The organism is bacterium, assembly GCA_016703265.1.
Classification (GTDB): Bacteria; Krumholzibacteriota; Krumholzibacteriia; order LZORAL124-64-63; family LZORAL124-64-63; genus CAINDZ01.
In genome coordinates, this window is sequence record JADJCK010000009.1 from 173015 (window position 1) to 230685 (window position 57671).

The 57671-nt window shown below is 67.7% G+C and carries 47 protein-coding genes and 1 pseudogene (2 of these 48 running past the window's edge); 18 read left to right on the top strand and 30 right to left on the bottom strand.

Annotation, left to right across the window (positions count from 1 at the left end):
• From IPG61_16585 to IPG61_16605, 5 genes are all read right to left on the bottom strand, one after another.
• On the bottom strand, positions 1-269 hold the beginning of the coding sequence (locus IPG61_16585; protein MBK6735657.1) for a deoxyribodipyrimidine photo-lyase. Its footprint begins 1156 nt before the window's first position; the window shows 269 of its 1425 coding nt (coding positions 1-269); it begins with the start codon at positions 267-269; its stop codon lies off the left edge, out of view.
• Between the two features lie 61 nt (positions 270-330).
• The gene (locus tag IPG61_16590; protein ID MBK6735658.1) at positions 331-2034 is read right to left on the bottom strand and encodes a tetratricopeptide repeat protein; all 1704 of its coding nucleotides are present in this window, start codon (positions 2032-2034) and stop codon (positions 331-333) included.
• 89 nt (positions 2035-2123) lie between these two features.
• A complete protein-coding gene (locus IPG61_16595; protein MBK6735659.1) occupies positions 2124-2549 on the bottom strand; it encodes a hypothetical protein in 426 nt (141 codons plus the stop codon).
• A 107-nt stretch (positions 2550-2656) separates the two neighbouring features.
• Entirely contained in the window at positions 2657-2905 is a 249-nt protein-coding gene (locus IPG61_16600; GenBank protein MBK6735660.1) for a helix-turn-helix transcriptional regulator, read from the bottom strand.
• 3 nt (positions 2906-2908) lie between these two features.
• A complete protein-coding gene (locus IPG61_16605; protein ID MBK6735661.1) occupies positions 2909-3310 on the bottom strand; it encodes a hypothetical protein in 402 nt (133 codons plus the stop codon).
• A 352-nt stretch (positions 3311-3662) separates the two neighbouring features.
• Here IPG61_16605 and IPG61_16610 point away from each other — a divergent pair, with 352 nt between their 5' ends.
• Positions 3663-5267, top strand: coding sequence for a peptide chain release factor 3 (locus IPG61_16610; protein MBK6735662.1), 1605 nt, complete (start codon positions 3663-3665; stop codon positions 5265-5267).
• Between the two features lie 23 nt (positions 5268-5290).
• On the opposite strand, the gene IPG61_16615 is transcribed toward IPG61_16610, so the two are convergent.
• Both IPG61_16615 and IPG61_16620 read right to left on the bottom strand, forming a co-directional pair.
• Complete coding sequence (locus tag IPG61_16615) at positions 5291-8002, bottom strand: serine/threonine-protein kinase (GenBank protein ID MBK6735663.1); 2712 nt, start codon at positions 8000-8002, stop codon at positions 5291-5293.
• Positions 8003-8154: 152 nt separating this feature from the next.
• On the bottom strand, positions 8155-9411 hold the full coding sequence (locus tag IPG61_16620; protein MBK6735664.1) for a hypothetical protein: 1257 nt from the start codon (positions 9409-9411) through the stop codon (positions 8155-8157).
• A 221-nt stretch (positions 9412-9632) separates the two neighbouring features.
• Here IPG61_16620 and IPG61_16625 point away from each other — a divergent pair, with 221 nt between their 5' ends.
• The 4 genes from IPG61_16625 (at position 9633) to IPG61_16640 (ending at position 11416) form a co-directional block, all read left to right on the top strand.
• On the top strand, positions 9633-10163 hold the full coding sequence (locus tag IPG61_16625; GenBank protein ID MBK6735665.1) for a hypothetical protein: 531 nt from the start codon (positions 9633-9635) through the stop codon (positions 10161-10163).
• 195 nt (positions 10164-10358) lie between these two features.
• Positions 10359-10688 carry a DUF883 domain-containing protein gene (locus IPG61_16630; protein ID MBK6735666.1) on the top strand — a complete coding sequence of 110 codons (330 nt, stop codon included), beginning with the start codon at positions 10359-10361 and terminating at the stop codon, positions 10686-10688.
• 3 nt (positions 10689-10691) lie between these two features.
• Positions 10692-11099, top strand: a complete 408-nt coding sequence (locus tag IPG61_16635; protein MBK6735667.1) for a phage holin family protein — start codon at positions 10692-10694, stop codon at positions 11097-11099.
• On the top strand, positions 11096-11416 hold the full coding sequence (locus tag IPG61_16640; protein ID MBK6735668.1) for a hypothetical protein: 321 nt from the start codon (positions 11096-11098) through the stop codon (positions 11414-11416). The genes IPG61_16635 and IPG61_16640 overlap by 4 nt, the downstream gene beginning before the upstream one ends.
• 18 nt (positions 11417-11434) lie before the next feature.
• On the opposite strand, the gene IPG61_16645 is transcribed toward IPG61_16640, so the two are convergent.
• Together IPG61_16645 and IPG61_16650 are read right to left on the bottom strand one after the other, a co-directional pair.
• On the bottom strand, positions 11435-11677 hold the full coding sequence (locus IPG61_16645; protein MBK6735669.1) for a hypothetical protein: 243 nt from the start codon (positions 11675-11677) through the stop codon (positions 11435-11437).
• A gap of 87 nt (positions 11678-11764) precedes the next feature.
• Positions 11765-13975: a T9SS type A sorting domain-containing protein gene (locus IPG61_16650; GenBank protein MBK6735670.1), complete on the bottom strand. Its 2211-nt coding sequence runs from the start codon at positions 13973-13975 to the stop codon at positions 11765-11767.
• A gap of 278 nt (positions 13976-14253) precedes the next feature.
• On the opposite strand from IPG61_16650, the gene IPG61_16655 reads away from it, so the two are divergent.
• Positions 14254-17868, top strand: coding sequence for a hypothetical protein (locus IPG61_16655; GenBank protein ID MBK6735671.1), 3615 nt, complete (start codon positions 14254-14256; stop codon positions 17866-17868).
• Positions 17869-17977: 109 nt separating this feature from the next.
• Positions 17978-18727 (top strand): SDR family oxidoreductase, encoded by a 750-nt coding sequence (locus tag IPG61_16660; protein ID MBK6735672.1) that lies wholly within the window; start codon positions 17978-17980, stop codon positions 18725-18727.
• 7 nt (positions 18728-18734) lie between these two features.
• Here IPG61_16660 and IPG61_16665 read toward each other — a convergent pair whose 3' ends face one another.
• Positions 18735-19703 carry a 6-bladed beta-propeller gene (locus IPG61_16665; protein ID MBK6735673.1) on the bottom strand — a complete coding sequence of 323 codons (969 nt, stop codon included), beginning with the start codon at positions 19701-19703 and terminating at the stop codon, positions 18735-18737.
• Between the two features lie 249 nt (positions 19704-19952).
• On the opposite strand from IPG61_16665, the gene IPG61_16670 reads away from it, so the two are divergent.
• Complete coding sequence (locus IPG61_16670; GenBank protein ID MBK6735674.1) at positions 19953-21017, top strand: hypothetical protein; 1065 nt, start codon at positions 19953-19955, stop codon at positions 21015-21017.
• Between the two features lies 1 nt (position 21018).
• Positions 21019-23659 (top strand): annotated as a pseudogene (locus IPG61_16675) (cytochrome C).
• A 50-nt stretch (positions 23660-23709) separates the two neighbouring features.
• On the opposite strand, the gene IPG61_16680 reads toward IPG61_16675, so the two are convergent.
• Both IPG61_16680 and IPG61_16685 read right to left on the bottom strand, forming a co-directional pair.
• Positions 23710-25212 carry a HAMP domain-containing protein gene (locus IPG61_16680; GenBank protein ID MBK6735675.1) on the bottom strand — a complete coding sequence of 501 codons (1503 nt, stop codon included), beginning with the start codon at positions 25210-25212 and terminating at the stop codon, positions 23710-23712.
• Between the two features lie 69 nt (positions 25213-25281).
• Positions 25282-25734 (bottom strand): cache domain-containing protein, encoded by a 453-nt coding sequence (locus IPG61_16685; protein MBK6735676.1) that lies wholly within the window; start codon positions 25732-25734, stop codon positions 25282-25284.
• Positions 25735-26152: 418 nt separating this feature from the next.
• Between IPG61_16685 and IPG61_16690 the strand changes: the two genes are divergently transcribed.
• The gene (locus IPG61_16690; GenBank protein MBK6735677.1) at positions 26153-27232 is read left to right on the top strand and encodes a T9SS type A sorting domain-containing protein; all 1080 of its coding nucleotides are present in this window, start codon (positions 26153-26155) and stop codon (positions 27230-27232) included.
• A gap of 152 nt (positions 27233-27384) precedes the next feature.
• A complete protein-coding gene (locus tag IPG61_16695; protein MBK6735678.1) occupies positions 27385-28488 on the top strand; it encodes a hypothetical protein in 1104 nt (367 codons plus the stop codon).
• A gap of 35 nt (positions 28489-28523) precedes the next feature.
• Here IPG61_16695 and IPG61_16700 read toward each other — a convergent pair whose 3' ends face one another.
• The 3 genes from IPG61_16700 to IPG61_16710 form a co-directional block, all read right to left on the bottom strand.
• A complete protein-coding gene (locus IPG61_16700) occupies positions 28524-29654 on the bottom strand; it encodes a hypothetical protein (GenBank protein MBK6735679.1) in 1131 nt (376 codons plus the stop codon).
• Between the two features lie 128 nt (positions 29655-29782).
• Positions 29783-30529: an HAD family hydrolase gene (locus tag IPG61_16705; protein MBK6735680.1), complete on the bottom strand. Its 747-nt coding sequence runs from the start codon at positions 30527-30529 to the stop codon at positions 29783-29785.
• A 70-nt stretch (positions 30530-30599) separates the two neighbouring features.
• Positions 30600-32387: an SLC13 family permease gene (locus tag IPG61_16710; GenBank protein ID MBK6735681.1), complete on the bottom strand. Its 1788-nt coding sequence runs from the start codon at positions 32385-32387 to the stop codon at positions 30600-30602.
• A 403-nt stretch (positions 32388-32790) separates the two neighbouring features.
• Here IPG61_16710 and IPG61_16715 point away from each other — a divergent pair, with 403 nt between their 5' ends.
• The 3 genes from IPG61_16715 (at position 32791) to IPG61_16725 (ending at position 37617) form a co-directional block, all read left to right on the top strand.
• Positions 32791-33747 carry an efflux RND transporter periplasmic adaptor subunit gene (locus IPG61_16715; GenBank protein MBK6735682.1) on the top strand — a complete coding sequence of 319 codons (957 nt, stop codon included), beginning with the start codon at positions 32791-32793 and terminating at the stop codon, positions 33745-33747.
• Positions 33747-36875, top strand: coding sequence for an efflux RND transporter permease subunit (locus IPG61_16720; protein MBK6735683.1), 3129 nt, complete (start codon positions 33747-33749; stop codon positions 36873-36875). The genes IPG61_16715 and IPG61_16720 overlap by 1 nt, the downstream gene beginning before the upstream one ends.
• 193 nt (positions 36876-37068) lie before the next feature.
• A complete protein-coding gene (locus tag IPG61_16725; protein ID MBK6735684.1) occupies positions 37069-37617 on the top strand; it encodes an MOSC domain-containing protein in 549 nt (182 codons plus the stop codon).
• A gap of 331 nt (positions 37618-37948) precedes the next feature.
• Here the strand turns inward: IPG61_16725 and IPG61_16730 are convergent, their stop codons facing one another.
• Together IPG61_16730 and IPG61_16735 are read right to left on the bottom strand one after the other, a co-directional pair.
• Positions 37949-38602, bottom strand: coding sequence for a sigma-70 family RNA polymerase sigma factor (locus tag IPG61_16730; GenBank protein MBK6735685.1), 654 nt, complete (start codon positions 38600-38602; stop codon positions 37949-37951).
• A complete protein-coding gene (locus IPG61_16735) occupies positions 38599-40932 on the bottom strand; it encodes a serine/threonine protein kinase (GenBank protein MBK6735686.1) in 2334 nt (777 codons plus the stop codon). The genes IPG61_16730 and IPG61_16735 overlap by 4 nt, the downstream gene beginning before the upstream one ends.
• Before the next feature lie 183 nt (positions 40933-41115).
• Here IPG61_16735 and IPG61_16740 point away from each other — a divergent pair, with 183 nt between their 5' ends.
• The 3 genes from IPG61_16740 (at position 41116) to IPG61_16750 (ending at position 44285) form a co-directional block, all read left to right on the top strand.
• Positions 41116-41730, top strand: a complete 615-nt coding sequence (locus IPG61_16740; GenBank protein ID MBK6735687.1) for an FG-GAP repeat protein — start codon at positions 41116-41118, stop codon at positions 41728-41730.
• Entirely contained in the window at positions 41727-42677 is a 951-nt protein-coding gene (locus IPG61_16745) for an FG-GAP repeat protein (GenBank protein MBK6735688.1), read from the top strand. The genes IPG61_16740 and IPG61_16745 overlap by 4 nt, the downstream gene beginning before the upstream one ends.
• Positions 42678-43001: 324 nt before the next feature.
• Positions 43002-44285, top strand: coding sequence for a hypothetical protein (locus tag IPG61_16750; protein MBK6735689.1), 1284 nt, complete (start codon positions 43002-43004; stop codon positions 44283-44285).
• Between the two features lie 9 nt (positions 44286-44294).
• Here IPG61_16750 and IPG61_16755 read toward each other — a convergent pair whose 3' ends face one another.
• Positions 44295-45047 (bottom strand): hypothetical protein, encoded by a 753-nt coding sequence (locus IPG61_16755; GenBank protein ID MBK6735690.1) that lies wholly within the window; start codon positions 45045-45047, stop codon positions 44295-44297.
• Between the two features lie 273 nt (positions 45048-45320).
• Here IPG61_16755 and IPG61_16760 point away from each other — a divergent pair, with 273 nt between their 5' ends.
• Positions 45321-45908, top strand: a complete 588-nt coding sequence (locus IPG61_16760; protein MBK6735691.1) for a DUF1579 domain-containing protein — start codon at positions 45321-45323, stop codon at positions 45906-45908.
• A gap of 140 nt (positions 45909-46048) precedes the next feature.
• Here the strand turns inward: IPG61_16760 and IPG61_16765 are convergent, their stop codons facing one another.
• The 12 genes from IPG61_16765 to IPG61_16820 form a co-directional block, all read right to left on the bottom strand.
• Positions 46049-46249 (bottom strand): PspC domain-containing protein, encoded by a 201-nt coding sequence (locus IPG61_16765; protein MBK6735692.1) that lies wholly within the window; start codon positions 46247-46249, stop codon positions 46049-46051.
• 152 nt (positions 46250-46401) lie between these two features.
• The gene (locus IPG61_16770; GenBank protein MBK6735693.1) at positions 46402-47208 is read right to left on the bottom strand and encodes a metallophosphoesterase; all 807 of its coding nucleotides are present in this window, start codon (positions 47206-47208) and stop codon (positions 46402-46404) included.
• An 8-nt stretch (positions 47209-47216) separates the two neighbouring features.
• On the bottom strand, positions 47217-48176 hold the full coding sequence (locus IPG61_16775; protein MBK6735694.1) for a polyphosphate kinase 2 family protein: 960 nt from the start codon (positions 48174-48176) through the stop codon (positions 47217-47219).
• A gap of 39 nt (positions 48177-48215) precedes the next feature.
• On the bottom strand, positions 48216-49562 hold the full coding sequence (locus IPG61_16780; GenBank protein MBK6735695.1) for a hypothetical protein: 1347 nt from the start codon (positions 49560-49562) through the stop codon (positions 48216-48218).
• A 14-nt stretch (positions 49563-49576) separates the two neighbouring features.
• On the bottom strand, positions 49577-50209 hold the full coding sequence (locus IPG61_16785; GenBank protein ID MBK6735696.1) for a hypothetical protein: 633 nt from the start codon (positions 50207-50209) through the stop codon (positions 49577-49579).
• Positions 50210-50338: 129 nt separating this feature from the next.
• The gene (locus IPG61_16790) at positions 50339-51724 is read right to left on the bottom strand and encodes a hypothetical protein (GenBank protein MBK6735697.1); all 1386 of its coding nucleotides are present in this window, start codon (positions 51722-51724) and stop codon (positions 50339-50341) included.
• A gap of 127 nt (positions 51725-51851) precedes the next feature.
• Entirely contained in the window at positions 51852-52598 is a 747-nt protein-coding gene (locus IPG61_16795) for a hypothetical protein (GenBank protein ID MBK6735698.1), read from the bottom strand.
• Between the two features lie 306 nt (positions 52599-52904).
• A complete protein-coding gene (locus tag IPG61_16800; GenBank protein MBK6735699.1) occupies positions 52905-53603 on the bottom strand; it encodes a hypothetical protein in 699 nt (232 codons plus the stop codon).
• A gap of 106 nt (positions 53604-53709) precedes the next feature.
• Positions 53710-54210, bottom strand: coding sequence for a GNAT family N-acetyltransferase (locus IPG61_16805; protein MBK6735700.1), 501 nt, complete (start codon positions 54208-54210; stop codon positions 53710-53712).
• A gap of 38 nt (positions 54211-54248) precedes the next feature.
• Positions 54249-55580 carry an alpha-amylase family protein gene (locus tag IPG61_16810; protein MBK6735701.1) on the bottom strand — a complete coding sequence of 444 codons (1332 nt, stop codon included), beginning with the start codon at positions 55578-55580 and terminating at the stop codon, positions 54249-54251.
• A 54-nt stretch (positions 55581-55634) separates the two neighbouring features.
• On the bottom strand, positions 55635-56900 hold the full coding sequence (locus tag IPG61_16815) for an ATP-binding protein (protein MBK6735702.1): 1266 nt from the start codon (positions 56898-56900) through the stop codon (positions 55635-55637).
• A 137-nt stretch (positions 56901-57037) separates the two neighbouring features.
• Positions 57038-57671: the 3' portion of an RluA family pseudouridine synthase gene (locus tag IPG61_16820; protein MBK6735703.1), read on the bottom strand. 74 nt of this gene lie beyond the right edge of the window; only the last 634 of its 708 coding nucleotides appear in the window; its start codon lies off the right edge, out of view; it ends in the stop codon at positions 57038-57040.

Below are 57671 nucleotides of genomic sequence, written 5' to 3' on the forward strand. Positions count from 1 at the left end.
GCGCCGACCTGCGCGGCGAGCGCGGGCACCAGGTCCAGCGCATCACCGCGCAGCAGCACAAGCCGGCCCTGCAGCGACCGGTCCAGCGCGGCCAGGCTGTGGTGCAGCCACCAGCGCGAGGCGGCGCCGCGGCGCAGGCTGCCGGCGTTTACGTCGTCGAGCACGAACACGGGCAGCACGCGACCGGCGGCCGCGGCGCGATGCAGCGCCGGGTTGTCGGCCAGGCGCAGGTCCTGGCGGAACCAGTGGATGATCAGCGGTTCGCTCATCGGGCGGCTTGGACCTTCCCTTCAAGTGTCAGCCCCCGCGCGGCACGGGGCCGCCGGCAGGTCAGCGAGATTCCCGGGCGAGCCTGGCCAGCAGCGCCGCCGCGCGCGCGTGCCCCGGTTCCAGTTCCAGTGCGCGGCGGAAGCACGCGGCGGCTGCGTCCGCGCGGCCCTGGCGCAGCCGCACGAGTCCGAGGTTGCAATGGGCGTCAGGGTAAGCCGGATCCTGCCGCACGGCGATCACGAACTGCTCCTCGGCGCCGGCCCAGTCGCCGACCGCCACCAGCGAGTTGCCGAGGTTGTTGCGCGCCGAGGGGAACTCCGGCTGCAGCCGCACGGCTTCGCGATAGGCGGCGACGGCCTGCTCGTGGCGCTCCAGCTTGCGCAGCACGTCGGCGAGATTGACCAGGTAGAGCGGCGCTGCGTGCAGGGTCGCGGCGCGTTGCAGGTGCGGCAGCGCCTCGGCCAGGCGACCCTCGGCCTCGAACGCCTTGCCCAGGTTCAGGTGCGAGAGGTAGTCGGCGTCGTTGACCGCCACGGCGTGCGAGAACAGCGTGCGGCTGTCGCGCCACACCTGCACCTGCCGATGGGCCGCCCATCCCAGCACCGCCACCGCCGCCACGGCCGCCGCCGCGATCGGCAACCGCAGGCGGGCCCGGCGCCCGGCTGCCTCCCCGGCGAGCCACGCCAGAGCCATGAAGAGACCGATCGAGGGCAGGTAGAAGTAGCGGTCCGACATCAACTGCATGCCGCCCTGCACCAGGTCGAGCACCGGCAGCAGCATGACGAGGAACCACAGCCAGCCGAGCCACACCAGGCGCCGCTGGTTGCGCCCGCGCCAGGCCAGCCACGAAACGGCGGCAAGCGCGCCGGCCGCCAGGGCGACCTGCGCCGGCGTGAACAGCAGGCCCTCCGGCGGATACGACACCGACAGTCCCGTCGGCCAGACGGCGCGCTCCAGGTACAGCGCGCAATAGCCGATCGCCTGCGCCAGGCGCACCGGAAGGGCGAGCGGCGCCGGCCCCCCGATGTCGCGCGTCTGCACCAGGTGCCACGTGAGCGCCGACGCCGCGGCCGCCAGCGCCAGGTAGGGGATCTTCTCCACGAGCTGGCGCCGCAGCGCGGGACGCTGTCCCGGCTGCCGGTAATCGAGCAGCAGCAGCACCACCGGCAGGGTAACGACCATCGGCTTGGACATCAGCGCCAGCGCGAAGCAGAGGAGCGAGAACAGGCGGGCGCGCGGCGACAGTGCCGCCACTTCCGGCTTCGCATGCGGCAGCAGCGCCAGCAGGAAGAAGAACCCGCTCAGCACGTCCTTGCGCTCGGCCACCCACGCCACCGACTCCACGTGCAACGGATGGATCGCGAACAGCGCGGCAACCAGCGCGGGCCGCCAGACCGCACCGGTCAGTCGGCGCAGGACGAAGTACAGCAGCAGCGTACCGGCAACATGCATCACGATGTTCGTGCGGTGAAAGGCACCGGGCGTCCCGGCCCCGAGTTGGTGGTCGGCCAGGTAGGTGAGCCAGGTGACCGGCATCCACAGGTCGCCGTGGCGCGTGGTGAAGGCCCAGCGCACGCCGTCAACGGACAGGCCCTTGGCCAGCGCCGGATTGTCGACCACGTAGACATTGTCATCGAGGTTCGTGAACTCGAACGAGGCGGCCGGCAGGAACACGGCCAGGCAGAGCAGCGCCAACAAGCCCGGGAGGACATATCGAGCGGCGACCCGGCTCGCGCCCGGGATGGCCTTCGGGACGGTCGACACGTGCAGTCTCCCCGGCAGCGAGAGGAACGCGGGTCCACTGGCAATGGCAGATTCTCGGCGAGAACACGGCGCGGGTCAATGGGACCGATTCAACGGAACCGCCGGTCCTCCAACGCCACCAGCCGGGCAGCCCATGGACAGTAGCGGCCCACCTGTTCGATCCACTCGTCCAGGTGGGCCTCGACATAGGAGGGCGTGCCGTCGCACAGCTCGATGGTCACTTCCGCCATCGCGAAGTCCTCGCCGTCCAGGTGCCAGGACCAGGGCGCGTTTTCGGGCGCCGCACCGCGCACGACCTTGCCCGAGGGGATCGTCGCGGTGCCGCCGCCCTGCCACAGGGCCAGCAGGTCGGCGATGGCCGGCTCGTGCGTCACGAGAACGCTGAACTGTTCGCCGGCGACGGCAAAAGTGGCCAGCACGCCGCCTGGCGGCGGCGTCGTCGCGGGGTCATTGTCGCCACACGCGGCCAGCAGCAGCAGGAGAGCCGGCACGCAGGTCATGAGGCGATGCGACATGGGGATTCCTCCTCGCAAGGCGGCAAAGGGGAATATACGCACAATCGGCTGTGGCCCCACGCTCCTCGCAGAGCGGACTCCCGGGTCGGATCCCTTGGCCGGGATGATCACTCCCGGCTGTCACCCTGCTTGGCCATCCGGTCGTCGTTCGCCCACGTGAAGACATCTTCGACCTGAACACCGAAGACGCGCGCGATCCGGAACGCCAGGGCGAGACTCGGGCTGTAGCGGTCGGCTTCGAGGAAGACGATCGTCTGCCGCGCGACCTCACAGCGAGTCGCCAGTTCCTGCTGCGTCATCTCACCGTGTTCGAAGCGCAGGCGGCGGATGCGATTGCCGATTCCGGTCCGGTTCATGGTTCAGTCGCCCGCAGCCAGGGGACTCCGCGACAGCACCAGCACCGCCAGTGAGCGGACGACCAGCATGGCCACCCACGCCCCCGTGATCAGGACGGGAAGAACGCTGACATCGACGACGGGCGGCTTCAGCCTGAAATGGGTCAGCCAGATCAGCATGCCGGTCACGACGAGGAACAGATAGGCCGCCGACCCGCCAAGCACCTCGGCGTGACGTGCGATCTGCCGCTCACGTTCGTCCGGGGTGACCGGAAAGGCCCGCGGCACGAAGACGGCCAGGGCCACGAGAGACATCGCCGCGGGCGCCACGCCCGGTCCTGCTGTCACCCAAAGCGCGCCATAGGCTATGATCGTGAGCAGGCCGATACCGAGCGAATACCACGCCGATTTCTGCTGGGCGGACATGGGGTTCCTCCTGTCTGGGGTCTCCCGGGCAGTGTGACCGCTCAAATTCGTGATGTCAACTATTTATTACTTTGTGTTGCAAATACACGACACCAAAAGGGCAGGTTCGGCGGAGACGGGGCCAAGTCCTTGTCCGCTGACGGTTTGCGGCCTAGATTGCCCCCATGAAACAGTCGCCGAATTTCTCGCCTCCCGCAGTGCACGCGCCTTGCCGCCTATCCATGCGGTGTCGCCCGACTCGGCTCTGACGGCTCCGACGTTCCGACCGGCGCGCGCATCCCGCTTCGACAAGATCTTTCGACCCATTGCCCGGTCCCCGGGTGGATCGCCATCGACTGCAGAAGGAACGGACATGATCCCAGCCCAGCCCCGCGGTTCAGCCACACTTCGCCGGGAGATCGCGCGGCGGCGGACGTTTGCGATCGTTTCGCACCCCGATGCCGGCAAGACGACGCTGACCGAGAAGTTCCTCCTCTACGGCGGCGCGGTGCAGCTGGCCGGGTCGGTGACGGCCCGCCGCGACCAGCGGTCCACCACGTCCGACTGGATGGAGCTGGAGAAGAAGCGGGGCATCTCGATCAGTTCGACCGTGCTGCAGTTCGACTACCGCGATTTCCGGATCAACCTGCTGGATACGCCGGGGCACAGCGACTTCTCGGAGGACACCTACCGGGTCCTGACCGCGGTCGATGCCGCCGTCATGGTCATCGACGCCGCCAAGGGCATCGAGAACCAGACGCGGAAGCTGTTCGAGGTCTGCCGGCAGCGCGGTGTGCCCATCTTCACGTTCATGAACAAGCTGGATCGCCCGTCGCGCGAGCCGCTGGCCCTGCTGGACCAGCTGGAAGACGTCCTGGGCATTGCCGCGTACCCGATGAACTGGCCGCTGGGCACGGGCCAGGACTTCAAGGGCGTCTGGGATCGGTGCGACAGGGTGGCCCACATCTACGAGGTGACGCCGAAGGGGAACTACCGGGCGCCGGTCACCAACGTCGAGCTGACCGATCCGGTCATCCGCGATCTCATGAGCGAGCAGTCGTACCGCGCCCTGCAGGACGAGATCGCGCTGCTGGACGGCGCGGGCACGGAATTGGACGCCGCCGCCATCGCCTCGGGCCGCATGACACCGGTGTACTTCGGCAGCGCGCTGAACAATTTCGGCGTGCAGCTGCTGCTGGACGGCTTCCTCGAGCACTCGCTGCCGCCGGGCTCGCGTCGCAGCGGGTCCCTCACCGTGCAGCCCGACCAGGAGGCCTTCACGGGCTTCGTGTTCAAGATCCAGGCGAACATGGACCCGCGCCATCGCGACCGCATCGCGTTCGTGCGGGTCGTCTCCGGCACGTTCAACCGCGACATGTCCGTGACCGTGGCCCGCACCGGGGCCAAGACGCGACTGTCGAATGCCGCCAAGGTCTTCGGTCGCGATCGCGAGACCGTTGACGAGGCCTACGCGGGCGATGTGGTGGGCATCGTCGGCAACTCGCGACTCATCATCGGGGACACCCTGACCGAGGACCCGGCGATCGCCTACGACGAGATCCCGCGCTTCCCGCCCGAGTGCTTCAGCTACCTGGAGAACACCGATACGGCGAAGTTCAAGCAGTTCCGCAACGGCGTGGACCAGCTCCTCGAGGAGGGCGTGGTGCAGCGCTTTGAGCAGCCCGATTCCAGCCGCCAGCGTCAGCTGATCGGGGCCGTGGGGCCGCTGCAGTTCGAGATCGTGCAGTACCGTCTCGAAAGCGAATACGGAGCGGCGGCCCGCATCGTGCCGGCGCCCTGGACCGTTGCCCGCTGGGTCGAGTCCGAGCTCGCGGACCGGGACCTGCCGCTGCCGGGAGACGCCTGCCTCGTTCGTGATGCGCTGGGACGGCGCATCGCGCTGTTCGTCAACGAATGGAGCCTGCGCTACTTCAGCGATCGCCATCCCGGCGTGAAGCTCCACGTCTCGCCACGGTAGCCTGCGGATCGATGGCCGCGCTCTCAGGGCGTGTTGCGGCCGCGCTCGTCGAGCTCGGTGAACCAGTGAAGGACTACCCGCAGCGTGGCCGGCATCGAGGCCGGCGGGACGCGCACGGCCAGCAGGCGCTGCCCGTCGGCCGTGAACGAATAGGCGGCGCCCGTCCAGTCTTCGTCGAAGGCGCGCGAGAAGATGCGGCGTGGGCGTCCCTTGACCAGATCGTCGGCCCGCGCGGCGCCCAGATCGACGGCTGTCGCATGGAAGGCACCGGCGCCGCGGAAGACGATCTCATCGCCGCGTGCAGACCACTGCGGTTCGTCGCCGCCGTCGATCGAGACCTGCACGCGCGTACCCCCTTCCGGGAATCGCATCGCGTAGACTTCCTCGCGCCCGCTCTCGTTCGACATGTAGGCGAGCCAGCGACCGTCGGGCGAGACCACGCCCTTGGCCTCTGCGAAGTCGCTCTTGATGAACGGGCGCGTCGGCCCCGAGCCGTCCAGGGGAAGCAGCCAGATGTCGCTGTCGGAGACCGGATCCGAGCGGGTGAAGACGAGCAGGCGCCCATCAGGCGAGGCGGAAGTCGGCAGCGTGTCGACCGGCTCCTTGAGCAGGAGCGTCGGTCCGGCCGAACCGTCCGCCGGACGGCTGTAGATCGTGTACTGCGGCTCCTCGCCGTTGTAGTAGACCTTACGCCCGTCGAGCGACCACACCGGGTTGAAGTCACTCGTCGGCGAGAATGTGAAGCGCGTCCGGGTACCCCGCTGCAGGTCGTGCAGCCAGATGTCGGTGTTGCCCTGCTCCTTGACGGCGACTGCCAGCGTGCGGCCGTCCGGGGACAGGCGTGGCGACGCGTAGCGGCCGACCGGCAGGCCGGTCGGGCTGACGTGACCCGCCCGGTCGGACCAGACGAGCTCGACCGGGTACTCCATGACCGACGAGGGTGCGTAGACCAGCGTTCCGTCGGAACCCACCGCGAGGTTCGAGTAGCCGTCGCTGGAGTTCAGGTAGATGTCCTCGAGCAGCGGTTCCGGCGTGCCGGTGATCTTGAGTTTGTCGAGGTCGAACGGCGCGGCCATGAGCTTGAGGTCGCGCACCCAGGTCAGGTGTCCGGTCGGCAGCCACAGGCCGTGAGAGCCGCCCTCGACCAGCAGGCGCCGTTCACCGCTGCGCAACGAGAAAGCCATGATGCGCGCCTTCTCGATCGGCGTGTTCCAGCTCGTGTAGACGATCCACTCGCCGCCCGGCAGCACCTGCGGCCACCAGTGGCCGAGCTCCCCGCTGGCGGGATCGGGCTCGGTGAGCGGCTTGACCGGGCCGCCGCCCGCATCGACGACGTCGAGCCCGCCCGCGTAGCTCCGCGTGAGCACGATGCGACCATCGGCAAGCCATGCCCCGCCGCCCCACTCACTGGCGCACAGGTCGATCGGCGAGCCGCCGTCGAGGGCGACCTTCTTCAGCCGGCCCGCCTGCGTGAAGGCGAGGCTGCGACCGTCGGGCGAGAAGAACGGCGTGGCGCCGCCATCGGTACCGGCAACGGGCCGCAGCACGGGGTCGGCCAGGTCCCGCACATAGAGGCGACGCCCGGTCGAGTCGTTCAGCGCCAGCGCGATGACGTCGCCTGCGGGCGCAATGGCAATGCTCTGGCGCTGGCTCGCGATCCACTTGCCGGCGGGCAACTGCAGATCGACGCGCACCGACCGCGGCAAAGGTGGCGTGTCGCGCATGGCCTGCCAGGCCAGAACCGCGACCGCCAGGGCGGCCGCGACCAGCCAGCCCGCACCGGCGACGAGGCGTGCGCGACGGCCGTGCATCGTGACTGCACCGCCGGTCAGTCCGCTGGCGAGGCCCACTCCCGAGGCGCCCATGTGCGCGGAAGTGCCGTCGCGCCGGATCTCCTCGAGCACGATGCGCGCATCGGCGATGTGGTGCAGCCGCTGCCGGCGGTCGCGCTGCAGGCAGCGCTTCACCAGGCCGACCAGGCTGGGCGGCAGGTCGGGCGGCAGCGCGTCCCACTCCGGGTCGGCGCGCAGGACCATCGCCAGCGTATCGCTGACGGTCTCACCCGCGAACAGCCGCCGACCGGCCAGCAGTTCCCAGAGGATGACGCCGAAAGCCCAGATGTCGGTGCGCGCGTCGACGGCGTGCCCGCGCGCCTGTTCGGGGCTCATGTACGCGGCCGTGCCGAGGATCACGCCGGCGCCGGTCATCGCCGCGGTCAGCGTTGGCGACATGTCGGGATCGCCGGCTGTGCCTTCCTCGCCCGCGAGCGCGCGCGCCAGGCCGAAGTCGAGGATCTTGACCTGTCCCTCCGGCCCGAGCTTCACGTTCGCCGGCTTGAGATCGCGGTGGACGACACCTTTCTGGTGCGCTTCCTCGAGGCCGGCGGCGACCTGCAGCGCCACATCGATCACGGCCTCAGCAGGCATCGCCCCCCGCGCAAGGCGCGCTTCGAGCGTCTCGCCCGGCGCCAGTTCCATCGCCAGCACCAGCCGCTCGCCGTCCTGCTCCAGGCCGTGGATGGCCGCGATGTTCGTGTGGTTCAGCGAGGCGAGGACCTTGGCCTCGCGCCGGAAACGCGCCAGGCGCTCGGGATCGTCCTGCAGGTCGGTCGGCAGCACCTTCAACGCGACCTCGCGCCCGAGGCGCGTGTCGCGCGCGCGGAAGACCTCGCCCATGCCGCCGCGTCCGATGGGGCCGATGATCTCGTAGTGCGCCACGTGCTCGCCGGGAATCATGGGGCTCCAATGGACTGGGTCGCAGACGAAGTCGCGGACGGGGTCGAAGTCGGCCCCGGGAGCGCGCCCCAGGGCCGTCTTCGGTTCATGATACCATCTAGAAGACCGAATATCTCCCGTTTTCGTGACCGGTTCAGATCCGCGAAGCCGTCCTACCTTCCTGCCGGCGTGACCACTACCCGCACCTGCACGGTCCTGACCTGCCCGAAATCGTCGATCGCGCGAATCGTCAGTATGTGCTCGCCGGAGGCGAAAGCAACCGGTTCAGCGGCCTGGTTCGCGGGAGCCAGGCCCGGTTCCACCGCCCAACCCGGATCGAGGGGGTCGTTGGGATCGAGCAGGTCCCAGCCGTGTCTGTAAGAGGCGACTATTCCATTGTAATAGCGCACTTCGGCCCACCAGCTGAACGCCAGGATCTGGCCAGGCGTGACGACGATGGGCATAGCGGAAGGCGCGTCGACTCCACCCAGCGTCTCTTCCCAGACATAGATTTCGGGGCGGTACGACGTGTTTGACGCCCGCATCCACATGACCTCGCGACCGCCGGGATTATAGTCGGTGATCGTGGAGACGCGCCCGGCGGCGTCCCGCACCTGGACCGCGAACAGGTAGTATTGACCGACGCTGAGCCCGGGATAGACACGAGACCTCTCTTCCTCGGTCGCTGCGTACGGCTGCCAGTCGGACCATGCGGGATTGGTCGGTGCGACCAAGTCGGCGACGTGCGCAATGTACGTAGGGTAGGTGCTCAGGTTCATCCCGTTCCAGACGGCGGGAATCATCAACGTCCGGAAGTCCTGAGGCAGGGCGGCATGATCGTCGCCGATCCAGCCCTCACATGAGACACGCAGGGTCAAGGGTACTGCCCAAGCCACGAATCCCCCCAGCCCCGGGAACACGACCCGTGCGTGCAACTCGCCGAGCAACACACCCTCGATGACGATCTCGCACGTACTGTCGGGACTGCCGAGGATCTTCACACCCAGGACGTTTCGCCCCTGGAGGACTACCGGAACTTCCAGTTCCACCGGCGCGCCCGCGAAGTCGTCGGGCCCGAGGATCTGCTGGCCGTTCAGCATCACGACGGCACTGGTCAAGGCGGTCTTGGGGCCGCGGCCCGCCTGCACGCGCAGGAAGAAGCCGGGTTCCCACATCGCCGGTTCGTCGAGCTCGAAGACGAACTCGTCGAAGCGCGGCCGCATCGTCCCGAACTGGCCGGGTGCGGAGCGCTCGAACGTGAAAGGCCCGGCCACGAGTGAGCGGTCAGTCAGCTGACGGACGGTGAGGCCGCCATCCTGGATCGTCCTGGCGGCTATCGGCGCCGTGGTCGACGGGTCCGATGCGTTGCAGGCCGCGATGGCGGCCAGCAGTGCCAACAGACACAGGGTCGAAATGTACTTCTTCGCCATGGGCATACTCCTTGTCGGGTGGGTACCCCAGCGAATCCCGTGATTTCCCGCAGACGATCGGAGTGCTGTGGTCACCGGACTGAAGGAAGGGATTCCAAGGGGCCCGGTCAATCGGCCCCGACCACCGCGGGGCCGGCCCGCACTTTTCGCTTCCCGCGGCCAAGAATGGAGTATAATAGTCCGGTTACCTTTGGCGCCCACCCCAACCCCTGGAGACCGCCATGCGCCCCTGGATCCTCGCCCTGCTGCTGCTGGTGCCGGCCTCGGCCCTGGCCCTGGACTGCACGCCCGACTTCAACTGGACCTGCACCACGAACGGCTTCTTCAATTACCTGAGCGGCCAGCCCGGCGAGGTCATCTGTGGCGTCGACCACACCGGTTGGACACTGAACGTGGTCTCGGTCACCCTCACCACGGGTGGCTGGGTCCACTTCGCCGCCGCGGCCGCGAGCGGCGGCCCGGGTACGGGCGTCGCCAACGCCATCTACCTGATGGATGACTGCGGGGCCGGCACCTGCACGGACAGCGCGCAGTCGTCGGGAGTCGCCGACCTGATCGTCTGCCTCGAACCCGGCACCCACACCTTCGTCGTCGCCACGGACACGACCGCGCCGGGCGCCGTCATCAACATGGGAATGCAATGCCTGACCTGCGAGCAGGCGGACACATACGGCCTGGGTGCCTGCGCCGCCTGCGGCGCCGTCTCCGTCGAGCGCGAGAGCTGGGGCTCCCTGAAGTCCCGCTTCCAGTAGTCCCGCTTCACGCATTCCTGACATTCCGGAGAGGTGCGCCGCACGATGTGCGCGCACCTCTTTCGGCAATGCGGAGCGCCGTGCGCCGGGCCGCACGCGCTCTTTCGCGTTGCCCGTTACCCCGCGCGTACCTAATGTGTGGTGTATGGAGTCCGGAAGTTGGCCGGGCGCCAACCATCACAAGGAGTTTGCGCCATGACCACTCCCAAGCCGAATGATACCGCCCGCCCCGTGACGCCAGAGGACATCCTCGAGGACCTGCGCGCCGTCGTGCGCGACGCCGAGGCGCTGCTGCGTGCCACAGAAGGCCAGGCCGGCGAGAAGATCAACGAGGTGCGCGACCGCGTGCGCAGCACGCTTGACGATGCCCGCGAGCGCATCAAGGTCGCGGGCGTCGATGCCGGCGAGCGCACACGTGCGGCCGCCCGCACGGCCGACAATTACGTGCACGAGAATCCCTGGCTGGTCATCGGCGTCGCCGCCGGGCTGGGCTACCTGATCGGTCGCGCCGGCCGGAGGGACTAGGCCGTGGACGACCGCCTGGACAGTGCCCCCGACGAGGAAGCCTCGCGGGGCCTCTTCGCTTCGCTGCGCTCACTGGTCGACCGCGTCCTGGCCGTGCTGCAGACGCGCGGCGAACTGCTGTCGACCGAGCTCGAAGAGGAAGTGACGCGACTGGTCGGCGTGCTGGTGTGGTCGTTCGCCGGCGTCTTCGCCGCGATCGTCGGCCTCTCGTTCGTGGGCGTGGCCATCCTGCTTGCGGCCCCGGCGAACTGGCGCGTGCCGGTGGCGATCATCATGGCCGTGGCGTTCCTCGGAGTCGCGGTGGCGGGTTGGTTCTCCATCCGCCGCATCGCGCGCGCCAAGCCACGCCCCTTCGACGCCAGCCTGGGCGAGATCGACAAGGACCTGCGGAAGCTGCGGAGCAAGCGATGAGCGGGCGCGCGCAGGAACTGGCGCTCCGGCGCCAGGCACTGGTCGCCCGCTCGGATGCCGAGCGCAATGCCGTGGGCGCCACGTTCAGCGACATCGAACGCCGGCTCGGCTTCGTGGAGGTCGGCCTGTCGCTGGCACGACGCGTCCACCGCCATCGCGCGCTGCTGGGCGCCTTCACGATCTGGTCGGTGGTGGCGCCCGCCGCCGCGAAACTGTGGGTGCGGCGGCTGGGCTGGTGGATTCCCCTCGGCATCGAGGGGTTCAAGCTGGCGAAGACGTTTGCGGGGGCGCGGCATGGATCACGGGTTGACGGCTGACGCCCGTCCACATGTTCATCATACGTCGTCCGCCGTACCCCCCGCCGGTCTCCACCAGAACAGCATATAAGCGACAATCCCGACGAGCATCCCCACGAGATAGGTGAACAGGACCGCGACGCGGAATCGCGCCGAGGTCCGGTGCAGGAAATAGTATGTCGCGACGATGACCGCGAAGCTGACCGTCAACGCCTGGGCAAACAGTACGGCGTACTGTTCGTGCACGTTCTGGATGAGGGCGACGATCTCGGCCTGGGACATCGATGCGTTCCTCCGTTACGGGGCGGCCTGCCCGGTCGGCAGGCGATTGTGCCCGCTGCGCGAGGAATCGTCAATCAGGGCAGCCTATCAGCGTACCAGCGTCACCCGCGTGGACTGCGCCCACCCTGCCCCCTCGACCCGCACCACGTAGACGCCGGCAGCCACCGGCCTGCCGCGCTCGTCATCTCCTGACCACGGCAGGCTGTGCGGCCCGGCCTCCAGCCCACCCTGATGCAACCGGCGCACCAGCCGCCCGCGGAGGTCGAAGACATTGACGGACGCGGGGCCGGCCTCGGCCAAAGTGAAGGCTATGGTCGTGCGGGGGTTGCAGGGGTTGGGTGCCAGGGTCAGCGGCAGCGGTCCAGCCGGCGTCGGCACGCCGGCGGCAATCGCCGCGAACGGCGGCCGGACAATGGTGAGGCGCCCGTTCCAGTTGGCCACGCAGGCCATGCTGCCGGACGCATCGGCGAAGGCCGCGACGGCAACGGGGCCGATGCGCTCGGCCCAGATACGCCGCATGGATGGCGCGTCCGGATCCGGCGTTTCGACGACGGCCAGGGCCCGGTACCGGGCCATGAAAAAGGCCGAGGATCCGGACGCCGCGATCGCGGTCATCTCCCCATGCAGGCTCTCGAAGCGGAAGTCGCCGGGCAGGTCGACCCACCCGCGCAGGCGCGGTGCGGCCGGATCGCTGATGTCGACGACCTGGACACCGACGAACGCCTGGCCGACCCATAGCAGCCCGGCGCCGGCGGCCGTCGGGTGGTAGAAGGGGTCGCTGAGCGACAACGTGCCCAGCAGTTCCACGTCGCCGGCCGCCGTGGCGGTCAGCAGGCAGAGAAAGCCACGGTCGTTGAAGGCGTACAGAAGACCTTCGCCGGCGCTCGCGGCCGTGCGGATCCCGGCGGGCCAGGCGATGCGCTCCATGGTCACGGCACCGACGGCGTCGAGGCGCAGGCCGAACACGCCGGGCTCGCCCCAGACGATCCAGCCGTCGCTCGTGGCCACGGCGGCGAAGTAGGAAGGAACCGCGTCGTCGACGGGCGGCGGCGCGCGGAAGATCGTCCGCAAGGTCCCGTCGCCGACGTCCTCGACCACGCGCAGGCCCGTGTCGCCGATGCCGAACACGACCGCACGCTCGCCACGCGGGCAGACACCGCGCGTCCACATACGCGTTTCAATCGGGCCGAAGATCGTGGTGAGGCTTCCGATCTGGCGCGGATGCGCCGGGTCGGACAGGTCGAACAGGCGCACACCGGCCTGTTCAACGGTCAGCCAGGCACGCGTGCCGTCGATCGCGATGCCATCGATCGGCACCCCCGCCTCGAGCATGGCCAACCGGCGCGGCTCCGCCTCTCCGTCCAGTTCGTAGGTAACGAGCCCCGCCCAGCGGCAGGCCGCGACGAGCAGATCGCCGTCCACAGCCACGGCCACGGCCGGTCCAAGCTCCGAATCCAGCCAGATGGGTGTTGGATCGTGACCACGGTACCTTGCAACATGATCCCCAGCCGCGAACAGGTCGGCTCCGCAGAACGCGAGACCCGCGGTGAATCCGTCCTCCGGCATCCACGAATTCTCGACGGGATGTGCGGGATCGCGCAGGTCGAGGACCATGATGCCGGCGTTGTAACTGCAATAGGCCACATCGTCACGGACTTCGATCCGGTAGATCCAGTCCATCCCGCTGTCGAACCCCGCCAGGAAGACCGGGACCCGCGGATCGGTGATGTCGAATACCTGCAGGCCGGGGGCGCTGGCTACGTAGAGTCGGTTGTCCTCGGCTGCAACGTCGGATGCTGCCACGACGGGCACGGTCGCGACAACGCGCGGCGCCTCCGGGTCGGTGACGTCGACCACCATCAGAGGCTGCGCCCAGCCCGTGCAGAACACGAAGTTGCCGACCGGGGCCAGGCGGTAGTAGCCATTCTTCCCGTTCGATTCGAGCCGCGCCGCGACACGCAGACGCCGCGGATCTCTCGCGTCGATGACATTGAACGCTCCGTCACCCGTGGTCACGAAGGCATAGCCGTCGCGGACGACCAGGTCCACGACCTCCGCCGACAGGTCCAGGAAGGAAAGGCACAACGGAGTCGCCGGCTGCTCGACGGACACGGCCTCCAGGCGGGCGCCATGCCCCAGGTAGGCGGTGCGACCGTCCAGCGCCAGCGCCGTCGGGATGCCCGGGGCCGTGCGACCGATGACCTCGAAGCCGGGCGCCGCGGTCGGAATCTGAGCCGGCGATGCCCCCGCCAGCAGCAGCGGCCGGATCGCGATCAGGTGCGGAAGATAACGGGGCATGGGAGACCAACCCTTGCGTTGGCGGGCAACGAGTTGGGCGATGACGGGCGAGGATGTGCAAGCGGGGGGCCATCGCTGCCGGGCCCGATGGTGTTCCGGGTCAGGACGATCCCCGCCCCGCCGCTGGGTGGATCGCAGGCGAGCGTGTAGCGCCCGGAAGAAGACAGGTTGAGTCCGCCCACGGCGGCACCCGATGGGCACCGTTGTGCCGCAGCGCCCGGCACTGTAGAATGACGCTATCCGCTCCCCAGATCCCACCTGCCATCCGGGAGGACCCCATGGCCACGCCGCGCGCCCTCGAACGTCACTTCCCAACGATCGCGGCCGCGCTGCTGCTCGCCGCCTGCCTCGCGGCACCGTTCCCGGCCCCCGGCTTCGCAACGGCGGCCCGTGCCGCGGGCGACGAGTACTGGTCCGCGCAGTTCGCACCGACCGGCGTGGCGCACGTGAACGGGAGCTTCGAAAGCGTGACCGCGCTGGCCTCCCTGGACGGGAGCCTCTATGTCGGCGGCGATTTCTCCCGGGCAGGCGGATTGACGAGCCTGAACATCGCGCGCTGGGATGCCGCGACAGGCTGGACCGCGCTGCGGCCGACGGGCCCGGGCGTGGGAACCTACGCCATCAGGGACATGATCATCTTCGACGGCGAACTCGTCGTGGCCGGGGACTTCGACTGGGGCTTCGGCATGAAGAACATCGCGCGCTGGGACGGGTCGACGTGGCAGCCGCTGTGGGCCGGGCTGAGCGGACGGGTGAACGCGCTTGCGATCTACGACGGGGCCCTGATCGCGGGTGGCAGTTTCACGACTGCGGACGGGGTGCCGGTCAGCTTCATCGCCCGCTGGGACGGCACTTCATGGAGCGCCCTCGGCAGCGGGCTCTCGTCCACCGTAGAGGCGCTGGCAGTGTACAACGGTGAACTCGTGGCCACCGGCTCCTTCCTGTCGGCGGGTGGTACGGCCGTCTCGCGCATCGCCGCCTGGGACGGCACGACCTGGCACAGCCTGGGTACGGGACTGTCGGGCATCAGGGGTTTGACGCTGCTCGTGCAGGGAACCGACCTGTATGTCGGCGGCCAGTTCTTTGCGGCGGGCGGCACGCAGACGCCCAATGTCGCGCGCTGGGACGGGGCGGCCTGGCATGATGTCGGCGGCGGGCTCGTCGAAAGCGTGGCGGCGCTCACCGTGTTCGGGGGCGAGATCATCGCCGGCGGCCAGATCTTCCAGGCCTCGGGCCAGCCTGCGGGGCCCGTGATGCGCTGGAACGGCGCCACGTGGATCGAGATCCCGGGCGAGCCGATCGAGGTGAAGTGCCTGGAAGTCCACGACGGCAGGCTTATCACAGGCGGTACCTTCGCGACGGTGGATGGTATCCTCGTCAACCGCGTCGGAGCCTGGACCGGTGCGACGTGGCAGACGCTCGATGACGGCCGCGGACTGAACAACAACTACGTGCGCGCGCTGGCCCTGTACAACGGTGCGGTCCATGCCGGCGGCACGTTCAACGGCGGCGGCGGCGCCGCCTTTCCCCTGAACGCGATCGCGGCCTGGGACGGCAGCGGCTGGGACGCGCTGGGCTCGGGATTGAACGGGGCCTGCAACGCCCTGTGCGCCTACGGATCCAGCCTGGTCGCGGGCGGCACCTTCAACACGGCGGGCGGGACAGCTGCGTCGAGAATCGCGGCGTGGAACGGCGCGCAGTGGGCGCCGCTCGGGACGGGCGTCAACAGCACCGTCACGGCGCTGGCGGTGTACGGCGGCGACCTGATCGCAGGAGGCGACTTCACCGCGGCGGGATCGGCTTCCGGCGTCGGCCACATCGCCCGCTGGGACGGCAGCGCCTGGCATGCGCTCGGCACCGGCCTCGGCGGAAGCGGCGTCCAGGTCCTGGCCATGGCCGAGTTCGAAGGCAGCCTGTATGTCGGCGGGGCCTTCACGCTGGCCGGAGGCCAGGAGGTCCAGGACATCGCGCGCTGGGACGGCAGCTCCTGGCACGCCGTGCCGGGCACCGCGGGAACGAACCACGCCATCTACGGCCTGTGTGTCCACAACGGCCGCCTGGTTGCCGGCGGCGTGTTCACGTCGATCGGCGGCATCGAGGCCAGGGGCCTGGCCGCGTACGACGGCAATGCGTGGGCGGGCCTGGGCTACGAAGCCGTGGCGCCGTTCGCCGGCGTGCAGTCGGTGGCGTCGGCAAACGGGCTGCTGATCGTCGGCGGCTACCCGGCGCCGGGCGTGTGGACGTGGAACGGCGTGACGTGGTCCGGCCTCGGTACGGGCAGCACCGGCGCACGCGCGGTGCTCGGGACCGCGAACGGCATCTACGTCGGCATCGACGGCATTACGGCGGGCGGCAAACCGTCGGCGTACATCGCGCGCTGGGACGGGCCCGCAGACGCCTGCGCGATCGCCGTGACGGCACCCGCCGCCGGGGCGAACCTGTGCGAGGGCGAGGCCGCCGTCGTCGAGTGGGCGGCCGGCGGCAACTGCGCCGCGAACGTGCGCATTGCGCTGCTGCGCGACGGCGTCGAGTGCCGGGTGCTGGCCGCCTCCACGCCCAACACCGGTTCCTTTGACTGGGTACCCGAGCGCTGCACCGGTGCTGCGGGCGCCTACACGATCAGGGTGGACGAAGCCGGCGCGCCCGGGAGCGGCAGCGCGAGCGGCGCCTTCACGATCGAGGCGGCCGGCGTTCCCGTCGTCACCTATCCCCGCGGCGGCGAGGCCTTCGCCGCCGGCAGCGCCATCGACGTGACCTGGTCCGGCCAGGCCTGCGGTGGCGCGAACGTGCGCCTGGAGCTCGTCGGCGACGGCGTCGTCTGCGGCGAGATCGCCGCCACCACGGCCAACGACGGGCACTACACCTGGGTGCCCACGCCGTGCAGCCAGGCCACCGCCTACGCGATCAGGGTGACCGACCTCTCGTCGGGTGGGGCAGACGAGAGCGACGGAGGCTTCCAGATCGTCTCGGACTTCGGCATCGCATCCATCGCCGACATCCGTGGCGACCAGGGCCGGCAGGTGCGCGTGCGCTGGGCGCCGCACCCGGGCGATGCCGCCGACGCCATCGTGCCGATCGCAAGCTACAGCCTGTGGCGGCGGATCGACGGCGCCAAGCAGGCCGCAGCGGCTGCCTACCCGCCGGGCGCCTGGGACAGCGTCGCCTGGGTCCCGGCCGGACGCGAGGATACGTACAGCGTGGTCTCGCCGACGATGTGCGACTCCACGGTCGCGAACGGGGCCTGCTGGTCGGTCTTCTTCCTGCGCGCCCACACCATGGATCCCGCCGTCTTCTTCGATTCGCCGCCGGACAGCGGCTGGTCGGTCGACAACCTCGCGCCGGCGGCGCCGAAGGGCCTGGCCTGTGCGCAGCAGGGCGTGCTGGCCTGGCAACCGGCGCCCGAAACCGACTTCGCGCACTACTCGGTCTACGAGGCGAACAGCGATCACCTCGACGACAGCGCTTCGCTGCTCGGCCGGACGACCGGCACGGAACTCGACCTGACCAGCGTCGAGCGCGGGTACCTGCTCGTCACGGCCACCGACCTGAACGGCAACGAAAGCGCCGCAGCAGCCGTCATCGCCTCCGCGTGCAGCCAGGAAATCCTGCCGGCGCGGTTCCAGCTGCTTCCCTGCGTGCCCAACCCGTTCAACCCGCAGACCATGATCCGCTTCGACCTGCCGTCGGACTCGCTCGTGAGCCTGCGCATCTACGATGTCTCGGGCCGCTGCGTAGCCACGCTCGCCGACGGCGAACCGATGGCTGCCGGCCGGCGCGAGGTTGCCTGGCACGGCAATGACGCGCAGGGCCGCGCCGTCGCCGCGGGCACGTACTTCTGCCGACTGGAGGCGGGCTCGTTCCGCGAAACGCAGGGGATGACGCTGCTGCGGTAGGGTGCATGAGCGGGGATGGCGTAACGTTTGCCCGCCGGACCCGGCCCGCTTATCGTCGCCGCTGGAGATTCCTCTTCAACGACCGGGCCCCCGTGGCCAAGGAGAACGCATGAGCCTCTCAGGCAAGACCGCACTGGTCACCGGGGCCAGCCGGGGCATCGGCGCCGCCTGCGCCGCCTCGCTGGCAGCCCGTGGCGCCGCCGTCGTCGTCAACTACTTCAAGGGACAGGACGCCGCTGCGCAGGTGGTGACGGCGATCACCCAAGCCGGCGGCCGCGCCGTGGCGCTGCCCGGCGACGTGCGCGACGCGGACCAGGTGGCCACGCTCTTCGCGGCGGCGGCGGCCGCCTTCGGGCCGATCGAGATCCTCGTGCTGAACGCGGGCCCGTCGGTACCCTGGAAGCCGGTCACCGACCTGACCCAGGCCGAGTTCGAGACCAAGGTGCTGGACGAGGCCCGCAGCTTCTTCCTGCCGGCCAAGGCCGCCATGCCCTCGATGATCGAACGCCGCCGCGGCTGCATCATCGGCATCAGCAGCGGTCTCTCGCGCTACCCGGCCTACGGCTTCAGCGCGCACACGACCAGCAAGTCGGCTGTGGATGGGCTCATGAAGTCGCTGGCGTTCGAACTGGGGCCGTACGGCATCCGGGTCAACACGGTGGCGCCGGGACTCACGCGCACGGACGCCACCGCCCACATGCCCGAAGCGCAGGTGGAGGCGATCGCCGGGATGACGCCGCTGCGGCGCGTCGGCGAGGCAGCGGACGTCGCGGGAATCGTCGCCGCACTGGCCGATGACGAGACCGGCTTCGTGAGCGGCGCCTACATCCCGGTCAGCGGCGGCATCCAGATGCCGTGACGGCCGGTCAGTACACCGGCTTGAACTTCTGGATGAGGTTGTTCCAGGCGTCGGCGACATAGACGTTGAACATCGCATCGACGGCGATGGCGTACGGCCCGTTGAACAGGCCGTCCGCCACGCCGAGAGCGCCCCACTGCCGCAGGTACCCGGCCTCGCCGAATTCCTGCACGCGATGGTTGTTCAGGTCGGTGACGAAGGCGCGGTTCTCGCTGTCGATGGCAATGCCGATCGGCCCGTTGAATTCCCCGTTGCCGGCGCCGAAGGCCCCGACAGACGCCAGATGGTCGCCGCTGGCGGAAAAGACCTGAAGGCGGTGGTTGCCCCCGTCGGTCACGCGGACGCGGCCATCGGGCGCAACCGCCACGCCGTAGGCCAGGTTGAACTGGCCGTCGAGCGCCCCCAGCCCGCCCCAGGTGCGCACGTGCACGCCGTCGACATCGAACTGCTGCACCCGATGATTGAAGGTGTCGGCCACGTAGACGCTTCCGGTACTCGAGACCGCGATGCCGTTGGGATTGGCGAACTCGCCGACGCCGCTCCCCTGCGCGCCCCAGGTCGCCTCCCAGACTCCAGTCGCCGAAAACCGCTGCACACGGTGGTTCCCCGACTCGGCGATGAAGACGTCGCCGCCCGGCCCGACGGCGATGCCGATCGGCGCGAACATCTCGCCGTTGGCGCTGCCATAGGTACCCCACGCACGCACGAACTCCCCGGTCGCGGTGAAGACCTGCACGCGGTTGTTGCCCCAGTCCGCGACATAGACCCGGCCCGCGTTGTCGACCGCCACACCGGCGGCGCCGGGGCCGTCATGGAACGCGAACTGGCCCGCGGAACTGCCGGTCCCGCCCCAGGCGCGGTCGAAGGCGTAGCCGGTGATGACGCGCGGCGGCGTCGCCGGGTCGTCGGAGCCGCAACCCGAACTGATCCCCAGCGCCGCCAGCAGGAGAAACGCGGAGAGCACTCGACGTGACATGAGGAGCGTCCTTTCCGGGCGAAAAGACAGCCGGGGCCGGGCGCCGGACGGCGGCGCCATGAGATGATAGCGCAATTTCATCGCCTGCCAAGTCCACTGCGAAGACCGCAGGCATCCACGCATAACCTATTGCTGCAGTGTGAATTGCGGGGTTTTCCCACTTCTCGCACCGCTCCATTGGGCCTAGTCTCATTCGTGGCCGCCGCTGGCAGGAGGTCGCCGCACAAGCTGCCCATCAGGAGGAATCGCATGGACCCCACCGCCCTCATCCCCGCCGCCGACGCCATTCCCGTGCACTGGGGCTGGTTCCAGGTCCTGCTCACCCTCACGTTCCTGCTGCACCTGCTGTTCATGAACGCAATGCTGGGCGGTGCGATCATTGCCTTCGTGCGCGGCTTCCGCACCGGAGGCGGCTTGGCTGTCTCGCACGAAGTCTCCACGAAGCTGCCCTTCACCGTGGCTTTCGCGGTCAACGCGGGCGTGGCGCCTCTGCTCTTCCTCCAGGTGCTGCACGGGCAGTTCGTCTACACGAGCAGCATCCTGATGGCGCGCTGGTGGCTGTCGGTCATCGCGCTGCTGATCGTCGCCTACTACGCGGTCTATGCGTGGCGTGCCCGCTTTTCCGCCGGCACCGCCATGCGCCAGATGCTGATCGGGACCGCCGCCGTCCTGCTGCTCTTCATCAGCCTGCTGTTCACGGCCAACTGGACGCTGGCCGTGTCCCCGGATCGTTGGGGGGCCTACTTCGCCCGCCCGGACGGTTCGCTGCTGGATCTCTCCGAGCCGACGCTGTGGCCGCGCTGGCTGCACATGGTGTGCGGTTCGCTGGCGGTGGCGGGTCTCGCGCTGGCCGGGTTCGCGTCGCGAAAGTCCCGGCGGGGCGAGCAGTCCGCGAACGGACTCGCCCGCGAAGGCCTGCGCTGGTTCGCCTGGGCAACGCTTGTCCAGGTTGTACTCGGCAGCTGGTGGCTGTTGGCATTGCGCCATGATGTCCGGCGGATGTTCATGGGCGGCTCTCCCCTCGCAACGGCGCTGCTGACGCTGGGTTTCGCGCTGACGGCGGCCGCGATCATCGCGGCTTTCCGCGGGCGACTGAAGTCCACCATCGGCTTCACGCTCGTCCTGATGGCTGTGATGGCCGTCATGCGCGAAATCGTCCGGGCCGGCTACCTGTCGCCGTACTTCCGAACGGCTGACCTGGCGATGCGCCCCGAGATCTCGCCCCTCGTGTTCTTCCTGGCGGTGCTGGCGGCAGGAGCCGTTGCGGTAACCCACATGCTCAGGCTGGCATCGCGCGCCGGGAAGGAGGCCTGAGATGAACTACCCGTCCTGGGAACTCCTGGCGACCGGCGGCGGCTTCTGGATCGCGCTGGTGGCGATCACGCATGTGTTCGTGTCACACTTCGCCGTCGGCGGCGGGCTGTGGCTGGTCCTGACCGAGCAGCGCGCCCTGCGCACACGCGACGACCAGCTCCTGGCCTACGTCAAGGGCCACACTCGCTTCTTCCTGCTGCTGACGATGGTCTTCGGCGGCCTCTCGGGCGTCGGCATCTGGTGGACCATCGCACTGCTGAGCCCGGGCGCCACGTCGGAACTGATCCACACGTTCGTCTTCGGCTGGGCTGCCGAGTGGGTGTGTTTTGCGGCCGAGATCGTGGCGTTGTTCATCTACCACTACACGTTCGGGCGCATGCGGGCGCGCGAGCACGTCATCATCGGCTGGTACTACTTCGTCTTCGCCTGGCTAAGCCTGTTCCTCATCAACGGCATCATCGGGTTCATGCTCACCCCAGGCGGCTGGCTGCAGGGCGGCGGCTTCTGGGCGGGGTTCTTCAACCCGTCTTTCCTGCCGTCGCTGGTCATGCGCACGATACTGGCGCTGATGATCGCGGGCATGTTCGGGCTGCTGACCGCCGTGCACCAGCGCGACGAGGTGTTCCGCGCGCGCCGTGCGGTGGAGCGCGACCTGGCTGCTGGCGGGCGTCGTGCCGATGGCGCTGGCGGCGTGGTGGTACGTCCAGGCACTGCCGGACCCGCAGCGGGGCATGGTGCTCGGCCGTGCTCGCGAGGTGGTTCCCTACCTTGCCTGGTTCCTGCGGCTGTCGCCAGTGCTGCTCGTGCTGGCCTTGTTGATGATGGCGCGCCTGCCCCGGCTGGCCAACCGGCCATTGGCGTGGGTCGTCATGGCGGTCGGCTTCGCACATCTGGGCAGCTTCGAGTTCGTGCGCGAGGGTGGCCGGCGGCCGTGGGTCATCCACGGGGCAATCTATTCGACCGGCCTGAGACCGGCCGACGTGGCCACGGCTGATGCCGACGGCTTCCTGGCCACCGCGCGCTGGACCGCGGCGAAGGCCGTCGCGGCCGACGACCCCGCCGCGGCCGGCCGCGAGATCTTCCGCTTCCAGTGCGCACCGTGCCACTCGATCGGCGGGCCGCTCAACGACATCCTGCCGGTGACGGCCGGGCTGCCCGAAGCAGGCCTGGAGAGCCAGCTCGCCGGTCAGGGCTCGGTGGTTCCCTACATGCCGCCGTTCGCCGGCACGCGGGCCGAGCGCGCCGCCGTGGCGGCCTATATCGCGCGTGGGCTGCACGGGCGGCAGCCGGATGAGCCGCCGACGCTTTCGCCGCCGCCGGACGCGGCCGTCGGGATCCCGCCGTTCTCGGCGGCCAACGACGCCTGGGTGCTCCTGGCCTGGGGCAGCATGGGCATGCACTGCCTGACCGACAGCGATCCGTGGTTCGTGATCCTGCCGCCGGCCAACGAACTGCACGCGCAGCTCATCCGCCGCGGTCCGACGCCCGAGGTGGTGACCGACGGCGTAGTGGTCAGCTATGCCGTGGAACCGGGATTCGAGCAGCCCGAGCGTGACGTCCGTTTCTGGGAATTCGCGCGCGCCAACTTCGGTGTCGACCTGGAGCCGGGTACCGGCCTTGCCGGCCATCGCGTGAGCGGGCAGATGGCGACGGATGAGGCGGGGGGCCTGTTCACCGCCGCCGCCGTCCCGGTGGTTCCCTATCGCAACGGCCGCTACCATCCGTACCCGCTGTTCACGATCGAAGCCAGGGACGCCGCGACGGGCGAGGTGTTGGCGCGCACCCGCATGGTTGCGCCCACCTCCACCGAGATGGGTTGCGGGCGATGCCATGGTGGCGGCTGGCGCATCGACGGCGTGGCCGGCTTCACCGAAGCGACCAGCCGCGCCATTCTCGCGATCCACGACAAGCACAGCGGCACCGACCTCCTGCGCGGCGCCGATCGCGGCGAACCGCGACTGTGCGGATCCTGCCACGCGGATCCGGCAGTGGGTCGCGCCGGCGAACCGGGACAACTGAACCTGTCGGCGGCCATCCACGGCTGGCACGCGAACTACCTGCGCGGTCGCGGCGCCGATGCCTGCGCCCTTTGCCATCCCGCCGACCCGGACGGCCCCACCGGCTGCCTGCGCGACGGCCATGCCGGCAGCCTCGACTGCACGGACTGCCACGGCGCGCTTGAGGATCACGCGTTGTCGCTCCTGAAGGCGGAACATGATGCGGGCAAGCCCGGCGCGCAGCGCCTGATGGACCACCTGGCACCGCGGGCGGTAGCGTCGCTCGCGGACATCGTCGGGCGGACGCCCTGGCTGCAGCAGCCCGACTGCCTGGGCTGTCATGCGGACTTCGAGGCGCCGGCCGAACTGGCGGCGTTCAACCACTGGACCGCCGGCAAGGAAGGGCTCTTCCGCGAACGCCGCGACGACAGTGGAACGGTCGCCTGCCTGGCCTGCCACGGCCCGACGCACGCCACCTACCCGGCGCAGGACCGCATCTGGGGCAGCGATCGCGACAACATCCAACCGCTGCAGTACCAGGGAAACCGGCGTCCGATCGGGGGGGGCGGCAACTGCGCCGTGTGCCACCAGCAGGACATGGAAGATTCGGTCCACCACGCCAATATGCTGGGAGGTGCTTCGTAATGCGGACCGACGAACCGATCTGTGGCGGGACGATGCTATCCGGGGGTGAACTATCGCTCGACGTACTCATCCTCCGCCGCTCCGGTGCGGAAGACAGACATCGCCGCCGACAGTTCAGCCGATGCCGTGACATTGCGCTGCACGACATCGTTCATCTCGTTCACGGCCCGGCTGATCTGCCCGATACCCTCCGACTGCTCACGCGTGGCGCCGGCGATGCCGGACATGAGCGCCACGACGCGATCCGCCGCCACGGCGACGGCGTCGAAGTCGGTCCGCGTGGCCTCGGCCAGGCGCTCCCCGTCGTGGACCTTCTGCATCGTATCCTCGATCAGCCCGGACGTGCTTTGCGCCGACTGGGTGGCCCGGCGGGCGAGGTTGCGCACTTCCTCGGCGACGACGGCGAAGCCCGCCCCGGCCTGGCCGGCGCGGGCCGCCTCCACCGCCGCGTTCAGGGCCAGCAGGTTCGTCTGGAAGGCGATCTCGTCGATGCTCTTGACGACGTTCTGCGTCCGCAGGCTGGCCTCGGCGATCTCCTTCGTGGAGACGGCCAGCTGGGCCATCGAGCGGTTGGCCTGCGTGATGATGCCGTTGGCCTCGGCAAGCAGGCGGTTCGCCTCGCCCGTGCTGTCGGCATTCCGGCGCGTCATCGATTCCAGTTCGTCGAGCGAGGCGGCCGTCTGCTCCAGCGCTGCGGCCTGGGCCGTGGCCGCATCAGCCAGGTGGTGCGCGATGCCCTTCGACTCGCCCACGGCGGCGCCCATCCTGGCGCGCATCGTGTCGACCGACTGGGCGAGCCGTCCCAGTTCGTCGCCGGAAGCGTCGGCGATCTCGTACGTGAGGTCGCCATCGGCGACGCGACCGATGACGCCCATCGTCTCGCGAAGGCGCCGCGAGATCATGCGCGTGATCAGCAGGCTGACCAGCGTCGTAAAGACGCCGATGACGGCGGCGACGAGGATGAACGTGACCAGCATCACGCGGAAGCCGGTCTTCAAGCCGGCGTGGTTCTCCCGGCCGAGCTTGTCCTCGAGCGCCTGCAGCGCGGACAGGTCCTCGTGCAGGGTCTGGAAGCTGTTGTCGGCGCCGACCATGAAGGTGAGAGCCACGGAAAAGTCCGTCTGGGCCATGTCGAGCGTCATGGAGGCCTGGTCATGGTAGGGCGCCAGCTTCTCGACGGCGGATCCGAGCAGCGCGCGCTCCTCGTCGAGAAGCGATTCCTGCGCGAGCAGCTCCGTGGCGAACTTCTGCGTCGCATCGAGCGCGGCCAACTGCTCCGTCGCGAGCTTCTCAATGATCGAGGCGTCGGCATTCGCAGCCGCAAGCCCCAGCACCTTGTAGATATTGCGGTGCACGACATTGACGTCGTTGACGACACGCGAGCAGTTCTGGTAGCCGATGAAGCGGTTGTTGTAGAGGTCGTCGGTTGCCGCCGACTGGCGAGCGAACCCCACGTACGCCAGCGCCACCAGTCCTGCCATCGAAACCACCACGATGAGCGGCAGCGTCAACAGCTTCCTTGCCACGGACACGTTGTTGAACATCCGGTTCATGAGGCGGCGCCTTCCGTCATCAGGAGTCTGTGTGCCGGCAGGGCCCGCGACCCTGCCGGCGTCAATCGTCTACTTGTAGGTTCCGCAGCAGAGCACGATGTCGCCCGCCATCTGCAGGAACGTCGTCTTGGCTTCGACCTTCTTGCTCTCGGGATTCAGGTACTTGTAGTCCACCCAGCCGAACCCCGAGGCCTTCGCCGTGGCCACGATCTCCTTGCGGAAGAGCTTGCCGTCGGTGTCGGGCACTTCCATGAGGTTCTTCCCGACCAGCTTCGGGTTCTTCGGATGCGCCACGATGGTGGCCGTCATGTCGTACGCGAACACGTAGAGATCGCCCTTGTCGAACTGGCCGCCGGCCTTGTTGCACTCGGCCAGCGTCGCTTCCTTGCCATTGGCTTTCAGGAACGCAGCGGCGGCCTCGACCAGGCCCTTGGCCTCCTGCTGCGGGGTTTCGGCGCCGGCAGCCAGCACGGGCGCCAGGAACACGAACAAGGCGATCGCCATCACCAGGATCTTCTTCATCGATCCACCTCCGTGGGAACCTGTAGAGAGTTGTGGGCACCCGCGCGTGCGGACGCGCCCTGGCGCCATTTGGCATTTCACGTGCCACGGCGGCGGCGTCACTGGCAGTACCTGCACGGATGTGGCGAGTTGATCACGGAGTGCGTTGGCAGCAAACACGATGGCGGCGCCGCCCGCGCTCCGCCGGGGCATCGACTGACGATCGAGAGCAAGTCGTGACCGGGAAGGATCTTCCGGTCTGGAACGTACGGGCCGACCATAACACCATCTAAGTGCGATCCTATCTTGTATCGCGCTCGCGACTTCGCCTAGCCTCCGCGAGCTCCCCGTACCCGCGTCCCCGTTCGCGGAGGTGACCATCGTGATGGCCAGTCTGTTTTCCGGATCGCGCCCTGTTACCCGGCGCGGCGTTCTTCCAATGGCGGCCGCCGTCGTTCTGCTGTTCACATACTGTGTCACGGCCGCTCCGGCAAAGTCCCAGGTGGCCGCACCGGGCGATGTCTACTACGACGTCCACCTCGATCACACCTTCAAGTACGGACCGTTCGCCAATGACATTGTTGTCTGGCAGGACAGCGACTATTCGGGCACGGCGATGGGCTTCGCCGCAGCGCGCGATACGGTTCTCGTCAACGGCGCTGTTTCTTCCATCGCTACATCCATCGTGGCGTCGGGTGGCGTCTTCCGGGCCGATGTGAACACCGCCATCGACGTGACCGCCCGCACCGGCGCTTTTCTCTACAATACCAATCGCCTGATCGTCGACGTCTATGTCAAGGGACCCAGCGGGACGCCGTTCCGGGTGGTGATCGCCAGCGATGGCCACCTGCTGGCCTCGCGGCTCGGCGGCCTGCCTGGTTCGTTGCAGCCGGTCAACGGCGTCTCAGCCGCCGCCTTCGGCGATTCCAACGCCATCGTCGATTACACCGGAACCATTGAGCGCGATTTTTTCTGGCCGCGCGTGCACGCCGGCCAATCCTCAACGGAGATCACCGTCGGCCCGGACACTTATTCGCTGGCTGGTTCCTACTCGACCACGCTGATCAACTACACGACACAGGCCATCTGCATCCTCGGCTGCATGACGGCGCCGGCCGATTTCATCGCCCATGTCGACGGGCTGGTGGCGATGGACGTCTACCTCTGCGACGACCCCGGTGGCGCCGGTCCGGCCTGCGACGAGGTGCCTTCGGCTGTGCCCGACGTGCCGATCGCCGCCACGTCGCTGCAGATCGAGGCCTACCCCAATCCCTTTAATCCGCACACGCAGTTCCGTTTCAACCTGGACGCCGCGGCCGTGGTCGACCTGGCGGTACACGACATCTCCGGGCGCCGTATCCGACACCTGCTGTCGAATGTCGCCCATGATGCCGGCGACCACGTCGTCAACTGGGACGGCCGCGACGACAGCGGACGCCAGCTGGCCTCGGGCAAGTACTACTGCCGATTGACCGCGGATGGCGGCGTGGCGCTGCGGTCGGTGGTCATGTTGAAGTAGTCCAGACAATCCCGTTCGTTTAACTGCCTGCCCTGACGCGTGTTGCGCTCTTGGCCCCTTGCCGGCTCCGCATGTCGACGGCCATTGACTCCGTGTTATCAACAGGTCTACAATCAGTGTTGCAGCCCGGGCGGCCGGAGAAAGGGGTGCCAATGCGGTACCCGAGAGCGGCTCATGCGACATGCTTGTCACTGGCGACGACGCTGTTCTGCCTGGCCGCGGTGACCATGACCGGCTGCGGCGACGAGGCGGAACCACCCGACGATGGCGACTGCCCCGACGGCATCGGACCCGCGGGCGGCAGCATCGCCGTGACCGACACCACCTCCGACCTCCACGGCGTCGGCATCACCGTGGCGCCGCTCGCCTGGGAACAATGCTACGGCGTCTTCCCCGGCTACGAGACCACCTTCACGACGCCGAACTTCCCCGACGGCATCGAGGGCTATGCGGGCTGGCTCTCCGGTTCGCTGCGCCTGGAGATCGGACGCTCCGACGCACACGGCAACTACGTGGAGGCGCCCGACTCACTCGACCTGGAGATCACGTTTCCCCTGCGCGATCTCGTCTGCGCCGATGACGAGATCTTCGCCGCCTGGCACTACGACGACACGGTGGAACGCTGGCGCGTGGTGCTGCCGGTTGCCGCGACCGACTCCACGATCACCGTGCGCACCTGCCATCACCGCCCCCTGTGGACCTGGGGCAAGATCTCGCTCTACGACGTGGACTTCGACCTCTACCTGGCGCCCGCCCTGGCCGAAGCCCAGGGCTCCGGACGCTGGCTCGAGGTGCAGGACGAGCTGCGTTCGCTCTACGACTCCATCATCGCGGAAGATCTTTCGATGAACTGCGCGAACCTGATCCGGGTCCGTGACCTGTTCGCGGCGGTGCGTGACGCGCGCGCGGAGGACGTTCGCGCGTTCCAGAACAGCCTGGGCGGGGTCTGCGGCACCTGCGACGTCACGACGGCACAGTACTTCGACGAGTACGTCCGCTACCTGTCGCTGAACTTCGAGGCCTGGCTGATCGAGCTCTACTTCGTCGAGACCGGGCCCAATCTGCTGATCCAGGCCTTCGGCTTCATGCGCATATGCGAGACGTACGCGGAAATCGAATCGCTCGCCTGCGACTACGAGTGCTTCTTCGACCACGAAACGGCCGCCTTCGCGCGGGCCAAATCGAGCTATTACGTCGCCTACCTGGTGGTTCTCGTGATCGATCACTCGATCGAGGCGGGATGGGTGGATTGTTGACGCGTCTGCGTGTCGGCAGTGCCGAACGGCAACCGCTAACGCTCCCCGATCCGGTACTGCGCCAGCACGCAGGGGATCGAGCCGTTGTTCAGGCGGTTGCGCTTGAACGGCTTCAGGCGGAGTCCCTTCTCGACCGTCTCGGCGGCGCCGAGCACCGCCACGCTGGTGCCCGGGTGCTCCAGCAGGCGGTCCTTGAAGGACTGCCAGACCGGCGCGTACTTCGCCTCGTCGCCCACGCGCACCCCGTAAGGCGGGTTGGTCACCACCCAGGAGCCGGGCTCGAGCGTCATGGCGGCCACGTCGCGCACATGCAGCGCGATGACGTCGGCGAACCCGGCCGATGCCACGTTGGCGCGCGCGACCTCGAGCCACTTCGGTGACACGTCCGCGCCACTTAGGCGCAGGCCGCTTGTCGGCAGGATGGCCGCCTCGGCCTCGGCGCGCAGCGCGGCGAACTGCGCCGCGTCGAAGTCGGGCCAGGCCATGCAGGCGAAGCGCGTGCGCCAGTGTGTGGGCGGCGTGCGCGTGGCGATCAGCGCCGCCTCGGTCAGGATCGTCGCCGAGCCGCAGAACGGGTCGTGCAACGGCGCTCCCGGCTCCCAGCGCGATTGCAGCACCATGGCTGCGGCCAGGTGCTCGCGCAGCGGGCTCTCGTGCTGCGCCACCCGGTAGCCGCGCATGTGCAGCGGTGATCCGGCGCCGTCCAGCCCAACCGAGAAGCGACGGTTCTCCAGGTAGCAGACCACGTGGACGTCGCCCGCCTCCGTGTCGACAGAAGGTCGCTGGCCGACCAGCTCCACCATCCGGTCGCAGATCGCATCCTTGATCCGGTACATGCCGAAGCGCGGGCTGCGCAGCAGCGACGAGTGCACGTTGAACGTCACCTTGAACGTCGTCTCGGGCGTCAGCCAGCGGGGCCAGTCCAGCGAGTGGACGACGTCATAGATGTCCTCCTCCCGCTTGACCTCGCAGAAGTAGAGTTCGCGCACGACCCGCGAGGCACAGCGCAGGTGGATCAGGGCCTTCCAGGCGTCATCGAGGTCGCCCTCGAAGCGGGCGCGCCCCGGCTCGACACGGGCCACCCGGATGCCGAGGGCTTCCAGTTCCGCACTGACGAGTTGTTCGACGCCGACGCCGAGCGTGGCGTAGAAGCGCTCCAATGGCATGGGGGGCGCGCCTTTGCGTGAGGGGGTGGTGTGTGACGGGGCAAGTATAGTCGAGCGGAACAGGAACGCGCGCAAAAAATGCCGCGACGGTCGCGGCGCGCAGGCCCCTGCCCCTGTCCCGCGGGCAATCAGGCGGGCGGAGACAACCCGACCAGTTCGCCAATCGAGCGCACGATCCGATCCGGCCTCACCAGCGTGCCGTCGGGAAGCCCCTTGCCCCGGTAGTCGTGCCAGATACCCTGGATGCCGAGGGCCTGCGGCGCTGCGACATCCCACTCCAGGTTGTCGCCGACCATGCTGGCGTCACCCGGCGCCACCGCGAAGAACTCGAGGGCGTGGCGATAGACGCGAAGGTCGGGCTTCCCCGCGCCGAATTCCGACTCGACGACGATGAGCTGGAAGAACCGGCCCAGGTCGAAACGTCCGATCTTGCCCCGTTGCTTCTCCGCCCCTCCGTTCGTGATCAACCCGAGGGGCACCCCGAGTGCGCGCAGGATCTCAAGGGTTTCGCGGGCCCCGGGCAGGAGGCAGTAGGCCTCGTCGCGCTTACGGGCATAGGCGTTGCCCATGGCATCGGCCAGCGTGCCATCGTCGATGCCGGTTCTCTCCAGAGCGTACCGGCAGACCGTGCGTCTCGCCTGGTCGAGGTCCAGGCGCCCCACGCGAAACCGTTCCTCGTCGCCCCAGAACCAGTCGCTGACAGCCTTGATCGTAGTGACCATCGCAGCGGGATCGAAGGGCGTGGCGCCGGCGGCGGAGAACTCTGCGCAGACCTCGGTCCATGATTCGCGGGCAAGGCGCGAGTAGTCCACGATGGTGTCGTCCAGGTCGAACAGCATGACCTTCGGCAGCGATTCGCGGGGTGGGTAGGTCACGATGCCTCGCATTACCGAAAGAGGGCGCACGGCCGACCCCAACTGATCTTTACCGCCACGCGTCTCCGTCCTAGCCCGCCAGCGGCGTCAACGGCCAGAAGACCGGGATCAGCAGCGTCGCCAGCAGCCAGAAGAGCAGGTTGAGCGGCGTACCGATGCGCAGGAAGTCCTTGAAGCGGTACTTGCCCACGCCGTAGATCATCGTGTTGGTCTGGTAGCCCACCGGCGTGGCGAAGCTGGCCGAGGCCGCGAACATGACGGCCATCAACAGCGGCCGCGGGTCAACACCGAGGATCTGGCTGGCGCCGATGGCGATCGGCGCCATCAGCACGGCGGTGGCGTTGTTGGACATGAACGCGGTCAGAAGCGTCGTCACGAGGTAGAGGGCGGAGATGACCGCCGTCGGCCCCAGCGTGGAGGCTGTGCGGATCAGCATTTCCGAGAGGAACCGCGCAGCGCCCGAATTCTCCAGCGCCACGCCCAGCCCCAGGGTGCCGGCCAGCAGGAAGATCACTTTCCACTCGATGGCATGGTACGCCTCTTCGGCGTGCAGGCAGCCGGTGAGGACCAGCAGCGCCGCACCGGCCACCGCGCTGACCAGGACCGGCAGGATACTCGTCGAAGCCGTGATGACGACGGCGGCCACGATGACCGTCGCCAGCACCGCCTTCCCCTGCCGGAACTCCGGTTGGGCGACTTCGGTGATCATGACGAAGGCTTCGTGGTTGCGCAGGACGTCGAGATGGTCGCTGTCCACCTCGATCAACAGCACGTCGCCGCCCAGGAGCGCGGTCCCTCCCAGCTTCTCGTGAAGCACGGTGCCGCGGTGACGCAGCGCGACCACGTTGGCCCCGTAGGTATTGCGGAAGTTCGCGGTCTTCAGGGTTTCGCCGACCAGCTCCGAACCGGGCGCCACCACCGCTTCGACCAGCAGCGTGGAGTCGCCTTCGATCGCATCACCGTTTGCCCGGCTCGGCTTCAACCGGACGCCCTGGCGCTCGGCAAGCGACTTGATGCGATCGACGTCGCACATCACCCTCAGGACGTCCCCGGCCTGGAGAACCGTAAGGGCATGAGGCCTGAAGATCCGCTGGCCCTGGCGGTTGATCTCCAGCACTTCGACGGCTGTCTCCTTGACGAGGGGACTTTCGCCGAGTGGGATTCCGATCGAGACGGCGTCATCAAGCAACTCGATTTCGGTCATGTAGCGGCTCATGCCGTATTCCCGGGTCAATTCCTGCACGCGGCCCCGGCTGGGGATCCAGCGCATGGCCAGTACCATGTACACCGTACCCACCAGGAACATCACCAGCCCGAGCGGGGTGAACTCGAACATGCCGAACGGCGCAAAGCCGTGCCGCTCGGCCACGGAGCTGACCAGCAGGTTGGTGGAAGTCCCGATGAGCGTGCAGACACCGCCGAACATCGATGCGAACGACAGGGGCATCAGCAGCTTCGAGGGGCTGACGCGGATGGCCGCGGCCACCGACAGCATGATGGGCATGAAGATGGCGACGATCGGCGTATTGTTCATGAACGCCGACAGCAGGCCGACGCTGACCATCATCACGACCAGGCCGGCCCACAGGTTCCACGTGAACACGCGTGCCGACGCACGGCCCAGGACCGCGACGGCGCCGGTACGGGACAGTCCGGCCGAGATGACGAACATCGCGGCAACAGTCACCGTGGCCGGATTTGCGAAGCCCGCGACGCCCTCCTCGGGCGAGACCAGCCCGGTCAGGAGCAGGGCGCTCATCAGGAGCATGGCGACAAGGTCGACCCGCAGCTTCTCGGTGACGAAGAGCGTCACCGTGGCCGCAAGCAGGGTCAGGACCATTGCCATGTCCAGGGTCATCGGGCGGGCTCCAGAGTAAGGGGATGATCGGGCCGAACCAGCTGTTGGGTCCCCGATAGGTCGGTTTTCAAAGCCGGACCTGCACAGTAAGCCATTCTCAACCAACGGCCATTCGGGACCTGTGTGTCCGCCATTCGTGAATTCGCCTGATCAAAGCGTATTCACGGGATCTCAAGGGCAGCCACCGGAGTTTCCTGCTCTTCTTCCCGACGGGCAGTTCCCCTTCGATCAGGCCGAGTCTATCATGTCCGGAACCAGACGAAAGGCCAGTTTGAATATGCGAGCATCGATTTCCACGGGACTGCTTTGCCTGGCCTTGGCGGCCATGTCCGCCAGCGGCTGTTCCCGGTCCGAAGGCGCGAAGGCCGGACCGGGCGGGGGCGCTCGAAGGTCCGGTGCCCCGGTGCCGGTCGCGGTCGTGCAGGCCATGCCGCGCGACCTGGCCCGCACCGTGACCGTGACCGGTCCGCTTGAACCACTGCGCCTTGTGTCGGTCAACGCCCAGTCGGCGGGTATCCTGGAATCGGTGCTGGTCGAGGAGGGCGACCGCGTGCGGGCCGGACAGGTGCTGGCGCAGATCGACGCCCGTGAGACGACCGCCCAACTGGCCCGTGCCGAGGCAGTGCTGGCCAACGCCGAGACGGCGTTCCGTCGCGCCGAAAGCCTGCAGGCAGAGGATCTGGTTTCCGATTCCGAACTTGACGCCCTCCGGTCGTCGTTCGGCATCGCACGCGCGGACGTCGACCTATGGCGCACGAGGGTGGCGTTCAGCCGCATCACGGCACCGGTGTCGGGCACCATTACGGTCAAGCGCGTCGAGCGAGGCAGTTCGGTGGCCACGAACGCGGCACTGTTCGCGATTGCCGATGATGCCGTCATGGTCGTGCGCGTCCAGGTCTCCGAATTGGACGTGGTTCACCTCGAGACGGGACGACAAGCCGACGTGCTGCTGGACGCCTATCCGGAGGCGCGGCTCAGCGGCCGCATCCGGCGCGTCTTCCCCAGCGCCGATCCGGCCAGCCGCCTGGTTCCGGTCGAGGTGGCCCTTGATCCGGTGCCCGCCGGCCTGGTCGTGCGTCCCGGCTTCCTGGCGCGCGTCGAGTTCGAGCTGGACACCCGCCTGGGTGTGCTAGCCGTCCCGGTGACGGCCGTCGGCGTCTCCGACGCCGGCTCGTTCGTCTACGTGGTCGAGGCCGATACGGTCCGGCGGCGCGACGTGACCACGGGGCTGACGACCGCGGGCTGGATCGAGATCACCGACGGACTGCCGGAAGGCGCGCGCGTGGTCGGCTCGGGGCACCTTAACCTGCGGCCGGGAACGGCCGTCCGCGTCAGCGATGCCGCCGCCGGGGGTGCCTGATGAGCAGCCTGCCCGGACATTCCATCCGGCGGCCCATCGGCGTGCTGGCCGTCTCTTCGGTAGTCGTCGTGGTGGGCCTGTTCTACGCCGGACAGCTGCCGCTCGACCTGCTGCCCCAGATCATCTACCCGCAGGTGCGGGCCCAGGTCAGCTACCCTGGCGTGGCACCGGAGGTGCTGGAGGAGCAGGTCACCAAGATCCTCGAGCGGAACCTGGCCACGACCGAAGGCGTGACCGAACTCGAGAGTACAACCACCGAGGGCAGCGCCGACCTCGACCTGCATTTCAACTACGGCACCGACATCAATTTCGCCCTGCAGGACGCGTCCAAGAACCTGGACCGCGCCCGCTCGCGACTGCCGATCGACGCCGAAGCCCCTATTATCCGCAAGTTCGACCCGTCGCAGATCCCGGTGTTCGAGGTGGGCTTCAGCTCGCCGACGCGGGATCTGGTCGATCTGCGCAACTGGGTCGACCTGCGCCTGCAGCCCCAGTTGTTGTCCATTGAGGGAGTGGCCGCGATCGACGTGGCGGGTGGCCTCATCCGCGAGATCCGGGTGACCCTGGACCAGGAGCGCCTGCGTTCGTACGGCCTCACCATTTCGGACGTCCTGACGCACATCCGCGCCGAGAACCAGGACATCGCCGTCGGCAACGTCACCTCGCCCAGCTTCGAGATCGTGGGCAAGACGGCCGGCAAGTTCCAGTCGGTGGATGACATCCGCGCCGTGCTGCTGCCCGTGCCGGGCAGCACATCACGCGTGCCCCTGCATGAAGTCGCCGAGATCACCGATACGCACCAGGAGCAGCGGCTGTGGGCGCGGCTGAACGGCGTGCCGGCGGTGAAGCTGTCGGTCCGCAAGCAGCCCGACGCGAACACCGTTGCTGTTGCCGAAGCTGTTGCCGCCCGTCTGGCCTCCCTGGACGAATCGCGCTTCGTGCCCGACGACATCCACTATGAAGTCGTGGCAGACCAGTCGTTCTTCATCCGCAACGCCATCTCGGGCGTGCGCGACGCGGCGCTGATCGGCGCGCTGCTGGCCATGGTCGCGGTGCTGCTGTTCCTGGGCAGCCTGCGCAAGACGGTCATCATCGGACTGGCCATCCCCCTGGCTGTCCTGGGTACGTTCGCCATGATGGGACTCGGGCGACTGACCCTGAACATCATGAGCCTGGGTGGCCTGGCGCTCGGTGTCGGACTTCTGGTCGACAACAGCATCGTGATGCTCGAGAACATCTTCCGCCACCGCCGGATGGGCATCGACGACCCGGAAGCCGCCGCCCACAGCGGCGGCGCCGAAGTGGAGTCGGCCATCGTCGCCTCCACGCTGACGAACCTGGCTGCCGTGGTGCCGTTCCTGCTGATCACCGGCCTGGCGGCCCTCATCTTCCGCGAACTGATCCTGACGATCTCGTTCGCGATCGTGGCGTCGCTCGGCGTGGCGCTCACGCTGGTGCCCATGCTGTCGGCACAGCTCGCGAAGATCCGCTTCACCAGTCATCTGGAGCACAATCCGGTCATCGTCGGCTTCGACCGCGGCCTGCAGCGGTTCACGGCCTGGTACCGCAATGTTTTGTCCGGGGCGCTGCGCGCGCGCTGGCTCGTCGTGGGCATCTCTTTCGCCACGCTACTGGCCGTCGCGCTGCTCATGCGCGGCGCCGGCAACGAGTTCCTGCCTACCGTCGACGACGGCAACGTCACCGTGCAGGTACGCATGCCGCCGGGCACGTCGCCCGAGCATACGAACGAGATAGTCGGCCGCATCGAGGAACTGGCGAAGGAGATGCCGCACGTGCAGCACGTCTTCACCACTGCGGGCGGTTTCCTGTTCGGCGGCGCCACGACCGCGCGCGGTGGTCGCGGTTCGCTGGCCATCCAGCTTTCCCCCGCCTCGTCGCGCCGCGACATGCCCGCCTCCGTGTGGGTGGCCCGGATGCAACAGAAGATCGACCAGCTGGGCGTCCCCGGCGACCAGATCTTCGTGCGGCCGCCGCGGATCCGCGGCCTGCGCACCAACCTGGCGGACAGCGACGTGGCCGTTTCAGTGCAGGGTGACGACCTGGCCATGCTGCAGCGCCTTGGCGAGGAGGCGCAGCGGCGCCTGCGCGGCGTAGCCGGGCTGTCGCGCATCGAGCTTTCCACGGAAGAGGCCAGCCCCCAGCTCGGCATCGAGATCGACCGTCAGCGGGCGGCCGACCTGGGACTGGACGTGGCGCAGGTCGGGCAGACGGTTCGCACGGCGCTGGACGGCACCGTCGTCAGCCGCTTCACCGACCGCAACAACGAGTACGACATCCGCGTGCGCCTGCCGCGCGAAACGCTCACGAGCCCGGAGCAACTGGGCTCCATCGCCCTGTTCCCGGGTCGCCAACAACCGGTCTACCTGCGCGATATCGCCGACCTGAACCTCGGCACCGGCCCCACCACGATCCTGCGCGTGAACCAGAACCGGCAACTGCGGGTCACGGCCGATGTGGATGAGACCGCGACCAACATCGGCGAGGCCAGCCGCAACGCGCGTGCGGCCCTGGCCGACATGGAGCTGCCCGAAGGCTACGCGCTCATCTTCGGCGGCGAGGAACAGGCCGCCCGAGAGAACCAGCGCAGCCTGATGATCGTCACCCTGCTGGCGGTGTTCCTGGTCTTCGTGGTCATGGCGGTGCAGTACGAGAGCGTGAGCGGTCCGCTCGTGATCATGGTTTCCATCCCGCTGGCGCTGATCGGGGTCGGCCTCACGTTATGGCTGACCGGCACGCCGCTCAGCGCGCCGGTGCTGCTGGGCGTGATCCTCCTGGCCGGCATCGTGGTCAACAACGCGATCCTGCTGGTACAGTACATCAACGACGCGCGGCAGGACCGCGGACTTCCGCTGCACGAAGCGGCGCTGGCCGCCGGTTCGGCGCGACTGCGCCCCATTCTCATGACGACGCTGACCACCGTCTTCGGCATGCTGCCGCTGGCGCTGGGACTGGGCGAAGGCTCGGAGTTGATGCAACCCCTGGCGATCACCGTGGTGGGCGGCCTGACGGTCTCGACGCTGCTGACGCTGCTGGTGGTGCCATGTGTCTACCTGATCGTCGATGCGACGTCCGTGCGACTGCGTCGCTTCCTGACCGGCGCTGTGTGACAAGGAGATGAGCGTGGAGATCGGACACGTAGAGGCGATCTACCGGTATCCCGTGAAATCGATGGGCGGCGAGACTCTCGATGCCGCCCATCTGGGGTGGTAAGGCTTCAGTGGTGACAGGCGCCTGGCATTCCGGCGCATTGAGGACCGCAGCGACTTCCCCTGGCTGTCAGCCAGCAGACTGCCCGAGCTGTTGCTGTATTCTCCGTATCGACACGAGGACAACGCCCAGGACGATCTCCCGACGCACGTTCGCACGCCCGATGGCGAAGTGTTGCCTGTTTTCGGGGATGAACTGGCCGCGGAGGTCGGCAACCGCTGTGGGACACCCGTGCAGATGATGAAGATGAAGCACGGCATCTTCGATGAAGCGAGCGTCTCCGTGATCGCGTCTGCAACGGTGCGCGAGATCGGTCGCCTTGCCGGACACAGCCTCGACACCCGACGTTTTCGCCCGAATCTGGTGGTTCACTTGCCGAGTCCGGTCCCCTTCCAGGAGGATGCCTGGCTGGGCGGCGTGCTTTCATTCGGCGAAGGCGATGACGCCGCCGCCATCAGTGTCACGATGCGCGATCTTCGCTGTTCGATGGTGAACCTTGATCCCGACTCGGCAGGTCGCGATCCGGAAGTGATGAAGGCCATCGTACGGATAAACCAGAACAACGCAGGAATCTATGGCACGGTCATCCGCACCGGACGGCTGACTGTCGGACAGTCCATATTCCTGCATGCGGGGCGCTGACGCTGCCGGCGCCAGCGCGCGTCGACACCATCCCGTGTTCGCGCAGGATAGCCCGGGATGTTCATTCCCGGGACAATGTTCCTGTCGCAGTAGTCGGCGGCCAGTAACCGTTCATCGTCGAAGATGAAATCATCGATGTAGTACTCGTTGATCCCGTTCGGCCCCTTGATGGCTGCGTGCACGTGAGCGGGAAAGTCCTGCGGCGGATACGTGCCCGGCCGCACGGTGTAGATCCGGTACCGGCCGTTTTCCGCCGAAAGACATCCGTGCGTCAGCGGCTGGATACCGCTCGCGACAGGCCGCCTTGATGACTGATCGAAAGATCACTTGGTCATTCCTTTAGGAAGAAGGCAGCAAAGGGGGAGATACACCGAATCCGCCGGCGCGGTTCCCGAACGTCCCCGGGATCACGCAGGCCGGCCCCCTCCAGTTCCCGCTGCAGCCAGGCTCGGGCCAGCGCCCAGTCGCGCTTGACGGTGGCGGGGCCGATGCCGAGCGCCACCGCGGTCTCCTCAACGTCCAGACCGGCGAAGTATCGGCACTCGACGACGCGCGCGGCGCGTGGATCGAAGTCAACCAGGCGGACCAGCAGGGCGTCGAGACTGAGGATGAAGTCATCGTCATCGGCGGCAGGCGCGGCCACATCCAGACCTTGGGTCAGGGCCAGGCGCGGTGCGTCGCCCCCGCGCTTGAGTCGCTTGCGGTCCCGGGCGTGATTGACCAGGATGCGGCGCATGGCCAATGACGCCACGCCCAGGAACTGGCCGCGTCCCTGCCAGTGGATCCGGGTCTGGTCCACCAGCTTCAGGTAAGCCTCGTGCACGAGCGCTGTCGGCGTCAGGGTGTGACCGGGCCGCTCGCGGACCAGGTGGCGGCGGGCGAGGTCCTGCAGTTCGTCATAGATCAGGGGCAGCGCCTGATCGAGAGCGCCCGGATCGCCCGCCTCGGCCGAGAGCAGCAACGACGTGAGGTCGTTTCGGTTCATGACGCACTCCGAGCGCGCGCGGCCAGTTCATCCAGCAGCACTTGTACTTCCAGCGTGTCCAATCCGGCGATCGCCCGGATATCATGGGCTTCCCGCAGCAGGGGCAGGGCCTCGCTGTTCCGACCGGCCGCCATCAGCACGCGCCCCAGTTCGTAGGCGCCGTCGCCGATATAGGGATGATCGGCCGGCAGCGCGCCGCGATCGATGGTGAGCGATTGCCGCAGGCATTCCACGGAGCGGACCAGATCGCCGCGGCCCTCGGCCACCAGGCCCAGGTGGTAGTACCCTGCCGACACATGGGCGTGCTCGCGTCCAAGCGTCTCTTCCCAGATCGATACGGCCTCGCTGAACATGGCTTCGGCCCCGGCCAGATCGCCGCGGTCGCGCAGGACGCGGCCCAGGTTGTTCAGAATGTTGGCCACATAGGGATGCCGCAAACCAAGCGCCGCGCGGCGGATGTCCAGCGCCCGACGGTAGAGCGAGTCGGCCACGGCCGCTTCGCCCTGGCCCCAGGCCGCAGCCGCCACATTGTTCAGGCTCTGGGCCACCTCGAGATCCCGCGGCCCCAGCAATTTTTCGCGCAGGCGCAGGCCCTCTTCGACAAGGGGCCTGCCCTTCTCGTACATCCCCTGGGAATCATAGAGCACGCCCAGGTTGTTGAGGCTCTCGGCCGTCTCCACGTGCTCCTCGCCCAACGCACGTCGGCGCAGTTGCAACGCCTCGGTGAACAGCGTTTCGGCGCGCGCGTAGGCACCGTGTCCCTGGTGCAGCGTCGCCAGGTAATCCAGGCTGCGGGCGACATCCGGATGATCCGGACCGAGCAGAAGCCGCCGCGCCTCCAGTGCCCGCGTGACCAGGACCAGCGATTCGTCCGCTTCGCCCAGGTTGCCGAACAACCTGCCGTACATATGCATCATGTCCGCCTGCAGGAGTGGCTGCTCCTCCAACCGATCCAGCATGGCGTCACGGCTGCCGAGCAGGAACTCGCGCACGCGCATGGTGTCACCCCGCGCGCCGCGGGCCAGCAGCGGATCCGAAACGTCGAACATGTCGACAAGCAGCCCGGTCACACGCTCGGCACGATCGCGCTGCAGGGTCACTTCCTGCGCCTGCCGACCGATGCGCGCTGCCTGCCCGGCCATAATCACGGCCGCTGCCAGTGCAACGATGAATACCGCCGAAGCTGCGCCCACCGCCACGGCGTGACGCCGGACAAAGCGCGAGGCGCGATAGCCCGGCGAACCGGGACGCGCGGCGATGGGCTCGCCGTCCAGATGGCGACGGATGTCCTCGGCCAGCGCTTCCACCGATCCGTAGCGCAGCACCGGATCGACTTGCAGGGCGGTGCGCACGATCGCGTCCACATCGCCCCGCAAACGCCCGCCGAAACGCGTGGCGCAGGCACTCGGGCGCGGCGGCGGCCCTTGTTCCAGCTGCTGCGCCAACACCATCGGCTCGCGGCTCTGCAGGTCGAAAGCGGGCGCGCCGGTCAGCATTTCGTGCAGGATCACGCCCAGGGACCAGACATCGACGCCGGTGCCGGCACGCTCGCCGCGCAGCAGTTCGGGAGCCGCGTAACGGGGCGTCAGGATCGGCGCACCCGGCAATGTCTCGGCCGCCGTCTCGAGGGCGGCGTCGGGGTCAAGCAGCTTGGCGATGCCGAAGTCGAGCAGCTTCGCCTGGCCATCCGCCTGCACGAGGATGTTGGCCGGCTTCAGATCGCGGTGGACCACGAGGTTGCGGTGCGCATGCTGCACGGCCTCGCAGATCGCAAGGAACAGCTGCAGGCGCGCGCGCAGCGGAGGATCGTGGTCCGCGCACCACATGTCGAGCGGCCGACCATCGACGAACTCCATCACCAGATAGGGTCGCCCGTCGGGAGCGGCGCCTCCGTCCAACAGGCGGGCGATGCGGGGATGGTCGAGGCTGGCGAGAATCTGGCGCTCGGTGCGGAATCGACGCAGCACACTTTCGGTGTCCATGCCCCGACGCACCAGTTTCAGGGCCACCACCTTGCGGAACTGGTCATCGGCGCGCACGGCCCTGTAGACGACGCCCATACCGCCGGCGCCCAGCCGGGCCTCGATCCTCCAGGTGCCGATCAGGGTCCCCTCGAGCGGGTCTTCCAACACGGTGTCGGCGGCGGCCCAGAGCGCCGGGGCCGCCAGGAATCCGACATCGTCGTGGGCGGACAGCAGGGAAACCAGTTCATCGTGAAGGCCCGGATCTACCGTCCGGAGCTCCGCCAGCCGGCCGTCGCGCCCGGCGACCGGAAGTTCGCTCAGTTCGGCGAAAAGGGCGGCAATCGTCTGCCAGCGGCCGGAATCCATGCCAACTCCTCGAGGGCTGAAGCCTCGCCCGCTACGGGGCCGGCCCATTGTACCGCCGCGAGAGCCTCCCACCAAGTCCTGCGCGACTATTATGATCCGCTTTCCCCGCCGATGGTGCGTTACCCCGTGAGGAGACACAAATAGTTCCAGCCACCCGGCACGGGCCGGAGGGGAGTGCAGACCATGGGAACCAGGCCGCATCGAAGCCGGATCATCACCCTGATGGGGGCGGCATTGGCGCTCACCTTCGCCGTTGTCGTGGGACCGGCCGGCGCAGTGACGTTCGAGACTTCTGTCGTCATCTCGTCCGATGGCGTTGCCGCCGACGACTTCGGCTGGGACGTGGCGATGGAAGGCACGACGCTGGCGGTCGGCGCCCCGTTCGCGGACATCGGCGGCAACTCGGGTCAGGGCGCCGTCTACATCTTCGAACTGGTGGGCGGCGTGTGGTCCCAGGTCCAGAAACTGACGGCGTCCGACGGCACGGAGTTCGACCTGCTGGGCTGGTCGGTGGCAATCTCCGGCGACCGCCTCGTGGCCGGCGCCGCCGAAGCCAACATCGGCGTCAACAATGCCCAGGGCGCCGCCTACATCTTCGAGCGCACGGGAGGCGTGTGGTCCGAGGTGCACAAGCTGTTCGAACCGACGTCCATCCAGAACGTGGCCGAGTACGGTCATGAAGTCGACGTGGACGGCGACCGGATCGTCGTGGGCGCTCCTCGGCCGGCAGTGCCCAGCACGGCGCGGCCTACGTCTACGATCGCGACGAAGGCGGACCGGGCGCCTGGGGTCTGGTGACCGAACTGGTCGACGACATCTTCGACACCAACGCGAACTTCGGCTACGACGTGGCACTGGACGGGGACCTGCTCGTTGTCGGCGCCCAGTTGCTGGATCGCGTGTCCGGCACCTACCAGAACGAGGGCGGCGCCTACGTCTTCCGCCGCAATGCATCCAACGTCTGGAACCAGGCGGGCAAGCTGTTCCGCGTCGGCGCGCAGGACAACGAGCGCGCGGGCAGCTCGGTGGCCATCGAAGGCACGCGCATTATCGTCGGCGCTACCAGCGTGGACGGCGCGGGACTGGCACGCGGCGCGGCATACGTGTTCGAGAACCCGACGCAGGCGAACAACGGCTGGTCGCAGGTGGCCGAGTTGACGGCGAGCGACGCCGCCGATTCCGACAGCTTCGGCACAGCTGTATCCCTCCTGGGTGGCAGCGTCTGGGTCGGAGCCCAGGGCCACAACGCATCGGCGGGACAGATGTACCGCTACGATGTCGATCAGGGCGGCATCGCCGCCTGGGGCGAGACCGAGGTCTACGCACACAGTGCGCCGGCCACCAACCAGTGGCTTGGCTCTTCCATTGCCGCGACCACCGAGCATGTTGCCGTCGGTGCTTTCGGCATCGGTGGCAAGGGTGCGGTGCTGGTCTATCCCGCTCCGGGCGGCGGCGCCAGCGCGGTTGGTGGCCACGTGCCCGGAGCCGCGGGCCCTGTATCGGCCCATCCGAATCCGTTCAACCCGGCCACCACGCTGGCCTTCAGTCTCGAGAGCCGCAGCGAGGTCGAAGTGCTGATCCATGATCTGCGCGGAGCGCTCGTGGCGAGCCTGTTCCGTGGCACACTGGACGCAGGCGCGCACGCCCTGACCTGGCGCGCGGACGCGATGCCGTCGGGTCTCTACCTGGCCACGGTGCGGACGGGAATGACGATGCGGACTACGCAGATCACGCTGATGAAATGAGATGGGGGACATTAGCGGCATGACCGTCGATTTTCGCGAGAATTGCGCCGGCGCATCTCTCGCGAGTGCACCCGTGCCACATAATTCCATTCGCAGGCAGCGACGGCGGCCGTGCCGTGCCGAGCGGCGCCTGCTTCTGCCGCCTGGTGCAGGATGGAGCGGACGCCTGCCCGGCGCCCAGGCTCCAGGTCTTGCGCCGGCGCTGTGTTCGAATTCACCATTTCAAATCGCGTGGATGCACTACACGATTTCTGATCTACTTGATCGCCACGAATAGCGGCTTGTATGCAGCCGTAGAGCCTACCAGATCAAGGGGAGTTCGCCATGCCGCGGTCCCGCACCTGCGCCTCCATCATCGCCCTTTCCTGCGCGCTCCTTGTCCTCTCGGCCTGCAGCGACTCGACGTCCCCGCCCACGTCGCGATCCGTTTCGCTGTACGTGTTCGATCAGGCATACCAGCCCGTGGCGGCGAATGCCGAGTGGGCTGCGTTCCAGGACGGCAGCAAGGCCTGGACCGTGCTGACGCCCTCCGCGACCGGCGTCTACACCGCCACCCTGACCGACGCCTCGGGCCGGTACGGCTTTGCCTGCTACGCGGACGGCGACCTGCACCTGCAGCACGGCACCGTGGCCGAGGGCGCCATTGCGGTCATCTACCTGGATACCGGGCTCTCCTTTGCCGGGAAGTCTGTCGCCCGGATCCCCCAACCCACCGGCTACTACAGCCTCCACGGCGCGATCAGCTACGACTTCGCGCCGGGCGAGAGCATGGTCGCCATGGACCGCAGTCGCTCGAGTTCCACGCCGATCGCCTCGTACTGGTTCACGGTCAAGGCCGGCCTTCACGACCTGGCCATCTCCGACAACAGCTGGGGCGCAGAGCGCCTGATGAACTGGCTCTACCTCGAGCGAAACATCGACGTCCAGGGCGATTCGGTGCACAACATTTCCGTTGCCGCTTCCGCGCGCATCATGCTGGAAGACGGTGCCTCCGTGCAGGTGACGGGCGATGCCTCGGCCACCAGCGCTACCATCGGACTCCTGACGACCAACGACACCTACGCGATGCTTGCCGACTACGATGCCATCACCGGCGGCACCGTGGCGTTTCACAGCCTGCCGGCCACGGCGATGGCCAGCGGTTACCGCTACGAAGTGGAACTCTCGCGTGGACACGTGCAGAAGTGGGGCTGCTTCAGCTCCGCGACGGGCACAACCACCGACGCGCCATCCGGAGAGTTCGCGACATTCTCGGTCACGACAGTCGATGCCGGCGGCGCCTGCTATCCGGTCTTCGGCGGCCTGTCCATGGCGGGCGGCAAGGGCTACTTCATGTATTGTGGCAATGGAGACTACTTCACCGACGTCTTCGTCTCGTCCGGCTGGCTGGCCGCCAACGGTACGACCGGCTACCAGGTACCCAATCTCACCGGCCTGACCGGCTGGCAGGCGGGCTGGAGCATTCCGGCCGGCGCCGCGATCACCGACCAGGACGCCGTGTTCCTCGACGGCAACGTGCCGGTGGCGACCTGCGTGGTCCACCATTTCAACCGGACGAACGCTCCGCTGGCGGCGGGCGATTGGGTGAGCACGACCTGGAGCAACTGAGGGGCGACACTATCCATGGAGGCGAAGCGCGCGCAGCCCCCGGTGCCACCGCTCGCGCAGCGCGCTGCTCCGCCCCGCAACAACGATCAGCGCGATGGCGCCGAGTACCATGCCGATGACCATCGGCTGGGCCAGAAGGCATTTGTAGTAGGCGCCGAGCAACGGCGCGAGCTGGTCAAGTCGGTCGGGATCGACCGGTGGCCGGCAGGCAAGCCCGATCCCCGCCGCGGTGAGCAGGTTCAGGAACAGGATCGACAGGCCGAGCGCCCGCAGGGGCAACCGGACGAGGCGGTATACTCTGGAACGCGCCAGTGCATGCTCGGCGCGACTCGTGACCCAGGTGGCGATGATGAAGACGGCGACCACGAGCAGACCGATGAACACGCTGCCACCGCCCGAGCCGACGGCCCGCCATGTCAGATACCCTGCGGTGACGGCCGCGATCGTCACGAGCGGATAGAGCGCAAAGTAGACAGGCGCCAGCGCCACGGCGACGGGCATCACGGCGCAGCCGATCAGGCCGGCGCGGGCTTCTTCCGGCGATAGAGCGTGGGACTCGGGCGCTGCGGGGAGCCAACTGTCGATGAGGTCGGCCGACGACGAGGATGCCGCATGCTGCGCCGACTGTTCCGCCTCGCGCCGGGAGCGCTCGGCCTCGACGTTCTGCCGTTCGGCCCAGTAGGTGCTCTCGTCGGCGCCCGGCGAGAGCGACCGCCCGCTGCGCGCATCATCCTGCGCCTTGAAATAGGGATCGTCGCTCATCGGGCGTACTCCCGGGAACAGAAAGTAGAACTGCCCCTTCTTCCCCGCACCCCCGAGGATAGTGGCACGCCCCGGCTCTTCCCGTCAATGCGGCCACCGATCGAACACGTCACATCAATTGCGGCCAAGCCACGGATGCGGCGGACCGCATGGCGAATTCCAATTGGCGCGCCATGCATGGCACGTTACGCTGTGCGGGTCGAGCCACACGGGCGGTTCGGCACTGTCGAAGCCGCGACGCACCGTCCAACACAGCCGTAGGGAGTGCCACTCATGTCCCGATTCAGCCGCCCTGCCAGCCTGACGGTCCTCGCCCTGGTCCTGGCGATCACCTCGACCGCACTGGCCCAGCCGGGCCGCCCCGACCCCGAGAAGCTGCTGGCCGCACAGCGCGGAGCGATGACGAAGCTCGCGATGCTGGACGGCACCTGGCGCGGTGACGCCTGGATGGCGGCCCCGGACGGCAGCCGGCACAGCCTGACCCAGACCGAGCGCGTAGGCTCGATGCTGGACGGCGCCGTGCGCGTGATCGAAGGGCGCGGCTACGAGGCGGACGGCACGCTGGCATTCAACGCATTCGCGGTCATCTCGTTCGATGTCGCCAAGAGTGCATACTCCATGCGCTCGCACGCGATGGGCAACGCGGGCGACTTCCCCGTCACGGTCACCGCCGACGGCTTCCAGTGGGAGATTGCGGCCGGCCCCATGACCATCCGCTACACGGCCGTGGTGAAGGACGGCGTCTGGACCGAGGTGGGCACGCGCCAGGCGCCTGGACAGGAGCCGGTCGAGTTCTTCGGGATGACGCTGCGACGGTTGGGTGATACGGAGTGGCCCGCGGGTGGGGCGGTGGCGCCGTAGATCCTGCAGTTCCCGGCTCCGGAGCGGTACTTTTCAATCGCGACAGTGTTCGTGACCGTTGCGCCGGCGCAAGTTTGGCGGGGCAGCAGTCCCCACCACGATATGGGCGATATTCCGACGTGCACACTGCCCGTCCATGGCTAGTTCTCCGGCGAAGGCATCACGAACCAGAGCACCGCATACACAAGGATCCCGGGGAACGCGACGCTGCAGATCGATAGAATGACGTACGCAAGGCGGAACCGACTCGGCGACCAGCCGAGCCGCTCGGCAAGGCCACCGCAGACTCCAGCGATCATCTTGTCGTGGGACCGGCGGACTTGCGACGTTGCAGGCGTCATGTGTTTCTCCTTCGGCAATGTTGCGGGCAACGGCGCCTATACCCGAGATTCGGCGGAATTATTCGATGCCTGCACCGCGGCGGAATCCAGTCGGCCGTGGAAAGCGGCGGCGCGGACGGAAATCACGCCGGCGCAAGTGCGTCGCCAACAGCCTACGAGAACCCGAGCACATCCATTATCACCGGATGCCCGTACTGCGCCCCACCGGTCAACACTCGCAGGTTCGGGAGAATCTGCGCCTCACCGCTCCCGTGCGTGTGCCCGCACAAGACCGTCATCTCCCGATCCGGCCGTGCCGACATCGCCTCGAGCAACGCTGACCCGACCGCCTGACAGCTGAAGAACGGCAGCCAGTTGTCGTCGGAGAACCCGCCCTCATGCCAGCACGACTCGCGGAACGGCGGCACGTGGGTCACCACAACCATGTGCCGGAACCGCGCCAGCGCATCCGGCAGCACGGAACGAAGGTGAGCGGCGGCCTCGTCGCCAAGAGCGTTCAGCTTCGCAAGACGCTCATCCGGATCTTCATGGAAGCCGCCGAACTCGCCGATCAGGTCGAAGTCGTTCAGCAGCACGTCGGTGCCGTGGTAGTTGCCCAGCCGTCCGTCACCCCACCCGTCGTGACCGACCAGGCATGTCTCGTCGGTGAACGGCACGACGCCCGCATCGGGCATCCAGTGCAGGTTCGGGGTCACGGCACACAGTGCGCGGATCTTCGCACGAACACCGGCGATGGAACCGCGATAGAAGTCGTGATTGCCGAGGACGAAATAGACCGGGCGCTCCACGCGGGCCACGATGTCGCGCAGGTGGCCGTCAACGCCAGGAGCCTCGGCGATGTCACCACTGATTACAAACGCATCGGCCTCGGTGCCCGCAAGCATGTTGAGAAACACCCCCATGGCCGGCGGGCGCAGGAAGTTCAGGTGGATATCGGTGAGCCAGGCCAGGGATTTCATGCGGCACACTACTTTTTGGAACCAGCGCCCGGCGCTTCCTTCTCGAGAGCCTCGCGAATCGCCTTCAGTTCCCGGCGGCGCTCATCGCTCGTTTCCGGGTAGCGCAGCGGCAGCTTCTCGAGCGCGGCGCAGATCACCTCGGAGACCGCCAGCCGCGCGAACCACTTGTGGTCCGCCGGGATCACGAACCACGGCGCTGCCTTCGAACTGGTCCGGTTCAGCATCTCCTCGTATGCCTGCTGGTAGTCATCCCAGAAGGAGCGCTCGCGGTAGTCTCCGATCGAGAACTTCCAGTTCTTGTCGGGTTCGTCGATACGCGCCAGGAAGCGCTCGCGCTGCTCTTCCTTCGAGACGTTGAGGAAGAACTTGAGCACGACGATGCCATTCTGCGACAGGTACTGCTCGAAGGATGTGATCTCGTCGAACCGCCGGTCCCAGATGCCGTCGCCCGCCACCGCACGGGGAAGACGCTGCCGCGCGAGCAGCTCGGGGTGCACGCGGACGACCAGCATCTCCTCGTAGTACGACCGGTTGAAGATGCCGATCATCCCCCGCGCCGGCAATGCCCGCGAGGCCCGCCAGAGATAGTCGTGATCGAGTTCCTCGTCCGACGGGACCTTGAAGCTGGTGACCTGGCATCCCTGTGGATTGACGCCCGACATGACATGGCGGATCACACCGTCCTTGCCCGCCGCATCCATGGCCTGGAAGATGATGAGCAGGGCGTACGCGTCCTGGGCGTAGAGCTTCTCCTGGAGATCGGACAGGCGCTGCACGTTCGCCGCGACGCGCGCCAGCGCGGCCTCCTTGTTGCGCAGGCCGGCGGTGAAGTCCGGATCGAAATCGGCGCGCAGGGACACGCGCGTACCCGGCGGCACCATCAGGCGGCGAAGGCCCAGCTCGACATCGTCCTTGCCGCCCACGGAAAGGCGGATCCTCTGGTCGGGATGCAAGCGTTCGTTGTCCATGGCGTTCAGCACTTCCTGATCAGGTAATGCAGGCCCGCTTCATCGCACCGACACCCATTCATAACCCTGGAACGGCGTGCCGATCGGGATCGTCATGATGCTGCGGAACATGCGTAGGTCGTCTGCGGTGGGCTCGCCCCAGCCGCCGTTCATCATCAGCTGCGTGTGGCCGAGCGCGTGACCCGCCATGTACAATGAATGCCCCAGCTCGTGGTTGATGACGCCGGCGGCCAGCGTCGCGTTGGCCAGGCTCACATTGATGGCAAGGATCATCCGCTGCGGCGCGTCGTAGCCCCAGTCGCGCTGGGATCGCGGCAGGTGCGTGTTCAGTCGGGCCAGGCCGTTGAACCCGCTGAGCACCTCGAAACTGAACCGGACATCGGCATCGTTGCTGTCCGCGACGGCCACCCAGGCGTCGCCGCCCATCAGCCCGTTCATGTGGGCCACCTGCAGGCGCGCGAGGCTGCCCAGATCGATGGTCCCGACCGCGTTCGAGCCGTCAGGAACGAAGACGGTGAGCGGATAGTGGTCCCACCGCATGAACGGCCCGGCCCAGAACCACTTCGTGACGCTGCCGAGCGCGACGATGTAGTTGTCGGCGAACGGATCCAGCATTTCGGTCCGGTCGACGAGGCAGATCGTCACCGGCGGCTCGCCGACGCCGATGGGCGCCGTCGTGAAATCGAACCAGGCACCCGTCTCCGTCGCCCCGGAGGCATCGTCCGGCGTGTTCGTCTGCAGGATGAAAGCGCTTTCATCGGATAGCGGCCCGAAGCGGAACCGGCCGTCAGGGGCTGTCAACGTGGACAGCCCGTGGGCCGGGATGGTCACCTCGACGCCCGCAGCCACTCCACCCCGGTCCGTGATGACAAGGCCGTCGATGAAGAAGCCGTCGGTGATGCGATGGTTCACGCTGCGCTCGATGGCCCCGTAGCTCCCCGACACATGGCGCGGCACCACGGTGATCCAGCCGGTGCGGCCCGGAACGATGTCGGGATGGCCGGCCTCGAAGATGGCGGCACCGATACGCGCGCTGCGCGGGAACGAGCCCAGCACGCGGGTGGTCGTCCGCCAGTTCTTCTCGTCGGCGGCCTCGTCGTAGTTGATGGCCACCACGACGGAATCGATGGGATCGGGCGGGAACTGCAGCCGGTCCGCGATCTCCCAGCGCACGTGGATGCGCGACGGGACGACAACGTCCGATGCGACGGCGAACGCAACGGCGCCGGGAACCAGCCGGCGCCCGTGCTGCCCGTATGCGGAGGCTGTATCGGTGGAGACCGGGTCGGGCGGCGGCGCCACGGAGCCCTCGTGTCCGCATCCGCCGCAAGCCAGGAGAACGACGATGGCCAGCAAGGCGCCACAGACACCGATTCGATGGTTCACGATCGCCCTCCCCGCTACCGATTCGCCTCCAGCGCGATGGCGATGTACACGAGGTCGTTCAGGCCCACCCGGCCATCCCAGTAAAGATCGGACCGGTAGTTGTACGGCCCGAAGTAGTCCTGCGCGAACAGGGCCACGTCGGTGAGATCCACCGCCAGGTCGCCGTTGAGATCGGGGCTGTTGAACATCAACCCCCCATCAAGGGTGAGCTCGCAGGTGACGTCCGGAGCCGAGAGCTCGGAATCGGCCGCGGTGCCGTGGCCGCCGCCGCGCAGGGGCAGGGCCACAGCAGTCATGCCGTCCGCGTCCGTGGGGCCGGTCACCTGTCCGGCGGGTTCGGCGAACACGAGGTGAGGCGACCGAGTACGCCCGGTGAGATAAGGCAACGAGATGCCAACTGCCGGCCCCTCCGGCTCGCACCAAAGGTTATCCAATTGCACTATGAGAGGGTACGGTTGCGTGACCGGGCCCTGGGCGCCGAACAGGAAGGAGATCGAAAGGTGGGGCACCGTCAGGCTGGGCGGCCAGAGAAGCATCGAGCGCACTTCCCCGTGCCGAGCCGGCACTTGCAATATCAGGGGCTCATTGGCGACAGCGGGAATCGCGACGATCAACAACGCCATGATCATAAGCAAACGACGAATCATTTCCAGCCTCCTCAGCTGTTCGGCGCCGAGATGACCGGAGATATGGCTGCTATCAAAGCACTTTCCCCGTTCCACGGCCCCGCAACGCCCCCATGAACGCGTAAGCATACGTCATCTCCGAGCCGAACGTCAATCGCGCCCCCGGCCGCCGCCTGCAACCAGCGCCAACGCCGCCTCGTTGACCCGTTCGCCGTACTGCCGCCGCAGCCCGTCGAGCGCCGCGCGCAGGCGTCGTTCACTCTCGGCGTCGAACCACGCGCGATCGACGGCGCTGCGCGCTTCGTCCAATGTTCGTGAACGCCGCGGCAACGCCTCCAGCACCAACGTCACGCGCCAGACCGAAGCGGCCAGCGAGTCGGGCCCCACCACCCCGAAGTCACCGGCGGCCAGGGAGCGTTCCGTCAAGGCGCGGTCGCCCCGTTCGTCAACCAGGTCGGGCACCCGTTCCGGCTGGGCGCGGTCGTGCGCAGCCAGGCTGTCCGCCCCCGCACGCGTGCGCAACCGCGCGGCCAGTCTCTCCGCATCCTCGCGCGTGGACAGGTGCCGCCGCACGATCTCCGCACGGGCCGGCAGGTCCCAGCGTGACGGATCGCGGTCATACTCGCGGCGCAGCGTCAACGAGTCGCGCGGCACCTGCGAGAACACATGCCGCACGGCCCAGGCCGTGGCGGCGAATCCCTCGGCCTGGTCGCGCAACACCCGCGCGTCGGCAGGCCTGGCCGGTGCGTCCGCCGGGCGCGCCTGCGCCCGCAGCAGCCGCTGGTACAGGGCCGTACCGATGAAGTCCCTGACCTGCCGCTCATCCGCCAGGTGCGGCCGGTCGAGCGCGCGCAGGAGCCGCCACTCCCCCAGCAGGTCGCGAACCCGGAACGGGCTTCCCGCGTGCGTGGCGATGACGGCGTCGGAGTCCGCGGCGGCAATCGCAGGAAAGCGTGTCATTTTGCGCGCGCGCTGCACCAGGTCGTCCTGTGCCGACGGTGCCGGCAAGGCGGCGAAGGCTTCGGCAAGGCGCCCCACCACGGCGTCGTCCCAGACCGGGGCGTTGCGGGCCAGTTCCAGGTCGCGCATGGCCGCGCCCAGCACGGCCGGATGGGTCACCGTGTCGCCCAGCGCGGCGCGGCGCGCGCGTTCGACCGTGTACGCGGAGTCCAGGGCGGCCTCGAAGGCGAGTTGATGGCCCACGCCGCGGTGTTGCGCGCTGTCCTCGGGCGTCCAGGCCAGGGGTTCGGCGGCGGTGGCCAGGCGCAGGGCGCGCCGGTCCAGTTGCGTGCCAAGCAGTTCGCGCACCTTTGCCGGCGAGAGGTCGCTTGCGGCGAGCCCACGCCGCTGCGCCGCGGCGCGCACGTCAGCAACCGTGATGGACTCGATGCGCGTGCCATCGGCCAGCTGGGCCACCACGGTATCCGGCAGGTCGGCGGCGGCGGTTGCAGGGCGAGCCGGGTGCGGCGCAACGGCCAGGATGCCGCTGACCAGCAGGCTCATGCGCAGTTCCGCAATCCCAGCCACCAGGCGCATGTTCCAGTCCCTTTCCCTTGGATCCCTGGGTCAGGCGTGCGCTCCCGCGCCCGCCCCCATGGAACGCCGGCCGGCCCCCAAACCCGGGAGCCGGCCGCGCGCCACGAACACTCATCTGCGAATGCGCCTACCGGTACTCGGCCTTGAGCGAACCCCAGCTCTGCGACTCGGTCGGCACGGTCGACTGCACCGTCTCCACCTTGTAGTGCGGGTTGCTGAAGGTCTGGCCCGTGATAACGTACCAGCCGGCGGCCTGCGCGGAATTGGCCGCGTAGAAGCCATTGTTGGTCGTGCCCACAGCCGGGGCGTTCGCGTAGCTCAGCACCGTACCCAGGCGGGTGGCGCCGACAACGTTGCTCAGCTGCTGCGTGATGAAGATATCGGCCGACGGCAGGGTGATCAGCACGACGTTCTCGATGTCCGTCGTCGTGTAGATCGAGTAGAAGCCCATGCCCAGCGCACCCAGGCCGACAGTGAAGCCGCCGACATAGGCGCCGGCGTTGGCCAGGTCGTAGAAACGGATCGTCTCGGTGGCCGAGACCAGCGGGCCCGTCGACGAATTGGAGCAGAAGACCGCGAACTTCACGGCGCTGACATCCTCGCCGATACCACCGGCCAGCATCATCTGCTCGCCATAAAGGGCGCTCATGTCGGGGCTCGAGGTCGCCGCGGAAACGACCTGGTTGGTCGAGTCGTAGACGACGTTCGTCACCAGGGCGCTCGAAGCGCCGAGGTCGCCGCTCAGGCTGATCACCGGCTGGTCCTGGAGGCCCAGCACGGGCTCGGCGATCTCGGCAGCCGCCGCGGGGCCGGCCAGGAGCGCGAGCGCCAGCGCCGCGCACGTCAAACGGGACACGTTCGCAAACATGTTCATGGGAAGTTCTCCTCAGTTGTGGGCCTGTGAATCGGAACCATGCACACGGGACCAGGTAAAAAAACGACGGCGCGAGCCGCCTCCCTGCCCCCGAGCGTGCTCATCCCCGACAGCATTACTCTACGCTGAATGCGGACAATAAGTCAATATTGAACAAATTCGATACCGGGCGGCGCCCCGGTGCGCCGCTGGGCGCGTGCCGGCACCGGCGCCGCGGCAATTGTCCCGAAACCGTGATACTTGCGCCGGCACAAGTGCAGCGGCATCCGAGCGAGGGAGACAGAACGAGGTCGATGGCCGATGAGGTCAGCGGTAAGTCGCCTTCACCCCGCCCCAGGTCGTGGACTGCTCCGAAACCGCATCGCAAGGCAGGTAACTCGGCTCCATGCGGGAAGCGTTGATGTAGGGACCTTCCATGCCCGCCAGAAGCTCCCCGTAGAGCGCCATGACCTGCCCCGTGCCCGCCAACGCTGCCGCGCCGGGCGGATAGGTGCTGGCGAACCACGAGAGCTCCGGCCAGCACATCTCGGTGCAGCTCTCGAAATAGAGGGTGCCGGCAATCTCGACGAAGCGGCCGACGACCGTGGGCCCGGGCAGGCATTCGGCGTGGGCGTAGTGCTGTCGCTGCTGCCACGCGATGACGGTCCGGTTGCCGTCGACATCGACAGCCAGAATCCGGTAGAGCGCATCGAACCAGGCATTGTCCGGGGTGACCGACAGGTCGAGGTGCGTCTGGCCGAGGGCAGGCCAGGGCAGCACATCCGTCACTTGCGCGTCAGGGGCGCACAGGCCGATCATCTCGCGATCGACGACCCAGCCGACGAAACCGGCGGGCGGCCCTGCCGTCACGGTGAAGTCGATGGACAGGAGCACGTCATCACCGGCACAGGCGGCGGTCATCAGGACGGTGGTTCCCGCCGGCGGATCGGCCTTGGCCGGGGAGGCACCGGCCAGGGCCACGCCGGTAAAGGCAGCGAGAAACAAGCGGGCAGCGTTGCGCATCATCGACCTTCTTCGTTTCCAATTTGACGCGGCACCGATCGCATACATGATACCAGATTGTCGATCCAATGTCTGCATGTCCGGTGTTGCCGCAGCGAACAGGACCCGTCTACTTCGGCGGCAAAGACTCCAGGATCGCGTAGACAACGTCATCGACCCACTCGCCCTTGAACCACAGACTCTCGTGGAAATGCGCCTCCCGCCGCATCCCGACGCGCTCGAGGAGCGCGAGCGATCGGGCATTGCGCGGATCCGCCGAGGCGAATACGCGGTGCTTGGCCAGCGGACCCAACAGATGGCCGATCAGTCCGGACACCGCCTCGGTCGCATAGCCACGGCCCTGATACGCTGGCGCGAGTGTGAAGCCGATCTCGACCTGCCGGGGATCCTCCGCCGTGACGCGCACGCCAAGGTCACCGATCAGCAGGCCCTCGGCGCGCAACCGGATCGCGAGCTGGCACCAGGGCCCCGGATCGCCGAACTTGACCGATTGCGTGCCGGCGATGAACTGCTCGACGTCGGCCAGCGAACGGGGCTCGAAAGACTGGAAGCGTCGCACTTCAGGCAGGCACCGATACGCAAAGACCTCAGCGGCATCAGCCGCGGCCATGCGCGAGATCTCAAGACGATGCGTCAGAATCAATGCTTTCACGCGACCTCGCTTGCCAGCCACACATGCGCCGTCCGCGCCGGGACGAACAGCCCGAACCGGTCGCCGGACATCTGCATCACATGCCCCTGGATGAGCTCCCTGTAGGCGCCGGGATTCCCCAGTCCCCAGGTGCCGAACTCCGCCCACTGGCCGAAGCCGGCCTTGTTGATGGCCACGATGCCCCGCTCCCCGCGCCGGAAGACCAGCAGCGTGTCGCTCACGTGGAGCACGTCCATCGACGTGCCGTGCACCGCGTTGTGGAAACGCACCATGGCCGCCAGGTCCGGCCGCTTCCAGGCGTCGAGCCACCGGTCCCGATCCGCCGCGTGGGGTGACTCGTTGTGGTCGGAATAGACCAGAGGCACCCCGCCATCGCGACCGAGGATGAACGCGTGGGCCAGGTGCTCATCCTGGCGGTCGAGCAGCCAGGGCCGGAACACCTCGTTGTGGGGGATGTCGTGGTTCACGACGAAGGTCACGGCGCGATCCCACGGCAGGGCGTTGCCGTCGTTCGCTGGACTCGTCAGCGCGCGCAGGGAACCGCCGGGGCTGAACGCCTCCCGGATGGTCGCGAAGAGCGGAAAGTCGTAGGCCGACATCCAGGTCTCGCGCAGGAACGGACCGAGGAACACGCGCTCGTCCTGATCGCTGCCTGCCAGCACCTCGCCGAACCAGAACTTGTTCCGCACTTCCGGACGATCGGCGATGTTGTCGATCATGCGCTCGGTGATGTGCTTGATGGCATCGACGCGAAAACCGTCGAAGCCCATGCCGACCATCGCGTCCACCAGCAGGCGCTGCTGCTCCAGCACCCACGCGGAGTCCCGCAGGTCGGGCAGTCCCGACAGGTTCTGGAGTTGCACCGCCTCGCGATCGGCCCATTCCCCGCCCTCGATCTCGCCGGCATGGTTGAAGTCGAGCGCCGTGAACAGCCCCGTGCCGAGGTCGCCGTACAGGCGATTTTCCCCGTAGACGTCAGGCTGCCGGCGATAGCGCTCCAGTTCAGCCCGACCGGGAAAGTCGAAGCGGTCGTCGCGGGCCTCGTTGGCCATGTGGTTGAGCACCAGGTCGGCATACACGCAGATCTTCGGCTCACGGCCATGGCAGGCCGCGATGAGCGCCGCGAGTTCCTTCTTGCCGCCCAGGTACGACAGCAGCACGCGGTAGTCCTTCGGCTGGTAGCGCTGCCACCATTCCTGCCCGTCGGGATCGGAGTAGAGCGGCGGCGGAATCAGGATGGCCCCGTAGCCGGCGTGCCGGATATGCTCGATGTTGTCGAGGATGTCGGCGTAGCTCCAGTTGAAGGCGTGAAGGATGACGTCGCGCACTGTTTCAACTCCCGGTTCATGACCAACAGAAACTGTAGTGCCGCCGAGGCCGAATCAGTCGACCGGCGACGGTGTCAGGTCGCCCCACACCACGCCGAGAGGAACTGCGTAGATACGGTCACCCAGAGGGACCATTGATTCTCCGTCGTAGAGCAGAACTCCGCAACGGAAGCGTTTGCCGCTTGCGTCGCGCAGTCGCTCAAGTCCGCGACGATCGGCATCGCGAAGTGTCGCCGCGGCTTTGACCTCGATACCGACGATCCGGCCGGGGCCTCGCTCCAGGACTATGTCGACTTCCTGCTGATCCTTGTCCCGGTAGTGGGAAAAGCGCAAGTCGTGTTCCCACCCGCTGGCCTGGCGGCGGAGTTCCTGGACGACGAATGTCTCGAGCAGTTGCCCCAACAGCGTGCGATCGCGGATCAGGTCGTCGGCCTCGACGCCGAGCAGCGCGCACGCCAGGCCCGTGTCGGTCATGTGGAGTTTAGGTGTCTTGACCAGGCGCTTCAGTCGATTGGCATGCCAGGCCGGCAGCTCTTCCACGAGAAACACATGACGCAACAGGGTCAAGTAGTCCCGCACTGTCGTGCGGCTGACGCCGAAAGGCCCGGAGATCTCGCTCACATTGACCAGGCGGGCCGTCTGGCCTGCGGCCAGTTCCAGCAGGCGGGGCAGGATGTCGAGCCTCTGGATGCGGGCGAGGTCACGGACATCCCGCTGGACTATCGCTTCCAGATAGTCGCGGACCCAAGCCCGCCGACCGCGTTCGGTGTCCCGCCGTACCGCCTCGGGGAATCCGCCCCGGACAATGAGATCGGCCACCTTCGGTCCAAGCCGTTCGCCTTGGGCCACCTTGAAGTCGGCAGCGAAGATCCTATCGAGGAACGTCGGCTGACGATGAGCGATCTCTACTTCGCTCAGGGGATGGAGACGAACGATCTGCATCCGGCCGGCGAGGGAATCGGCCACGCTCGGAACAAAGAGCGCATTTGCCGAGCCCGTCAGCAGGAAGCGTCCGGACCGTCGATCGCGATCAACCGACTGCTTGATGGCGAGGAACAACTGCGGGACCCGCTGGACCTCGTCGATCGTGACCGGGCCTTCGAGGTCGAGCACGAAGCCGGCAGGGTCCGCCTGCACAGCCAGGAACGTCGCGGGGTCATCAAGGGTCAGGTACCGGCGACCATCGTCCGCGCCAAAGCTTCGTGCCAGTGTGGTCTTGCCACATTGGCGGGGCCCGTGCAGCAGCACCACCGGGGAATCGGCGAGGGCCTCGCGCAGGCGGGATCGGACCAGTCGGGGATGGTGGCCGGTTGTGTCCATGCGTCTCATTGTCGACCTGTTCTCGTCCAATTGCAAACTTAATTGCGTCCAATCGTCATTTTATGCTCGTCCAATCGCCATCTACTGTCCGCAACATATTGTTTTACAATATTTTACCATCCAATGTCGAGTATGCCCTACCCTGGAGCTACCAACCCCAGGATCGCCTCCGGCACCTCCGCCTCGAACGTCATCAGCCGCCCATCATGCGGATGCGGGAACGAAAGCGTCCGGGCGTGCAGCGCCATCCGCGCGACACGGTCGCCCTTCTTCCCGTACTTCGCATCGCCGGCCACGGGATGCCCGGCCTCGGCGAGATGGACGCGGATCTGGTTCTTCCGCCCGGTCAGGAGCGTGATGTCGAGCAGGCTGAAGCGGGGCGTTTCCCTGATCACCCTATAGAGTGTCTCGGACCACTTGCCCTTGGCTTCGTCGGGGGTGGAATAGACGAACTGGTCCGCATTTTCGGCCAGGTAGCTGGCGAACGTCCCGCTCTTCTCGGCGAGACATCCGTGCACCACCGCAGTGTAGTGCTTCTCGACGTCCTTCCAGTTCCCCTTCAGGTGCTGCTGCACGGCCGCGCTCTTCGCGAAGATGAGCAGGCCCGAGGTTTCGCGGTCGAGCCGGTGGACGGTGTAGGCGCGGATCCACGCCCGGTTGCTTCCCTTGCGCAGGTAGTTGGTGAGCAGTCGTTCGGCGGTGGCGTTCCGGTCGCCGTCGTAGCTCGTCGTGAGCAGGCCGGGTTCCTTGCAGACCACGAGGAGGTCCGGA

Coding starts and splice junctions, on each gene's coding strand:
- IPG61_16625 (MBK6735665.1), top strand. CDS start 9,633: ATGCGCCCCTGGATCCTCGCCCTGCTGCTGCTGGTGCCGGCCTCGGCC.
- IPG61_16755 (MBK6735690.1), bottom strand. CDS start 45,047: ATGAGCGACGATCCCTATTTCAAGGCGCAGGATGATGCGCGCAGCGGG.
- IPG61_16615 (MBK6735663.1), bottom strand. CDS start 8,002: ATGATTCCCGGCGAGCACGTGGCGCACTACGAGATCATCGGCCCCATC.
- IPG61_16620 (MBK6735664.1), bottom strand. CDS start 9,411: ATGGCGAAGAAGTACATTTCGACCCTGTGTCTGTTGGCACTGCTGGCC.
- IPG61_16770 (MBK6735693.1), bottom strand. CDS start 47,208: ATGAAATCCCTGGCCTGGCTCACCGATATCCACCTGAACTTCCTGCGC.
- IPG61_16610 (MBK6735662.1), top strand. CDS start 3,663: ATGATCCCAGCCCAGCCCCGCGGTTCAGCCACACTTCGCCGGGAGATC.
- IPG61_16630 (MBK6735666.1), top strand. CDS start 10,359: ATGACCACTCCCAAGCCGAATGATACCGCCCGCCCCGTGACGCCAGAG.
- IPG61_16700 (MBK6735679.1), bottom strand. CDS start 29,654: ATGCCATTGGAGCGCTTCTACGCCACGCTCGGCGTCGGCGTCGAACAA.
- IPG61_16805 (MBK6735700.1), bottom strand. CDS start 54,210: ATGGCCGCGGCTGATGCCGCTGAGGTCTTTGCGTATCGGTGCCTGCCT.
- IPG61_16730 (MBK6735685.1), bottom strand. CDS start 38,602: ATGAACCGAAACGACCTCACGTCGTTGCTGCTCTCGGCCGAGGCGGGC.
- IPG61_16735 (MBK6735686.1), bottom strand. CDS start 40,932: ATGGATTCCGGCCGCTGGCAGACGATTGCCGCCCTTTTCGCCGAACTG.
- IPG61_16750 (MBK6735689.1), top strand. CDS start 43,002: ATGCCGCGGTCCCGCACCTGCGCCTCCATCATCGCCCTTTCCTGCGCG.
- IPG61_16660 (MBK6735672.1), top strand. CDS start 17,978: ATGAGCCTCTCAGGCAAGACCGCACTGGTCACCGGGGCCAGCCGGGGC.
- IPG61_16795 (MBK6735698.1), bottom strand. CDS start 52,598: ATGAACATGTTTGCGAACGTGTCCCGTTTGACGTGCGCGGCGCTGGCG.
- IPG61_16645 (MBK6735669.1), bottom strand. CDS start 11,677: ATGTCCCAGGCCGAGATCGTCGCCCTCATCCAGAACGTGCACGAACAG.
- IPG61_16720 (MBK6735683.1), top strand. CDS start 33,747: ATGAGCAGCCTGCCCGGACATTCCATCCGGCGGCCCATCGGCGTGCTG.
- IPG61_16600 (MBK6735660.1), bottom strand. CDS start 2,905: ATGAACCGGACCGGAATCGGCAATCGCATCCGCCGCCTGCGCTTCGAA.
- IPG61_16690 (MBK6735677.1), top strand. CDS start 26,153: ATGGCGGCCGCCGTCGTTCTGCTGTTCACATACTGTGTCACGGCCGCT.
- IPG61_16595 (MBK6735659.1), bottom strand. CDS start 2,549: ATGTCGCATCGCCTCATGACCTGCGTGCCGGCTCTCCTGCTGCTGCTG.
- IPG61_16765 (MBK6735692.1), bottom strand. CDS start 46,249: ATGACGCCTGCAACGTCGCAAGTCCGCCGGTCCCACGACAAGATGATC.
- IPG61_16785 (MBK6735696.1), bottom strand. CDS start 50,209: ATGATTCGTCGTTTGCTTATGATCATGGCGTTGTTGATCGTCGCGATT.
- IPG61_16605 (MBK6735661.1), bottom strand. CDS start 3,310: ATGTCCGCCCAGCAGAAATCGGCGTGGTATTCGCTCGGTATCGGCCTG.
- IPG61_16815 (MBK6735702.1), bottom strand. CDS start 56,900: ATGGACACAACCGGCCACCATCCCCGACTGGTCCGATCCCGCCTGCGC.
- IPG61_16680 (MBK6735675.1), bottom strand. CDS start 25,212: ATGAACCGGATGTTCAACAACGTGTCCGTGGCAAGGAAGCTGTTGACG.
- IPG61_16650 (MBK6735670.1), bottom strand. CDS start 13,975: ATGCCCCGTTATCTTCCGCACCTGATCGCGATCCGGCCGCTGCTGCTG.
- IPG61_16790 (MBK6735697.1), bottom strand. CDS start 51,724: ATGCGCCTGGTGGCTGGGATTGCGGAACTGCGCATGAGCCTGCTGGTC.
- IPG61_16760 (MBK6735691.1), top strand. CDS start 45,321: ATGTCCCGATTCAGCCGCCCTGCCAGCCTGACGGTCCTCGCCCTGGTC.
- IPG61_16665 (MBK6735673.1), bottom strand. CDS start 19,703: ATGTCACGTCGAGTGCTCTCCGCGTTTCTCCTGCTGGCGGCGCTGGGG.
- IPG61_16685 (MBK6735676.1), bottom strand. CDS start 25,734: ATGAAGAAGATCCTGGTGATGGCGATCGCCTTGTTCGTGTTCCTGGCG.
- IPG61_16640 (MBK6735668.1), top strand. CDS start 11,096: ATGAGCGGGCGCGCGCAGGAACTGGCGCTCCGGCGCCAGGCACTGGTC.
- IPG61_16710 (MBK6735681.1), bottom strand. CDS start 32,387: ATGACCCTGGACATGGCAATGGTCCTGACCCTGCTTGCGGCCACGGTG.
- IPG61_16695 (MBK6735678.1), top strand. CDS start 27,385: ATGCGGTACCCGAGAGCGGCTCATGCGACATGCTTGTCACTGGCGACG.
- IPG61_16740 (MBK6735687.1), top strand. CDS start 41,116: ATGGGAACCAGGCCGCATCGAAGCCGGATCATCACCCTGATGGGGGCG.
- IPG61_16655 (MBK6735671.1), top strand. CDS start 14,254: ATGGCCACGCCGCGCGCCCTCGAACGTCACTTCCCAACGATCGCGGCC.
- IPG61_16775 (MBK6735694.1), bottom strand. CDS start 48,176: ATGGACAACGAACGCTTGCATCCCGACCAGAGGATCCGCCTTTCCGTG.
- IPG61_16670 (MBK6735674.1), top strand. CDS start 19,953: ATGGACCCCACCGCCCTCATCCCCGCCGCCGACGCCATTCCCGTGCAC.
- IPG61_16800 (MBK6735699.1), bottom strand. CDS start 53,603: ATGATGCGCAACGCTGCCCGCTTGTTTCTCGCTGCCTTTACCGGCGTG.